This is a genomic window from Pseudomonas sp. FYR_5, assembly GCF_043106315.1.
In the GTDB taxonomy this organism is placed as follows: Bacteria; Pseudomonadota; Gammaproteobacteria; order Pseudomonadales; family Pseudomonadaceae; genus Aquipseudomonas; species Aquipseudomonas putida_Y.
The window spans coordinates 56,396-111,738 of record NZ_JBICMK010000095.1; the positions used below are offsets into that span (position 1 = coordinate 56,396).

At 61.0% G+C, this 55,343-nt stretch carries 55 protein-coding genes (2 of these 55 running past the window's edge); 24 read left to right on the top strand and 31 right to left on the bottom strand.

The window, feature by feature from the left end:
- From ACF8RA_RS17870 to rpmH, 9 genes are all read right to left on the bottom strand, one after another.
- A protein-coding gene (locus ACF8RA_RS17870) for a ParB/RepB/Spo0J family partition protein (RefSeq protein WP_003253185.1) crosses the window boundary here: on the bottom strand, nt 1–867 show its 5' portion. Its footprint begins 6 nt before the window's first position; the window shows 867 of its 873 coding nt (coding positions 1–867); it begins with the start codon at nt 865–867; the stop codon falls past the left edge of the window.
- A gap of 9 nt (nt 868–876) precedes the next feature.
- Nucleotides 877–1,668, bottom strand: a complete 792-nt coding sequence (locus ACF8RA_RS17875) for a ParA family protein (protein ID WP_003253182.1) — start codon at nt 1,666–1,668, stop codon at nt 877–879.
- 18 nt (nt 1,669–1,686) lie between these two features.
- Complete coding sequence (gene rsmG, locus ACF8RA_RS17880) at nt 1,687–2,337, bottom strand: 16S rRNA (guanine(527)-N(7))-methyltransferase RsmG (protein ID WP_176682958.1); 651 nt, start codon at nt 2,335–2,337, stop codon at nt 1,687–1,689.
- Complete coding sequence (mnmG, locus tag ACF8RA_RS17885) at nt 2,334–4,226, bottom strand: tRNA uridine-5-carboxymethylaminomethyl(34) synthesis enzyme MnmG (RefSeq protein ID WP_176682959.1); 1,893 nt, start codon at nt 4,224–4,226, stop codon at nt 2,334–2,336. The genes rsmG and mnmG overlap by 4 nt, the downstream gene beginning before the upstream one ends.
- Before the next feature lie 633 nt (nt 4,227–4,859).
- Complete coding sequence (mnmE, locus tag ACF8RA_RS17890) at nt 4,860–6,230, bottom strand: tRNA uridine-5-carboxymethylaminomethyl(34) synthesis GTPase MnmE (RefSeq protein ID WP_176682961.1); 1,371 nt, start codon at nt 6,228–6,230, stop codon at nt 4,860–4,862.
- Between the two features lie 87 nt (nt 6,231–6,317).
- A complete protein-coding gene (gene yidC / locus ACF8RA_RS17895; protein ID WP_021785314.1) occupies nt 6,318–8,000 on the bottom strand; it encodes a membrane protein insertase YidC in 1,683 nt (560 codons plus the stop codon).
- Nucleotides 8,001–8,002: 2 nt separating this feature from the next.
- The gene (gene yidD / locus ACF8RA_RS17900) at nt 8,003–8,248 is read right to left on the bottom strand and encodes a membrane protein insertion efficiency factor YidD (protein WP_003253169.1); all 246 of its coding nucleotides are present in this window, start codon (nt 8,246–8,248) and stop codon (nt 8,003–8,005) included.
- Entirely contained in the window at nt 8,241–8,645 is a 405-nt protein-coding gene (gene rnpA, locus ACF8RA_RS17905) for a ribonuclease P protein component (protein WP_003253166.1), read from the bottom strand. Before rnpA ends, yidD begins: the two co-directional genes overlap by 8 nt.
- Before the next feature lie 13 nt (nt 8,646–8,658).
- Complete coding sequence (rpmH, locus tag ACF8RA_RS17910) at nt 8,659–8,793, bottom strand: 50S ribosomal protein L34 (protein WP_003253163.1); 135 nt, start codon at nt 8,791–8,793, stop codon at nt 8,659–8,661.
- A 593-nt stretch (nt 8,794–9,386) separates the two neighbouring features.
- Between rpmH and dnaA the strand changes: the two genes are divergently transcribed.
- From dnaA to gyrB, 4 genes are read left to right on the top strand one after another with little or no spacing between them, the layout of a single operon-like run.
- The gene (gene dnaA / locus ACF8RA_RS17915; protein ID WP_392461463.1) at nt 9,387–10,904 is read left to right on the top strand and encodes a chromosomal replication initiator protein DnaA; all 1,518 of its coding nucleotides are present in this window, start codon (nt 9,387–9,389) and stop codon (nt 10,902–10,904) included.
- Nucleotides 10,905–10,944: 40 nt separating this feature from the next.
- Nucleotides 10,945–12,048 (top strand): DNA polymerase III subunit beta, encoded by a 1,104-nt coding sequence (gene dnaN, locus ACF8RA_RS17920; RefSeq protein ID WP_021785316.1) that lies wholly within the window; start codon nt 10,945–10,947, stop codon nt 12,046–12,048.
- A gap of 15 nt (nt 12,049–12,063) precedes the next feature.
- Nucleotides 12,064–13,167 (top strand): DNA replication/repair protein RecF, encoded by a 1,104-nt coding sequence (gene recF / locus ACF8RA_RS17925; RefSeq protein ID WP_392519405.1) that lies wholly within the window; start codon nt 12,064–12,066, stop codon nt 13,165–13,167.
- Nucleotides 13,168–13,171: 4 nt separating this feature from the next.
- A complete protein-coding gene (gene gyrB, locus ACF8RA_RS17930; protein WP_103469538.1) occupies nt 13,172–15,592 on the top strand; it encodes a DNA topoisomerase (ATP-hydrolyzing) subunit B in 2,421 nt (806 codons plus the stop codon).
- A 64-nt stretch (nt 15,593–15,656) separates the two neighbouring features.
- Here the strand turns inward: gyrB and ACF8RA_RS17935 are convergent, their stop codons facing one another.
- Both ACF8RA_RS17935 and ACF8RA_RS17940 read right to left on the bottom strand, forming a co-directional pair.
- Nucleotides 15,657–16,064, bottom strand: coding sequence for an RcnB family protein (locus tag ACF8RA_RS17935; protein WP_176682965.1), 408 nt, complete (start codon nt 16,062–16,064; stop codon nt 15,657–15,659).
- Nucleotides 16,065–16,193: 129 nt separating this feature from the next.
- Entirely contained in the window at nt 16,194–17,486 is a 1,293-nt protein-coding gene (locus tag ACF8RA_RS17940) for a sigma-54-dependent Fis family transcriptional regulator (RefSeq protein ID WP_176682966.1), read from the bottom strand.
- Between the two features lie 222 nt (nt 17,487–17,708).
- Here ACF8RA_RS17940 and ACF8RA_RS17945 point away from each other — a divergent pair, with 222 nt between their 5' ends.
- From ACF8RA_RS17945 to ACF8RA_RS17955, 3 genes are read left to right on the top strand one after another with little or no spacing between them, the layout of a single operon-like run.
- Nucleotides 17,709–18,593, top strand: coding sequence for an MBL fold metallo-hydrolase (locus ACF8RA_RS17945; RefSeq protein WP_176682967.1), 885 nt, complete (start codon nt 17,709–17,711; stop codon nt 18,591–18,593).
- Nucleotides 18,594–18,633: 40 nt separating this feature from the next.
- On the top strand, nt 18,634–19,902 hold the full coding sequence (locus tag ACF8RA_RS17950) for an FAD/NAD(P)-binding oxidoreductase (protein WP_176682968.1): 1,269 nt from the start codon (nt 18,634–18,636) through the stop codon (nt 19,900–19,902).
- Entirely contained in the window at nt 19,899–20,717 is an 819-nt protein-coding gene (locus ACF8RA_RS17955) for a sulfite exporter TauE/SafE family protein (protein WP_392461457.1), read from the top strand. The genes ACF8RA_RS17950 and ACF8RA_RS17955 overlap by 4 nt, the downstream gene beginning before the upstream one ends.
- Here ACF8RA_RS17955 and ACF8RA_RS17960 read toward each other — a convergent pair.
- A complete protein-coding gene (locus ACF8RA_RS17960) occupies nt 20,706–21,593 on the bottom strand; it encodes a LysR family transcriptional regulator (RefSeq protein WP_021784548.1) in 888 nt (295 codons plus the stop codon). The two genes, ACF8RA_RS17955 and ACF8RA_RS17960, sit on opposite strands and share 12 nt — an antisense overlap.
- Nucleotides 21,594–21,824: 231 nt before the next feature.
- On the opposite strand from ACF8RA_RS17960, the gene ACF8RA_RS17965 reads away from it, so the two are divergent.
- Nucleotides 21,825–23,471 (top strand): GMC family oxidoreductase, encoded by a 1,647-nt coding sequence (locus ACF8RA_RS17965; RefSeq protein ID WP_176682970.1) that lies wholly within the window; start codon nt 21,825–21,827, stop codon nt 23,469–23,471.
- Between the two features lie 97 nt (nt 23,472–23,568).
- The gene (locus ACF8RA_RS17970) at nt 23,569–25,188 is read left to right on the top strand and encodes an MFS transporter (protein ID WP_176682971.1); all 1,620 of its coding nucleotides are present in this window, start codon (nt 23,569–23,571) and stop codon (nt 25,186–25,188) included.
- A 177-nt stretch (nt 25,189–25,365) separates the two neighbouring features.
- On the opposite strand, the gene ACF8RA_RS17975 is transcribed toward ACF8RA_RS17970, so the two are convergent.
- The 4 genes from ACF8RA_RS17975 to glyQ are packed head-to-tail and all read right to left on the bottom strand — an operon-like array spanning nt 25,366 to nt 29,727.
- The gene (locus ACF8RA_RS17975; RefSeq protein ID WP_176682972.1) at nt 25,366–26,151 is read right to left on the bottom strand and encodes a 1-acyl-sn-glycerol-3-phosphate acyltransferase; all 786 of its coding nucleotides are present in this window, start codon (nt 26,149–26,151) and stop codon (nt 25,366–25,368) included.
- Nucleotides 26,152–26,197: 46 nt separating this feature from the next.
- Nucleotides 26,198–26,725 (bottom strand): D-glycero-beta-D-manno-heptose 1,7-bisphosphate 7-phosphatase, encoded by a 528-nt coding sequence (gmhB, locus tag ACF8RA_RS17980; protein ID WP_176682973.1) that lies wholly within the window; start codon nt 26,723–26,725, stop codon nt 26,198–26,200.
- 3 nt (nt 26,726–26,728) lie between these two features.
- Nucleotides 26,729–28,783, bottom strand: a complete 2,055-nt coding sequence (gene glyS / locus ACF8RA_RS17985; protein WP_392461451.1) for a glycine--tRNA ligase subunit beta — start codon at nt 28,781–28,783, stop codon at nt 26,729–26,731.
- Nucleotides 28,780–29,727, bottom strand: a complete 948-nt coding sequence (gene glyQ, locus ACF8RA_RS17990) for a glycine--tRNA ligase subunit alpha (protein WP_003253126.1) — start codon at nt 29,725–29,727, stop codon at nt 28,780–28,782. The genes glyS and glyQ overlap by 4 nt, the downstream gene beginning before the upstream one ends.
- 83 nt (nt 29,728–29,810) lie before the next feature.
- Between glyQ and ACF8RA_RS17995 the strand changes: the two genes are divergently transcribed.
- The gene (locus ACF8RA_RS17995; RefSeq protein ID WP_209969012.1) at nt 29,811–30,362 is read left to right on the top strand and encodes a DNA-3-methyladenine glycosylase I; all 552 of its coding nucleotides are present in this window, start codon (nt 29,811–29,813) and stop codon (nt 30,360–30,362) included.
- Nucleotides 30,363–30,403: 41 nt separating this feature from the next.
- On the top strand, nt 30,404–31,291 hold the full coding sequence (locus ACF8RA_RS18000) for a lysophospholipid acyltransferase (protein WP_003253121.1): 888 nt from the start codon (nt 30,404–30,406) through the stop codon (nt 31,289–31,291).
- A 98-nt stretch (nt 31,292–31,389) separates the two neighbouring features.
- Here ACF8RA_RS18000 and ACF8RA_RS18005 read toward each other — a convergent pair whose 3' ends face one another.
- From ACF8RA_RS18005 to def, 5 genes are read right to left on the bottom strand one after another with little or no spacing between them, the layout of a single operon-like run.
- On the bottom strand, nt 31,390–31,704 hold the full coding sequence (locus ACF8RA_RS18005; protein WP_003253119.1) for a tetratricopeptide repeat protein: 315 nt from the start codon (nt 31,702–31,704) through the stop codon (nt 31,390–31,392).
- Nucleotides 31,705–31,715: 11 nt separating this feature from the next.
- Nucleotides 31,716–33,089, bottom strand: coding sequence for a Trk system potassium transporter TrkA (gene trkA, locus ACF8RA_RS18010; RefSeq protein WP_010951472.1), 1,374 nt, complete (start codon nt 33,087–33,089; stop codon nt 31,716–31,718).
- Nucleotides 33,090–33,112: 23 nt separating this feature from the next.
- The gene (gene rsmB, locus ACF8RA_RS18015; RefSeq protein ID WP_176682976.1) at nt 33,113–34,423 is read right to left on the bottom strand and encodes a 16S rRNA (cytosine(967)-C(5))-methyltransferase RsmB; all 1,311 of its coding nucleotides are present in this window, start codon (nt 34,421–34,423) and stop codon (nt 33,113–33,115) included.
- The gene (gene fmt / locus ACF8RA_RS18020) at nt 34,420–35,352 is read right to left on the bottom strand and encodes a methionyl-tRNA formyltransferase (protein ID WP_176682977.1); all 933 of its coding nucleotides are present in this window, start codon (nt 35,350–35,352) and stop codon (nt 34,420–34,422) included. The genes rsmB and fmt overlap by 4 nt, the downstream gene beginning before the upstream one ends.
- Nucleotides 35,353–35,412: 60 nt before the next feature.
- On the bottom strand, nt 35,413–35,919 hold the full coding sequence (def, locus tag ACF8RA_RS18025; RefSeq protein ID WP_003253111.1) for a peptide deformylase: 507 nt from the start codon (nt 35,917–35,919) through the stop codon (nt 35,413–35,415).
- A 206-nt stretch (nt 35,920–36,125) separates the two neighbouring features.
- Between def and dprA the strand changes: the two genes are divergently transcribed.
- From dprA to ACF8RA_RS18045, 4 genes are all read left to right on the top strand, one after another.
- Complete coding sequence (gene dprA / locus ACF8RA_RS18030; protein ID WP_019436826.1) at nt 36,126–37,223, top strand: DNA-processing protein DprA; 1,098 nt, start codon at nt 36,126–36,128, stop codon at nt 37,221–37,223.
- 42 nt (nt 37,224–37,265) lie between these two features.
- Complete coding sequence (locus tag ACF8RA_RS18035) at nt 37,266–37,823, top strand: L-threonylcarbamoyladenylate synthase (RefSeq protein WP_014859478.1); 558 nt, start codon at nt 37,266–37,268, stop codon at nt 37,821–37,823.
- Between the two features lie 333 nt (nt 37,824–38,156).
- On the top strand, nt 38,157–38,651 hold the full coding sequence (locus ACF8RA_RS18040; protein WP_064492537.1) for a hypothetical protein: 495 nt from the start codon (nt 38,157–38,159) through the stop codon (nt 38,649–38,651).
- Nucleotides 38,652–39,079: 428 nt separating this feature from the next.
- Nucleotides 39,080–39,397, top strand: coding sequence for a hypothetical protein (locus ACF8RA_RS18045; RefSeq protein WP_049588432.1), 318 nt, complete (start codon nt 39,080–39,082; stop codon nt 39,395–39,397).
- A 127-nt stretch (nt 39,398–39,524) separates the two neighbouring features.
- On the opposite strand, the gene ACF8RA_RS18050 is transcribed toward ACF8RA_RS18045, so the two are convergent.
- Nucleotides 39,525–40,502: an NADPH:quinone reductase gene (locus ACF8RA_RS18050; RefSeq protein WP_176682978.1), complete on the bottom strand. Its 978-nt coding sequence runs from the start codon at nt 40,500–40,502 to the stop codon at nt 39,525–39,527.
- A gap of 134 nt (nt 40,503–40,636) precedes the next feature.
- On the opposite strand from ACF8RA_RS18050, the gene hemF reads away from it, so the two are divergent.
- Together hemF and aroE are read left to right on the top strand one after the other, a co-directional pair.
- Nucleotides 40,637–41,548: an oxygen-dependent coproporphyrinogen oxidase gene (gene hemF, locus ACF8RA_RS18055; RefSeq protein WP_176682979.1), complete on the top strand. Its 912-nt coding sequence runs from the start codon at nt 40,637–40,639 to the stop codon at nt 41,546–41,548.
- 25 nt (nt 41,549–41,573) lie between these two features.
- The gene (gene aroE, locus ACF8RA_RS18060) at nt 41,574–42,398 is read left to right on the top strand and encodes a shikimate dehydrogenase (protein ID WP_003253098.1); all 825 of its coding nucleotides are present in this window, start codon (nt 41,574–41,576) and stop codon (nt 42,396–42,398) included.
- Nucleotides 42,399–42,527: 129 nt separating this feature from the next.
- Here aroE and ACF8RA_RS18065 read toward each other — a convergent pair whose 3' ends face one another.
- The 3 genes from ACF8RA_RS18065 to betC form a co-directional block, all read right to left on the bottom strand.
- Nucleotides 42,528–44,093 (bottom strand): SulP family inorganic anion transporter, encoded by a 1,566-nt coding sequence (locus ACF8RA_RS18065; protein WP_176682980.1) that lies wholly within the window; start codon nt 44,091–44,093, stop codon nt 42,528–42,530.
- 144 nt (nt 44,094–44,237) lie between these two features.
- On the bottom strand, nt 44,238–45,161 hold the full coding sequence (gene choX / locus ACF8RA_RS18070) for a choline ABC transporter substrate-binding protein (protein ID WP_176682981.1): 924 nt from the start codon (nt 45,159–45,161) through the stop codon (nt 44,238–44,240).
- A gap of 14 nt (nt 45,162–45,175) precedes the next feature.
- A complete protein-coding gene (betC, locus tag ACF8RA_RS18075) occupies nt 45,176–46,693 on the bottom strand; it encodes a choline-sulfatase (RefSeq protein WP_176682982.1) in 1,518 nt (505 codons plus the stop codon).
- 108 nt (nt 46,694–46,801) lie between these two features.
- Between betC and ACF8RA_RS18080 the strand changes: the two genes are divergently transcribed.
- A complete protein-coding gene (locus ACF8RA_RS18080; protein ID WP_176682983.1) occupies nt 46,802–47,701 on the top strand; it encodes a choline sulfate utilization transcriptional regulator in 900 nt (299 codons plus the stop codon).
- A gap of 120 nt (nt 47,702–47,821) precedes the next feature.
- Here the strand turns inward: ACF8RA_RS18080 and ACF8RA_RS18085 are convergent, their stop codons facing one another.
- Complete coding sequence (locus ACF8RA_RS18085) at nt 47,822–48,439, bottom strand: NAD(P)H-binding protein (RefSeq protein ID WP_176682984.1); 618 nt, start codon at nt 48,437–48,439, stop codon at nt 47,822–47,824.
- Nucleotides 48,440–48,491: 52 nt separating this feature from the next.
- Between ACF8RA_RS18085 and ACF8RA_RS18090 the strand changes: the two genes are divergently transcribed.
- Nucleotides 48,492–48,824 (top strand): DOPA 4,5-dioxygenase family protein, encoded by a 333-nt coding sequence (locus ACF8RA_RS18090; RefSeq protein WP_020189868.1) that lies wholly within the window; start codon nt 48,492–48,494, stop codon nt 48,822–48,824.
- A gap of 120 nt (nt 48,825–48,944) precedes the next feature.
- Here the strand turns inward: ACF8RA_RS18090 and trpA are convergent, their stop codons facing one another.
- Nucleotides 48,945–49,754, bottom strand: coding sequence for a tryptophan synthase subunit alpha (gene trpA, locus ACF8RA_RS18095; RefSeq protein ID WP_176682985.1), 810 nt, complete (start codon nt 49,752–49,754; stop codon nt 48,945–48,947).
- Nucleotides 49,751–50,968 (bottom strand): tryptophan synthase subunit beta, encoded by a 1,218-nt coding sequence (trpB, locus tag ACF8RA_RS18100; protein WP_010951489.1) that lies wholly within the window; start codon nt 50,966–50,968, stop codon nt 49,751–49,753. The genes trpA and trpB overlap by 4 nt, the downstream gene beginning before the upstream one ends.
- A gap of 110 nt (nt 50,969–51,078) precedes the next feature.
- On the opposite strand from trpB, the gene ACF8RA_RS18105 reads away from it, so the two are divergent.
- Nucleotides 51,079–51,975 carry a LysR family transcriptional regulator gene (locus ACF8RA_RS18105; protein WP_176682986.1) on the top strand — a complete coding sequence of 299 codons (897 nt, stop codon included), beginning with the start codon at nt 51,079–51,081 and terminating at the stop codon, nt 51,973–51,975.
- Here ACF8RA_RS18105 and ACF8RA_RS18110 read toward each other — a convergent pair.
- Nucleotides 51,972–52,295: a YqjD family protein gene (locus ACF8RA_RS18110; protein WP_016712811.1), complete on the bottom strand. Its 324-nt coding sequence runs from the start codon at nt 52,293–52,295 to the stop codon at nt 51,972–51,974. The two genes, ACF8RA_RS18105 and ACF8RA_RS18110, sit on opposite strands and share 4 nt — an antisense overlap.
- A gap of 150 nt (nt 52,296–52,445) precedes the next feature.
- Between ACF8RA_RS18110 and ACF8RA_RS18115 the strand changes: the two genes are divergently transcribed.
- A complete protein-coding gene (locus tag ACF8RA_RS18115) occupies nt 52,446–52,661 on the top strand; it encodes a dodecin (protein ID WP_012269893.1) in 216 nt (71 codons plus the stop codon).
- A 101-nt stretch (nt 52,662–52,762) separates the two neighbouring features.
- A complete protein-coding gene (locus ACF8RA_RS18120) occupies nt 52,763–52,984 on the top strand; it encodes a DUF1161 domain-containing protein (protein WP_020191565.1) in 222 nt (73 codons plus the stop codon).
- Between the two features lie 101 nt (nt 52,985–53,085).
- Here the strand turns inward: ACF8RA_RS18120 and ACF8RA_RS18125 are convergent, their stop codons facing one another.
- Nucleotides 53,086–54,090 (bottom strand): LLM class flavin-dependent oxidoreductase, encoded by a 1,005-nt coding sequence (locus ACF8RA_RS18125; RefSeq protein WP_176682987.1) that lies wholly within the window; start codon nt 54,088–54,090, stop codon nt 53,086–53,088.
- A gap of 152 nt (nt 54,091–54,242) precedes the next feature.
- On the opposite strand from ACF8RA_RS18125, the gene ACF8RA_RS18130 reads away from it, so the two are divergent.
- Both ACF8RA_RS18130 and ACF8RA_RS18135 read left to right on the top strand, forming a co-directional pair.
- A complete protein-coding gene (locus tag ACF8RA_RS18130) occupies nt 54,243–54,668 on the top strand; it encodes an OsmC family protein (RefSeq protein WP_176682988.1) in 426 nt (141 codons plus the stop codon).
- Between the two features lie 75 nt (nt 54,669–54,743).
- The gene (locus ACF8RA_RS18135; protein ID WP_209968977.1) at nt 54,744–54,977 is read left to right on the top strand and encodes a DUF1161 domain-containing protein; all 234 of its coding nucleotides are present in this window, start codon (nt 54,744–54,746) and stop codon (nt 54,975–54,977) included.
- Between the two features lie 35 nt (nt 54,978–55,012).
- On the opposite strand, the gene ACF8RA_RS18140 is transcribed toward ACF8RA_RS18135, so the two are convergent.
- Nucleotides 55,013–55,343: the 3' portion of a hypothetical protein gene (locus tag ACF8RA_RS18140; protein WP_176682990.1), read on the bottom strand. Its footprint extends 83 nt past the window's final position; 331 of the gene's 414 nt are visible here — the last part of the coding sequence; its start codon lies off the right edge, out of view; its stop codon occupies nt 55,013–55,015.

A 55,343-nucleotide genomic window follows, 5' to 3' on the forward strand; every position in this document is an offset into this window, starting at 1 on the left:
GATGTGAGCGAGCACGCCTTGCAACTCGTCAAGCGAGTTGTAGCGAATAACCAACTGGCCTTTGCCCTTGTTGCCATGACGGATCTGCACGGCCGAGCCCAGGCGCTCTGCGAGCCGCTGTTCAAGGCGAGCGATATCCGGATCAGGTTTGCTCGGTTCGACCGGATCAGGCTTGTCGCTGAGCCACTGACGGACCAGTGCTTCGGTTTGGCGCACGGTGAGGCCACGTGCGACAACATGACGCGCCCCCTCCTCCTGACGATTTTCATCCAGGCCGAGCAATGCACGGGCATGCCCCATCTCCAGGTCACCGTGGGCGAGCATGGTCTTGATCGCATCGGGCAAGGTAATGAGGCGCAGCAGGTTGGCCACGGTCACCCGCGACTTGCCCACAGCGTCAGCCACCTGCTGCTGGGTAAGCTCGAATTCCTGTTGCAGGCGCTGCAGGGCCATGGCCTCTTCCAGTGGGTTGAGGTCTTCGCGCTGGATGTTCTCGATCAATGCCATGGCGATGGCGGCTTCGTCGGGCACTTCGCGGACCATGGCCGGGATCGTGTCCAGGCCGGCCTGCTGGGTAGCGCGCCAACGGCGCTCACCGGCGATGATCTCGTATCGGTTGTCGCCAATCGGGCGCACCACGATCGGTTGCATCACACCATGGTTGCGAATCGAGTGCGCAAGCTCTTCCAGCGCCTCCGGGTCCATGTCCCGGCGAGGCTGATACTTGCCACGCTGGACCAGCTCGACCGGCAGGTGTTGCAGTTCTTTCTGGTCGATCTTCACAGCCTGCTCTTCGAGCGCGCTGACGGAAGGACCACTGAGCAGTGCATCCAACCCACGTCCGAGACCCCGTTTCTTGACGGCCATACGGATTCCTTAAGTTGTTTGTGCAGTGCGTGATGGACGGCGTTGACGGCGTACCAGTTCCCCTGCCAGGGCCAGGTAAGCCAGCGCGCCCCGCGATTGCTTGTCGTAAGCAAGGGCTGGCATGCCGAAGCTGGGGGCCTCGGCCAAGCGAATGTTGCGCGGAATGACCGTGTCGTACAGCTGAGGGCCAAAGTGCTCCTTCAACTGCGCCGAAACATCGTTGTTCAGGCTCAGACGCGGATCGTACATGGTCCGCAGCAGGCCCTCGATCTTCAACTCCGGGTTCAACCGGGCGGCGATGCGCTTGATGTTATCCACAAGGTCGCTGAGACCTTCCAGCGCGTAGTACTCACACTGCATGGGGATAATTACGCCATCGGAAGCGACCAGCGCATTGAGCGTGAGCATCGACAGCGACGGTGGGCAGTCGATGAGGATGTAGTCGTAGTTATCGCGGATGGGCGCCAGCGCGTTGCGCAGACGGCTCTCCTTGACCTGCATTTCCAGCAGCACCACCTCAGCGGCGGTCAGGTCACGGTTGGCCGGCAGCAACTGGAAGCCTCCGTGCTCGGAGTAGTGCATAGCCTGGGCCAAGTCGCACTCCCCGATCAGCAGGTCGTAGACCGAGTGCTCGAGCTCGTGCTTGTCCACACCGCTGCCCATGGTGGCGTTGCCCTGCGGATCGAGGTCGATCAGCAGGACACGACGCTTGGTCGCAGCCAGCGAGGCGGCGAGATTGATACAGGTGGTTGTCTTGCCCACACCACCTTTCTGGTTCGCGATTGCGAATACCTTAGCCATTGTTGCGAGTGTTCCCAGTCATGCCTTGCGGCGCAGTATCAGCAGATGGCGCTGGCCCTGGCAACCCGGAACGGTCAGGGCCTGTTCGCTTTCCACTGTGAAGTCTGCGGGCAATGCTACCAGTTCATCGGCAGGATGCAGCCCCTTCATTGCAAGCCATTGCGTCCCGGTGTCGCCCAAGTGGCGGGTCCAATTGGTGAAGTTCTCCATGCTGCTGAAGGCGCGGGAGATGATTCCGTCGAACGGTTGTGGCGGCTGGAAGGCCTCGACCCGGCTGTGGATAACCGTGAGGTTGTCCAGCTTGAGTTCCATTTTCACCTGTGTCAGGAAACGGGTCTTCTTGCCATTGGCGTCCAGCACGGTCACCCGCTTGTGCGGATGCAAAATTGCCAACGGGATCCCCGGCATGCCTCCACCGCTGCCGACGTCCAGCCAACTGTCACGTTCGCTGTGGATAAACGACATGACACTGAGGCTATCCAGGAGATGGCGTGAAACCATCTCGTCCGGGTCGCGCACGGCAGTCAGGTTGTACGCTTTGTTCCATTTGATCAGCAGGGCCAGGTAGCCGAGCAGCTTTTCGTGATGCTCGGCGCTCAGCTCGACTCCGAGTTTGCGCGCACCTGTGGACAACTCTTCAGCGTGTTGCGGGGTGACCAGGGAACTCAAGCGCTTTGCTCCAATTCGCGGCCAGCGCCGCGTTTTTTCAAGTGTATCAACAACAGGGAAATCGCCGCCGGGGTCACGCCAGGGATGCGCGAAGCCTGCCCCAAGGTTTCCGGACGGGTCTGGCCCAGCTTGCCCTGGATCTCCTTGGACAGGCCGGAGATCGTCGAGTAGTCGATATCCACAGGCAGGCGGGTGTCTTCGCTGGCACGCAATCGGGCGATTTCATCCTGCTGGCGGTCGATGTAACCCGCGTATTTGGTGCGGATCTCGACCTGCTCGGCGACCTGCTGGTCGATCGCTTCACCACCGGTCGCCTCAATCAGGCCGGCGTAATCGATTTCCGGCCGCGCCAGCAGGTTGAGCAGGCTGTATTCGTGGCTAAGCGGTGTACCAAACTTATCCACAATCGCTTGGCCTTGCTCAGTGTTCGGGCGCACCCAGGTCGATTTCAGGCGCTGTTCCTCACGCTCGATACCGTCGCGCTTGGCACAGAACGCGGCCCAGCGCTGGTCATCGATCAGGCCCAGTTCACGGCCCTTTTCGGTCAGGCGCAGGTCGGCGTTGTCTTCGCGCAGGATCAGGCGGTACTCGGCGCGCGAAGTGAACATGCGGTACGGCTCCTGAGTACCCAGGGTAATCAAGTCGTCGACCAGCACACCGATGTAGGCTTCATCGCGGCGCGGGCACCAGCTGTCGCGACCTTGCGCACGCAGTGCAGCGTTGGTCCCGGCCAGCAGGCCTTGGGCACCGGCTTCTTCGTATCCGGTGGTGCCGTTGATCTGCCCGGCGAAGAACAGACCGCCGATGACTTTGGTCTCGAGGCTGTACTTGAGGTCACGGGGATCGAAGTAGTCGTACTCGATGGCATACCCGGGGCGCACGATGTGGGCGTTTTCCATGCCGCGGATCGAACGGACCAGCTCCAGTTGCACGTCGAACGGCAGCGAAGTGGAAATACCGTTGGGATACAGCTCATGGGTGTTCAAGCCTTCCGGCTCAATGAACACCTGGTGGCTTTCCTTGTCGGCGAAGCGGTGGATCTTGTCTTCGATCGACGGACAGTAACGCGGGCCGACACCTTCGATCACGCCCGAGTACATCGGTGAACGGTCGAGGTTCGAGGCAATGATCTCGTGGGTGCGCGCATTGGTGTGGGTAATCCAGCAGCTCACCTGACGCGGGTGCATTTCAGCATTGCCCATGAACGACATCACCGGGATCGGCGTATCGCCCGGCTGTTCGGTCATTACCGAGAAATCCACAGAGCGGCCGTCAATGCGTGGCGGGGTACCGGTTTTCAGACGGCCGACGCGCAGCGGCAGTTCACGCATGCGGTGGGCCAGGGCAATCGAAGGTGGATCACCGGCGCGACCACCGGAATGGTTTTGCAGACCAATGTGGATAAGGCCGCCGAGGAAGGTACCGGTAGTCAGTACCACCGATTCGGCAAAGAAACGCAGGCCCATCTGGGTCACCACGCCTTTGACCTGGTCCTGCTCGACGATCAGGTCGTCGCAGGACTGCTGGAATATCCACAGGTTTGGCTGGTTTTCCAGGATTTCACGCACCACTGCCTTGTAGATGGCGCGGTCGGCTTGTGCACGGGTGGCACGTACGGCCGGGCCCTTGCGGTTGTTCAGAACGCGGAACTGGATGCCGCTCTTGTCGGTGGCCAGCGCCATGGCGCCGCCGAGCGCATCGATCTCTTTGACCAGATGGCTTTTGCCAATACCGCCGATGGCGGGGTTGCAGCTCATGTGACCGAGGGTTTCCACGTTATGGGTCAGCAGCAGGGTTTTCACACCCATGCGTGCAGACGCAAGCGCAGCCTCGGTACCGGCATGGCCGCCGCCGATGACGATCACGTCAAAACGGGAAGGGAAATCCACCACGCACCTCGTGCCTGTTTTTGCGAATAGAGAAGGTAAGCGGACAAGTATAGGGACTTCACCCCCAGTAAAGAAACCGTCTGAGCAAATTTTGACCAGTCTGTGGATGAGTGGCAAACAACAGAAATCAGAGAGAAGAAATTTAAAAAGCTTTGTTTTTATGTTTATTCTTATGCACAACGATATCTGTGGATAAAGTCTCCTATCCCACGAATGACGCTATGTAGAGAGAAATTAAACCCTGTGTCTGGAGTGGCATGAGGGCTATGGATAACGCCATTTAGCCTGTGGATTAAATGCCTGTTTACCCACAGGCGGTTTTTTCCTCAGAAAAAAAGCCCGCTTATCAACTGAGCTGAAGGCGACTTTTCCACAGGGCTCCTGAGCACAGTTTTCAAGCCGGCCATGAAAAATTCATCGCGCTGGCGGGCAGACATGATCAGGTTGAAGCGGTCGAGCCCGCGAAAGGATGGGTACATCCGCAGAGATCTGGTGCTTGTAAGGGCTTCTTCGCGGGCCCACCCGCTCACATGGGTGCTTGGGTCATCGGCCTGCATTCAGCTTCTGCAACGAATTTCAGGCAAAAAAAAGCCGCTCCCTAAGGAGCGGCGCTTGACCTTGCCAGGCTGTGGATTACTTGCCGATGCAGAAGCTCGAGAAAATCCGCCCAAGCAGGTCATCCGAGCTGAATGCTCCTGTGATTTCCCCCAGCGCATGCTGTGCCTGGCGTAAGTCCTCAGCCAGAAGCTCTCCTGCGCCCGCCAAGGTCAATTGTGCACGGCCGTGCTCCAGGTGCTCGCTGGCCTGGCGCAAGGCATCCAGATGGCGCCGGCGGGCGCTGAATCCACTCTCTGCAGTCTGTTCGTAACCCATACAGCCCTTCAGATGCTCACGGAGCAGTTGCAGCCCTGTGTCGTCGCCCTTGGCGCTGAGGGTAATGGTCACGTGGCCGTCATCGCACTGTTCCAGCGCTACCCGCTCACCACTCAGGTCGGCCTTGTTGCGAATAAGCGTGACTTTGGCCGGATCCGGCCGCTGAGCGAGAAACTCAGGCCAGAGAGCGAACGGATCGCTGGCCTCGGGCGCAGTGGAGTCGACCACGAGCAGAACGCGGTCTGCCTCGCCAATTGCCTTCAGGGCACGTTCCACACCGATCTTTTCCACATGGTCATCGGTATCGCGCAAGCCGGCAGTATCGACAACGTGCAGCGGCATGCCGTCGATGTGGATATGTTCGCGCAGGATATCCCGCGTGGTACCGGCGATGTCCGTGACAATGGCTGCTTCCCGTCCGGCCAGCTGGTTCAGCAAGCTTGATTTACCGGCATTCGGCCGGCCGGCAATGACTACCGTCATGCCGTCGCGCAGCAAGGCGCCTTGCCCGGCCTCGCGCTGCACAGTGGATAACTCGCTGCGCACGGCATCAAGCATCGACAGCACGTGGCCATCGGCAAGGAAGTCGATCTCTTCCTCAGGAAAGTCGATCGCCGCCTCGACGTAAATACGCAGGGCAATCAACGCCTCGGTGAGGCTGTGCACACGCCTGGAGAATTCCCCTTGCAGCGAGCGCAGGGCGTTGCGCGCTGCCTGGCTGGAACTCGCCTCGATCAGGTCGGCGATGGCTTCGGCCTGAGCCAGGTCGAGCTTGTCGTTGAGGAAAGCGCGCTCGCTGAATTCGCCCGGGCGGGCCAGACGACAGCCGACTTGTACACAGCGCTGCAGCAGCATGTCCAGCACCACAGGACCGCCGTGACCCTGCAGTTCAAGCACGTCCTCGCCAGTGAACGAATTAGGCCCAGGAAAGAACAACGCAATCCCTTCGTCCAGCACCAGCCCGTCATCGTCGCGGAATGGGCCGTAATGGGCATGCCGCGGGGTCAGGGTGCGGCCGGTGATCAACAGGCCGGCCTTGGCAGCCAGAGGGCCGGACAACCTGACAATACCCACACCACCACGGCCCTGGGCCGTGGCGATGGCGGCGATGGTTTCACGCACAGTGTTCATGCTCGAAAGCCTCTACGACAAAACGACAGATAGCAAAAACGCCCCACTAGGGGGCGTTTTTTATTCACAGGCTAGCGTATTAGCCCGTCAAGCAGCAGCTTTTTTGGTAGCTGCTTCGATACGGCGAGTGATGTACCACTGCTGCGAAATCGACAGGCAGTTGTTCACAACCCAGTACAGCACCAGACCGGCAGGGAACCACAGGAAGAAGAAGGTGAAGATGATTGGCATCATTTTCATCACCTTGGCCTGCATCGGATCCGGCGGTGTCGGGTTCAGGCGCTGCTGGATGAACATGGTGGCGCCCATGATGATCGGCAGGATGAAGAACGGATCCTTGATCGACAGGTCGGTAATCCACAGTATCCATGGGGCCTGGCGCATTTCCACGCTTTCCAGCAATACCCAGTACAGGGCCAGGAATACCGGCATTTGCACCAGGATCGGCAGGCAGCCGCCCAGCGGGTTGATCTTCTCTTTCTTGTAAAGCTCCATCATCGCCTGGGACATCTTCTGGCGATCGTCACCGAAGCGTTCCTTGAGTGCGGCGAGCTTAGGTGCAACGGCACGCATACGCGCCATGGAGCGGTAGCTGGCAGCCGACAGCGGGAAGAACAGGCCTTTGATCAACATGGTCAGCACGATGATCGACCAGCCCCAGTTACCCAGCAGGCTGTGGATATGTTGCAGCAGCCAGAAGATCGGCTGGGCGATAAACCACAGGAAGCCGTAGTCGACGGTCAATTCCAGGCCTGGGGACAACTCTTTCAGCTTGGACTGGATCTTCGGACCGGCGTACAGCATGGCGCTGGTTTCGACCTTGCCGCCAGCCGGTACGCTGATAACCGGGCCGGTGTAACCGATGATGTAGTTGCCCTGGCTATCCTTGCGGGTCTGGACAACGTTGTTGTCCGACTTGGCTGGAATCCAGGCGGTCACGAAGTAGTGCTGCAGCCAGGCAACCCAGCCGCCGGACACATTTTCTTTCAAACTACCTTTGTCCATGTCCTTCATCGAGACCTTTTTGTAAGGCTCGGAAGCTGTCCACAGAGCGGCACCCAGGTAGGTAGCGGTACCAGTGGCAGTACTGGAGGACGGATCGCCGCTGGCATCACGCTTGAGCTGGGCAAACATGTTGCCGCTCCACGCCTGGCTGCTCTGGTTGTCGATCAGATAGCTGACATTCAGGTCGTACTCACCGCGCTTGAAGCTGAAACGCTTGATGTAGTTGACGCCGTTGTCACTGAACTTCAGATCTACCACCAGTTGTTCCTGGCCGTCGGCCAGCTGGTAGCTCTTCTGTTCGGCAGCATACAGGGGACGGCCGCTGGCGCGGGCATCCGGACCGTCGGTGCCGGTCAGACCGCTTTGTGCCAGGTAAACACGCTCACCACCGTTGTCGAACAACTGGAATGGAATGTTCGGGTGGTCTTGACGGCGCGGGTACTTCGGCAGGTTCAGCTGGACGATGTCACCACCGACCGGATCGATAGCCAGTTCCAGAACGTCGGTCTTGACTCGGATCAGGTCCTTGCTGAGTGCGACCGGTGCCAGTTCGGCAGGGCTCGATTCGGCGTTGGCGCTCGGTACATCGGCGCTGGCACCGTTGTTACCGGCCGGCACGCCATCGGGCAAGCCCGGAGCAACAGTGCTGGCAGCAGTATTCTGAGTCGGCAGGGCAGCCTGGCCGTAGTCATCGTTCCACTTCAGGACCATGACGTAGGACACGACTGCCAGCGCGGCGATCAGGATCGTGCGTTTAATATCCATGATTACTCGGCTATCGAAGAAGTTCGGGAGGAAGGAGCGGGTGGAACGGGGTCGAAACCGCCGTCATTCCACGGATGACAACGCCCCAGGCGACGAACGGCCAGCCACCCACCACGCCAGATGCCATGGTTTTCGATGGCTTCATACGCGTAACAGGAGCAACTGGGGAAAAACCGACAGTGATTGGCCATCAGAGGACTAATGGCGTAACGGTAAAACTGGATCGGAACGAGTGCCAGTTTACGCATCTTGGCTGTCTACCCCTGCGGAATTGGCGGTGACTGCTGGTGTCGGCCGGCTGCGTGCCAGGCGTTTCCAGAGCTTGCCAAAGTGTTGGTGCAATTCCGGGTTTTCTATCTCACCCAATCCCTTGCGCGCGACGATCACGATGTCCAGGCCAGCAAGCAATTGCTGGTTCAGACGAAAGGAATCGCGCATCAAGCGCTTGAGGCGGTTGCGTTGAACGGCGAGCTTGACACTCTTCTTGCCGATTACCAAGCCAAGGCGTGGGTGATCGAGGCCGTTCTCGCGAGCAAGGATCAGCAGGTTTTTCCCTGGAACCTTGCCGGTTGGGGAGTCGAAGACCGCTTTGAAGTGTCGGGGTGTAAGCAGTCGCTTTTCCCGACTGAAGTCCTGACTCACCACCTGTGCCGAAAAATCAAATGGCCAGACGCTTACGGCCTTTGGCACGACGACGCGACAGAACAGCACGGCCGTTCTTGGTAGCCATACGGGCACGGAAACCGTGGGTGCGGGCGCGCTTGATGGTGCTTGGTTGGAAAGTACGTTTCATGGCGTGTTACCTGGTTTGTCGACGACGGGCCGGGATGGCCCCCTTTTTAAGAGACCGGCGATTCTAGAGAAAGCAAGCCCATAGGTCAATTTCCAACCAGTCATTCCATATAGAGCTGTGATGGACGGTGCCTCCTGGTTCGTGCCAAAGGGTGCTTGATCGGACACACGAATCGGGGACAACATGAAAAAAAAGAAGAGACATATAAAAAGCTTTTCTGAAGAACTTATAAATCTTAGGTGGATAACCTTCTGTGGATAACCATCGCTAGGCCATGATTTACGTGATGTACAGAGTTTTACAACTTTGTTCTGAACCGGTGCTGCGACTGTTCCCATCGTGGGCGAAAGCTGTGGATGAAAATGCAGTTTATCCACAGCAAGGTTATCAACAGGTTGGTACCCAGGGTTGTGCATAGACCTCATGGTCCGTTATCCACAGGTCTTATTCACAGAGGCAGAAAGCCGTTTTGGTCGATAAATGGCTGTTTTGTCATGGTTCCTAACGTGTCCACATGTGGATAACTGAACGCTCGACCGGTACAATGGCGGTTTGTTTTTGCCTCATCCGGCTTTCAAACTCAGGGGATATCCGTGTCAGTGGAACTTTGGCAGCAGTGCGTGGAGCTTCTGCGCGATGAACTGCCTGCCCAGCAATTCAACACCTGGATCCGTCCGCTACAGGTCGAAGCCGAAGGCGACGAGTTGCGCGTCTATGCGCCTAACCGTTTCGTTCTCGATTGGGTCAATGAAAAGTACCTGGGTCGCTTGCTCGAGCTGTTGGGGGAGAACGGTAGCGGCATTGCACCTGCCCTTTCCTTATTAATAGGTAGCCGCCGCAGCTCGGCCCCAAGGGCTGCGCCCAACGCTCCGGTCAGCGCTGCCGTTGCCGCTTCGCTGGCGCAGACCCAGGCACACAAGGCGGCCCCGGCAGCAGCGGTTGAACCCGTTGCCGTGGCCGCGGCCGAGCCTGTACTGGTCGAGACGTCTTCGCGTGACAGCTTTGATGCCATGGCAGAGCCCGCTGCGCCGCCGCCCAGTGGTGGTCGGGCTGAACAGCGCACCGTGCAGGTTGAAGGTGCGCTCAAGCACACCAGTTACCTGAACCGGACCTTTACCTTTGACACTTTCGTCGAAGGCAAGTCGAACCAGCTCGCCCGCGCGGCTGCCTGGCAGGTAGCGGACAATCCCAAGCATGGCTACAACCCACTGTTCCTTTACGGCGGCGTGGGTTTGGGTAAAACCCACCTTATGCATGCTGTGGGTAACCATCTGCTGAAGAAGAACCCGAACGCCAAGGTGGTGTACCTGCATTCGGAGCGTTTCGTCGCGGACATGGTCAAAGCGTTGCAGCTCAATGCCATCAACGAATTCAAGCGCTTCTACCGCTCGGTGGACGCGTTGTTGATCGACGATATCCAGTTTTTCGCTCGCAAAGAGCGCTCGCAGGAAGAGTTTTTCCACACCTTCAACGCCTTGCTTGAGGGTGGCCAGCAGGTAATTCTTACCTCTGACCGCTATCCCAAGGAAATCGAAGGCCTGGAAGAGCGTCTGAAGTCGCGCTTTGGTTGGGGGCTGACGGTGGCTGTCGAGCCGCCAGAGCTGGAGACCCGCGTAGCAATCCTGATGAAGAAGGCTGACCAGGCCAAAGTCGAGCTCCCGCATGACGCAGCCTTTTTCATCGCTCAGCGCATCCGATCCAACGTCCGTGAGCTGGAAGGTGCACTGAAGCGGGTTATCGCTCACTCGCACTTCATGGGGCGTGACATCACCATCGAGCTGATTCGTGAATCGCTCAAGGATCTGTTGGCGCTGCAAGACAAACTGGTCAGTGTGGATAACATTCAGCGTACCGTCGCTGAGTACTACAAGATCAAGATCTCCGATCTGTTGTCCAAGCGTCGTTCGCGTTCTGTCGCGCGCCCGCGTCAGGTAGCCATGGCCCTGTCCAAGGAGTTGACCAACCACAGTCTGCCGGAAATCGGCGACATGTTCGGTGGTCGCGACCATACGACCGTGCTGCACGCCTGCCGCAAAATCAATGAACTGAAGGAATCCGACGCGGACATCCGCGAGGACTACAAGAACCTGCTGCGGACGCTGACGACCTGATGGCCGTCTGCGCAGCTAATTGAAGGCAAGGGACTAGACCATGCATTTCACCATTCAACGCGAAGCCCTGTTGAAACCCCTGCAACTGGTCGCCGGTGTCGTCGAGCGCCGTCAGACCTTGCCGGTCCTGTCCAACGTATTGCTGGTCGTACAAGGCCAGCAACTGTCGTTGACCGGTACCGACCTGGAAGTCGAACTCGTAGGCCGCGTGCAACTGGATGAGCCGGCCGAGCCTGGCGAAATCACTGTTCCGGCGCGCAAGCTGATGGACATCTGCAAAAGCCTGCCTAACGACGCCCTGATCGATATCAAGGTCGATGAGCAGAAATTGTTGGTAAAGGCCGGCCGCAGCCGCTTCACCCTGTCGACCCTGCCTGCCAACGACTTCCCGACTGTGGAAGAAGGCCCGGGTTCGCTGACCTGCAACCTGGAGCAGAGCAAGCTGCGCCGCCTGATCGAGCGAACCAGCTTCGCCATGGCCCAGCAGGATGTGCGCTACTACCTTAACGGCATGCTGCTTGAGGTTTCCCGCAACACGTTGCGCGCCGTATCCACTGACGGTCACCGCTTGGCGCTTTGCTCGATGAGCGCGCCGATCGAGCAGGAGGATCGACACCAGGTCATCGTGCCGCGTAAAGGTATCCTGGAGTTGGCGCGCCTGCTGACAGACCCAGAAGGCATGGTCAGCATCGTGCTGGGTCAGCATCACATTCGCGCCACTACTGGCGAGTTCACCTTTACCTCCAAGCTGGTGGACGGCAAATTCCCGGACTACGAGCGCGTACTGCCCAAAGGCGGTGACAAGCTGGTTGTCGGAGACCGCCAGGCGCTGCGTGAAGCCTTCAGCCGTACTGCGATTCTCTCCAACGAGAAGTACCGTGGTATTCGCCTGCAACTGGCTGCCGGACAACTGAAGATCCAGGCTAATAACCCCGAGCAGGAAGAAGCTGAAGAAGAAATCAGCGTGGACTACGAAGGTAGCTCGCTGGAAATTGGTTTCAACGTCAGCTACTTGCTGGACGTGCTGGGCGTGATGACTACTGAGCAAGTTCGTCTGATCCTGTCCGACTCAAACAGCAGTGCGCTGCTGCAGGAAGCTGGCAATGACGATTCTTCCTACGTTGTCATGCCGATGCGCCTGTAACCTGTAGCAGGCGAAATGTCCCTTCGACGTATCATGGTCACCGCGGTGCGCAACTTGCACCCGGTGACACTCTTCCCCTCCCCCCGCATCAACATCCTTTACGGCTCCAACGGCAGCGGCAAGACCAGCGTGCTCGAAGCCGTGCATTTGCTCGGCCTGGCCCGTTCATTTCGCAGCACCCGCCTGAATCCGGTTATTCAGTACGAACAATCTGCCTGTACGGTGTTCGGCGAGGTGCAGCTGACGGAGGGGGGCACGAGCAACCTAGGAGTGTCCCGTGAGCGACAAGGGGAGTTCACTATCCGCATCGATGGGCAGAATGCGCGCAGCGCCGCGCAATTGGCTGAGTTACTGCCGCTGCAGCTCATCAACCCAGACAGCTTCCGGCTGCTTGAAGGTGCCCCCAAAATACGCCGCCAGTTTCTGGATTGGGGGGTGTTCCACGTGGAACCTCGTTTTCTGCCAGCCTGGCAACGCCTTCAGAAGGCGCTGCGGCAGCGGAACTCATGGTTGCGTCATGGTACACTTGACCCAGCTTCGCAAGCCGCCTGGGACCGGGAATTGTGCCTGGCTAGCGCGGAAATAGATGAATACCGTCGCAACTACATCAAGGCCTTGAAGCCCGTCTTCGAGCGAACCCTGAGCGAACTGGTCGAGCTGGACGGGTTGACCCTAAGCTACTACCGAGGCTGGGACAAGGACCGCGAACTGCAAGAAGTACTCGCCTCCTCTCTCCTTCGCGATCAGCAGATGGGCCATACCCAAGCCGGTCCGCAGCGTGCTGATCTGCGTTTGCGGTTGGCTGGCAACAATGCAGCCGACATCCTTTCGCGTGGTCAGCAAAAGTTGGTGGTATGCGCATTGCGCATTGCCCAAGGCCATCTCGTTAGTCAGGCTCGCCGCGGTCACTGTATTTATCTCGTGGATGACTTGCCGTCCGAACTGGATGACCAGCATCGCCGCGCACTGTGCCGCTTGCTTGAAGAATTACGCTGCCAGGTGTTCATCACCTGTGTAGATCACGAATTACTGAGGGAAGGCTGGCAGACGGAAACGCCAGTTGCTTTGTTCCACGTGGAACAAGGCCGTATCACCCAGACCCACGACCATCGGGAGTGAAGGCATGAGCGAAAATCAAACGTACGACTCCTCCAGCATCAAGGTGCTGAAAGGTTTGGATGCCGTACGCAAGCGTCCCGGCATGTACATTGGCGACACCGATGATGGTAGTGGCCTGCACCACATGGTCTTCGAGGTGGTCGACAACTCGATCGACGAAGCCCTCGCCGGTCACTGCGATGACATCACTGTCATCATCCACCCGGACGAATCTATCAGTGTGCGCGACAACGGGCGCGGCATTCCGGTCGATGTGCATAAGGAAGAAGGCGTTTCCGCAGCCGAGGTCATCATGACTGTGCTGCACGCCGGCGGTAAGTTCGACGACAACTCCTACAAAGTATCCGGCGGTCTGCACGGTGTAGGTGTGTCGGTTGTGAACGCCCTGTCCGAAAAGCTGGTTCTGACCGTTCGCCGTAGCGGCAAGATCTGGGAACAGACTTACGTTCACGGTGTTCCACAAGCACCTATGGCGGTTGTTGGTGACAGTGAAACCACGGGTACCCACATCCACTTCAAGCCATCGGCTGAAACCTTCAAGAACATTCACTTCAGCTGGGACATCCTGGCCAAGCGTATCCGCGAACTGTCGTTCCTCAACTCGGGCGTCGGCATTCTGCTGAAGGATGAGCGCAGCGGTAAGGAAGAGTTCTTCAAGTACGAAGGCGGCCTGCGTGCGTTCGTCGAGTACTTGAACACCAACAAGACGCCGGTCAACTCTCAGGTTTTCCACTTCAACGTTCAGCGTGACGATGGCGTGGGTGTTGAAGTCGCCCTGCAATGGAACGACAGCTTCAACGAAAACCTGCTGTGCTTCACCAACAACATTCCGCAACGTGATGGCGGTACCCACCTGGTGGGCTTCCGTTCCTCGCTGACCCGTAGCCTTAACAACTACATCGAGCAGGAAGGCCTGGCCAAGAAGAACAAGGTGGCAACCACTGGCGACGACGCCCGTGAAGGCCTGACCGCGATCATCTCGGTAAAGGTACCGGATCCGAAGTTCAGCTCGCAGACCAAAGACAAGCTGGTCTCCTCGGAGGTGAAAACCGCCGTGGAACAGGAGATGAACAAGTTCTTCGCCGATTTCCTGTTGGAAAACCCGAACGAGGCCAAGGCCGTCGTTGGCAAGATGATCGACGCTGCTCGCGCCCGTGAAGCTGCACGTAAAGCTCGTGAGATGACCCGTCGTAAAGGTGCGCTGGATATCGCTGGCCTGCCGGGCAAACTGGCGGACTGCCAAGAGAAGGATCCTGCCCTCTCCGAACTGTACCTGGTGGAGGGTGACTCTGCGGGTGGCTCGGCCAAGCAAGGCCGCAACCGTCGTACCCAGGCGATCTTGCCGCTGAAGGGTAAAATCCTCAACGTCGAGAAAGCGCGCTTCGACAAGATGATTTCTTCCCAGGAAGTGGGCACGCTGATCACCGCGCTGGGCTGTGGTATCGGCCGCGAAGAGTACAACATCGATAAACTGCGTTATCACAACATCATCATCATGACCGATGCTGACGTTGACGGTTCGCACATCCGTACGCTGCTGCTGACCTTCTTCTTCCGTCAGCTGCCGGAGCTGGTCGAGCGTGGCTACATCTATATTGCCCAGCCACCGCTGTACAAGGTGAAGAGAGGCAAGCAGGAGCAGTACATCAAGGACGATGAGGCCATGGAAGAGTACATGACCCAGTCGGCTCTGGAAGATGCCAGCCTGCACCTGGACGAATCCGCGCCAGCAGTTTCTGGTGTGCAGCTGGAAGCGCTGGTGAATGAGTTCCGTAGTGTCATGAAGACCCTCAAGCGCCTGTCGCGCTTGTACCCGGAAGAGCTGACTGAGCACTTCGTCTACCTGCCGGAGGTGACTCTGGAGCAGTTGGGCGACCACGCTGTGATGCAGGCCTGGCTGGCCCAGTTCCAGGCGCGTCTGAACTCCAATCAGAAGTCTGGCTTGGCTTACAACGCCAGCCTGCGTGAAGACAAAGAGCGCAACGTATGGCTGCCTGAAGTGGAGATCACCTCCCATGGCTTAGCCAGCTACATCACGTTCAACCGCGACTTCTTCGGCAGCAATGACTACCGTACCGTAGTCAACATTGGTGCCAAGCTGTCGAGCCTGTTGGGTGAAGGTGCGTACGTACAGCGCGGTGAACGTCGCAAGGCAATCGTCGAGTTCAAAGAGGGCCTGGATTGGCTGATGAACGAGACCACCAAGCGCCATACGATTCAGCGATACAAAGGGCTGGGTGAGATGAACCCGGACCAGCTGTGGGAAACCACCATGGACCCGACCGTTCGCCGCATGCTCAAGGTCACGATCGAAGATGCCATTGCTGCTGACCAGATCTTCAACACTCTGATGGGTGATGCGGTCGAGCCGCGTCGTGACTTCATCGAAAGTAACGCGCTGTCGGTCTCGAACCTGGACTTCTGATCAGGTGTAAGTCGCCAGACACTAAGAAGCCCGCTGATGCGGGCTTTTTAGTGTCTGCAAAAAATCAGTAGCCGGTGAGAATGTTCACGATCACACCGCTGGCAATAGCCACCAGCACATAGTCGCCATTCACATACAGCCAGCGATGATTACGAGGTGGCGCATACAGGTGGCGCGCTTTCCAGTCGGTTACCCAGTAACGGTCACCACGGTAATGTGGATCAACGGCATGACCACGGTGCCACTGCTTATGAGGTATCGGCATGCCGTGCTGTGGACGGAAGTTTGGATCTCGGTAAGCAGGACCGCGGCCGTTGTCATGGCGGCCCTGCTGGTGCGGATGAGCATGTGGCGGGTTGCCTTGGTGCGATCGGCTGCCATCATGTCGATCAGGTGGGCCAGGCTGCGCGAAGCTGGCCAGCGGTACGCTGAGTATGAGCGCGGCGCAGATCACGGTTAGGGTTTTCTTCATTTGATGCGGTCCTCTGCGTGTTATCGCCTGGCACGTATTGATTGCCAGATTCGGTTAACTGATCAGACCACGATTTTTCCCTTGTAATGTCAGGACGCAGGTAAAGGTCCGGTAAAGTCTGCCGTTCTTTCAGTGCAGCCCGAGCGCTTTCAAGCGGCGATACAGCGTGCGTTCACTCATGCCTAGGTGGCTGGCCAGTTCACTACGCGACCCCTTGAACTGCTCCAGCGCCTGCGCCAATTCACCCAGGTCATTGCGACGGCCGCTTCCTTTAGCTGCGCCAGCCAGTCCGGTGTCTTCCGGCAAATGCTCCGGTCTGATCACACCGTCATCGGCAAACAAACGCGCGCGTTCCAGAATGTTGCGCAGCTCGCGGATATTGCCCGGAAACGGATGCAACGCAAGTTGCTGCAAGGCGTCTTCACTTAGCTTGGGCGTCGGCTGGCCGGCCATGCGCTGCAGCAGGCTCTGGGCGAGTAGCGGTAGATCTTCCACCCGTTCGCGTAACGCAGGCAGACGAATCGGGAAGCCGCTGATGCGGTAGTAAAGGTCTTCACGGAAAGAGCCATCCGCGACCATTTTCTTGAGCGGTTTGTGGGTGGCCGATATCAGGCGGAAATCCGAATGCACAGTGCGCAGGCTGCCCACGGGACGGAAACTGCCGGACTCGATCAGGCGCAGCAGCTTCACCTGCATCGCCAGCGGCACTTCACCGATTTCGTCGAGGAACAGGGTGCCGCCATGGGCCGCCTCGGCCAAGCCTATCTTGCGCTGATTCGCTCCGGTGAACGCGCCCTTCTCATAGCCGAACAATTCACTCTCGAACAATGACTCGGTCAGGCCGGTGCAGTCGACCACTACCAGCGGGCCGTTGGCCCTGGGGCTGCCCATGTGCACTGCACGGGCGAACAGCTCCTTACCGGTCCCCGACTCCCCCTGCAACAACACCGGGATCTGCGCCGGTGCCGCACGCTGCAGGCTGGCCAGCGCGGCCTTGAAGGTTGGCGCGCGGCCGACCAACCCTTGCTCCTGAGGCTGCGCCGAGGCGAGGGTGATGGTGGTGAGGCGTTCGACAAAGGCCACTACCTTGCCCTGTTCATCCAGGATCGGCCGCAACTCGACATCCACATGCTCCGGGCCGCGTGGTGTGTGATGAATGTGCAATACCCGCTCCGGTACCTTGCTGTCCCACGCTTTGCGCATCGGGCAATGTTCGCCAGCCTGGTCGCACGGCACAGCGTAGTGATGCGAAACCCTGTGGCACTTCTCGCCCAGTGGGGCCTGATCATGCCGGCCAAACTGACGGCGATAGGCCGCATTGGCGGCGAGGATGTTGTAGTCGGTGTCCAACACGATGGTCGGGAGGGCATCGTGCTCAAGGTAGGAAACCAGAGCTAGGATGAGGGGATGGGCTTCAGGCATGACGGCACCGTATGGATGACCGATGCAGGGTAACAAGGACTGCCAAACACTGCCATTAGCTGTCAGTCGACTGCCATCTGGGCTGTCAGTTTTATCGGCAACTGTCTGCAACTGGCCGGTTTTGTTGGCCAGTGAGTGGCAAAAAGCCTGGCATGCATCTTGATAAAGCTCCTGTTACTGCCTACGCCTGTACAAGGCGGGGCGGATAAATTGGAGAACGTGATGATCATCGGCAACAACCTTCACGTGGACGCCTTTTACGACGAGGCGACCTCGACCATCAGCTACCTGGTCATGGACCGTGAAACCCGACAATGCGCATTGATCGACAGCGTGCTGGATTACGACCCCAAGTCCGGGCGTACCTGCAGTGCTTCGGCTGATCGCCTGATCGAGCGTGTGAACGAGCTGAATGCCAGTGTGCGGTGGGTGCTGGAAACCCATGTACACGCCGACCATCTTTCAGCCGCTGCCTATCTGAAGGAAAAGCTGGGCGGCCATACCGCTATCGGCGCGCACATTACCCAGGTGCAGAAAGTGTTTGGCGCCTTGTTCAACGCAGAGCCCGGCTTCGCCCGAGATGGCAGCCAGTTCGATGTGCTGCTCGAAGACGAGGAAGGCTTCCGGATTGGCAACCTGCAGGCTCGGGCGCTGCACACACCTGGGCACACACCCGCGTGCATGAGTTTCATGATCGAGGATGCCGGCGAGATCGCGGTATTCGTTGGAGACACCTTGTTCATGCCCGACTATGGCACCGCCCGCTGCGACTTTCCCGGGGCCGATGCCCGCACCTTGTACCGCTCAATCCGTCGCCTGCTGGCCTTCCCCGACCAGACTCGGTTGTTCATGTGCCACGACTACCTGCCGGGTGGCCGCGACATGCAGTACGTCACTACTGTCGCCGAGCAACGTGCCCACAACATTCACATCCATCAGGGTATCGATGAGGACAGCTTCGTAGCCATGCGCGAGGCCCGCGACAAGACGCTCGAAATGCCCGTGCTCATCCTGCCTTCGGTGCAGGTAAACATGCGTAGCGGCCAACTGCCCCCACCGGAGGAGAACGGTGTGAGCTATCTGAAGATCCCGCTGAACAAGCTGTAACCGCCCTGCCCTCATAATCAGATTTCCAGGATTTGCCGCCATGCCTGCCTTGTTGTCCCCTGCCAATACCGACCACCACAAGGTGGTCATCGTCGGTGCCGGTGCCGCCGGTATCGCCACTGCTTCCAGCCTGATCAGCCGCGACCCATCGTTGGACGTCGCCTTGATCGACCCTGCCGAAGTGCACTACTACCAACCCGGCTGGACCATGGTCGGCGCCGGTGTGTTCAAGGCCCCAAGCACTGCCCGCACCATGGCGTCGACCATTCCTCGCGGTGTTCGCTGGATCAAGGCGCGGGTACAGGGATTCGACCCGTTGGGTCAGCTGGTCATCCTCGATGATGGTCGTACCATCAGCTATGAACAGCTGATCGTCTGCCCCGGCCTCAAGCTGGACTGGGCAGCCATCGATGGGCTTAGCGAGACCCTGGGCCGCAACGGTGTCACCTCCAACTATCGCTACGACCTGGCGCCCTATACCTGGGAACTGGTGCAGAAGCTCAAGCAAGGACGCGCGGTGTTTAGCCAGCCGCCCATGCCGATCAAGTGCGCCGGTGCACCACAGAAGGCGCTGTATCTGTCTTGCGACCACTGGCTGCGCCATGGTCATTTGGGGGCGGTGAAAGCCAGCTTCTACAATGCGGGTGCCGTACTGTTCGGTGTCGCCGACTACGTGCCCGCGCTGATGAAGTACATCGAAAAATACGCCGTCGACCTCAACTTCTCCCACCGGCTAGTTGCCGTAGACGGCCCGGGCAAGCGCGCTACATTCTTGCGTACCTTGCCCGATGGCAGCAGCGAAACGCGGATCGAGGCCTTCGACATGCTGCACGTGGTACCACCACAGGTGGCGCCAGACTTCATTCGCGAAAGCCCGTTGGCCGATAGCTCCGGCTGGGTCGACGTCGATCCGCATACCCTGCGCCATCGCAAATACACCAACGTTCATGCCCTGGGTGACGTGGCTAACACCAGCAACGCCAAGACCGCCGCGGCGGCCCGCAAGCAGGCACCGGTGGTCGCCAACAATGTGCTGGTGGCACTGGGCAGGCTGGCAACCCTGGCCCAGTACGACGGCTATGGCTCGTGCCCGCTTACCGTTGAGCGCGGCAAGATCGTCTTGGCCGAGTTCACCTATGGCGGCAAGCTGGCACCGAGCTTCCCCAATTGGTTGCTGGATGGCCGCAAGCCAACACGCTTGGCCTGGCTGCTCAAAGCACAGGCGCTACCACCGTTGTACTGGCAAGGCATGCTCAAGGGGCGCGAGTGGTTGGCACGCCCGCAACTGGTAGCCGAGGGTGGGCAGTGATCGAGCATCAACTGTTAGGAGCGGGCCTGGGAGCAATCATCGGCGCGGTGCTGGCACTGACCGGCGCAGGCGGTGGCATTCTCGCTGTACCTTTGCTGGTGTTCGGCCTGGGGCTATCGATGGTCGAGGCGGCACCGGTCGGCCTGTTGGCTGTTGGTTTGGCTGCGGCGGTTGGCGCAGTGCTGGGCTTGCGACAAGGGCTGGTGCGTTATCGGGCCGCGCTGTTCATTGCGTTGGTTGGTGTGGCAGCAGCGCCGTTCGGGCTGATGCTGGCGCACCGCCTGCCGAATACACCGTTGCAGTTGGCGTTCGCCGGGGTGCTGGTTTATGCCTGCCTGCGCATCTGGCGCAAGGCGGCCAAAGAACTGCGTGGCGAAGCCAATGACGCCCATCGCTTTATCGAGCCGTGTGTGCTGAACCCTCTGCAGGGGCGTTTGCGCTGGACCCTGCCCTGCGCGCGCGCACTGGCATTCACGGGGGCCCTGTCCGGGTTGTTGTCCGGCCTGCTCGGCGTGGGTGGGGGGTTCGTCATTATCCCGGCCCTGAACCGCTACACCAACCTGCGCATGGCAAGCATCGTCTCCACCTCGCTGGCGGTGATTGCCTTGGTCTCTACCGGCAGTGTGGTCAGCGCCAGCCTTGCAGGCGTCATGCACTGGCAGGTTGGCGCCCCGTTTGCCGTCGGCGCGGTGCTCGGCCTGCTGCTGGCGCGACCCTTGGCAGCCAGGTTGGCCGGGCCGCGCCTGCAGCAGATGTTTGCCGTGGCAGGTTGGGTCGCTGCCCTGTTGTTGGCGGGCAAGGCGCTACTGGGCTAGCAGCTCACTCTGTTCGGCCGCGCACAACGCCAGCAGGTAGTCCCACACCACCCGCAGGCGCACAGACTTGTGCAGCTCGCGGCGGGTGCAGATCCAGTAGCTGCGCTGGATGGTCTCACCCGGCAGCACGCGCACCAGTGTCGGGTCGTGGCGCGCCATGTAATTGGGCAGCACGGCGATGCCCAGCCCTGCGCGGGCAGCGGCTTGCTGGGCGATCACGCTGGTGCTGCGAAACACCACGTTGGGTGCTCGGCAGAAACTGTTGAGAAACAGCAGTTCCTGGCTGAACAGCAAATCGTCGACGTAGCCGATCCAGCTGTGCCGGGCCAGGTCTTCGCGGTGGCGCAATGGCGGCGCGCGGTCCAGGTAGTCCTGGCTGGCGTATAGCGCCAAGCGGTAGTCGGTGAGTTTGCGGGTGATCAGCAGATCGGCGTTGGGCCGCTCCAGATGGATGCTGATTTCTGCCTCGCGGTTGAGGATGCTGACGAAACGCGGCACTGCCACCAACTCCACTTCCAGGCCGGGGTAGCGCTCGAACAACGCGTTCATGCGCGGGGTGAAGAACATGATGCCGATGCCTTCGGTCACCCCCAGGCGAATCTTGCCCAGCGGGGTGATGGCCTGGGTGATTTCTTCCTGCGCCAGCAGGGCGACGTTTTCCATGGCTTCGGCATGCTTGAGCAGGGCTTGGCCCGAGGGGGTCAGCTCGTAACCCTGGGCATGCTGCACGAACAGCGCGGTTCCCAGGCTCTGCTCGATGCTCTCGATATGCCGGGCCACGGTGCTGTGGGTCGTGTTCAGGCGCTTGGCGGCAGTCAGCAGGCGGCCGCTGCGCTGCAACTCGAGGAAAAACCGCAGATCGTTCCAGTCGAACATGCTTGTCCTTTTTGGCAGTTCGTTCCGGCCTCTTCGCGGGCAGTCCAGGTGCGCTGAACATCCTGAAGGCAACGTGGTCCCGTTGGGAGCGGGAGCGCCCGCGAAGAGGTCGGTACAGGCTTGCCACTGTGCTAAAACGCACAGCGGCTGCGCGAAATCTCGTGTTTCCACCACGAAATTACTCACTAAGATGGACCGGGACAAGAATAAAAAACAGGCGCGAGGTTGCACATGCCATCAGCCGATTCTGTCTTCGACTACGTGGTGGTAGGGGCCGGTCCCGCCGGATGCCTGCTGGCCAATCGTTTGTCCGCCGACCCTTCCTGCCGCGTGCTGCTGCTGGAGGCGGGTGGCCGTGACAATTATCCCTGGATCCACATCCCCGTCGGTTACCTCTACTGCATCGGCAACCCGCGCACCGACTGGTGCTTCAAGACCGAGGCACAGCCTGGCCTCGGTGGTCGCGCTTTGGGTTATCCAAGGGGCAAGGTGCTAGGTGGCTGTTCTTCGATCAACGGCATGATCTACATGCGGGGCCAAGCCGCCGACTATGACCATTGGGCCGCGCAAGGCAACGACGGCTGGGCGTGGAAAGATGTGTTGCCGCTGTTCAAGGCCAGCGAAAACCACTTTGCCGGCGCCAGCGAGCACCATGGCGCGGAGGGCGAATGGCGGGTCGAGCGCCAACGCTACAGCTGGCCGATCCTTGATGCTTTCCGTGATGCCGCCGAGCAGAGCGGTATTGGCAAGGTCGAGGATTTCAACACCGGCGACAACCAGGGTTGTGGATATTTTCAGGTCAACCAGCGCAGTGGTGTACGTTGGAACGCTTCCAAAGCCTTCCTGCGGCCGATCAAGGATCGCGCCAACCTCACCGTGCTGACTGGCGTGCAGGTTGACCAGGTACTGCTCGACAACACCCGCGCAAGGGCGGTGAAGGCGCTCTGGCAAGGGGCCTGGCATGAGTTTGCGGCGCGTCGCGAGATCATCCTCTGTGCTGGGGCGGTTGGTTCACCGGGCATCCTCCAGCGCTCCGGCATCGGCCCGCGTCAGTTGCTGGAAAGCTTGGGCATTGGTGTTCGCCACGATATGCCCGGCGTTGGTGGCAACTTGCAGGACCACCTGCAACTGCGCCTGATCTACCAGATCCGCAACACCCGCACCTTGAACCAGATGGCCAACAGCCTATGGGGCAAGATGGGCATGGGCCTGCGTTATCTCTACGACCGTAGCGGGCCCCTGGCCATGGCGCCGAGCCAGTTAGGCGCGTTCGTGCGTTCAAGCCCCGAACAGGCCACCGCCAACCTTCAGTATCACGTACAGCCGCTGTCACTGGAACGCTTCGGTGAGCCGTTGCATCAGTTCCCGGCCTTTACTGCCTCGGTGTGCAACCTGCGCCCGGCCAGCCGTGGGCGCATCGACATCTGCAGCACCGACATGAACAGCACGCCGCTGATCGACCCCAATTACCTCAGTGCTCCGCAGGACTTGCGTGTTGCTGCCGATGCCATTCGCCTTACCCGGCGCATCGTCCAGGCCCCTGCCCTCGCCGCTTTCGAGCCCAAGGAATATTTGCCGGGCCCGGCGCTGCAAAGCGAGGAAGAACTGTTCGAGGCCGCTGGCAAGATCGGCACCACCATCTTCCACCCGGTCGGTACCTGTCGCATGGGCAACGGTGCCATGGACGTTGTGGATAACCAGCTGCGCGTGCATGGCATCCCCGGTCTACGTGTAGCCGATGCTTCGATCATGCCGCAGATAACTTCCGGCAATACGTGTTCCCCCACCCTGATGATCGCCGAAAAGGCGGCGCAACTGATCCTCAAAGGAGCTGCTACCCAGACCTACCTGAACCAAGACGCGTTACCGACGCCCTGACCCGGGTGCGTGCAGTACCGGCGGCTTGCGGTCAGAAGTCGCCGACAGTGGAACAACAAGAATAATCACTGTGGCCTAACGGCCGAGGACAGCAACGATGTCGGATTACATCCAAGAGCAGGATGCGGTGGCCAGCAGCCCCAGCCGCCGTGAAGAACGCAAGATCATTTTCGCGTCATCCCTCGGGACGGTTTTCGAGTGGTATGACTTTTTTCTCTATGGTGCGTTGGCAGCGGTCATCAGCAAACAGTTCTTCGCTGGCGTGAACGATACCACCGCTTTCATCTTCGCCCTGATGGCCTTTGCTGCGGGCTTTCTGGTGCGGCCGTTTGGCGCGCTGGTGTTCGGCCGCCTGGGTGACATGATCGGGCGCAAGTACACTTTCCTGGTCACCATCGTGCTGATGGGTCTGTCCACTTTCGCTGTGGGGTTGTTGCCCACCTACGCCAGCATCGGCATCGCCGCACCGATCATCCTGGTGATCCTGCGCATGCTTCAGGGGCTGGCGCTGGGCGGCGAGTATGGCGGTGCAGCCACTTACGTGGCAGAGCATGCGCCGCCCGGCAAGCGTGGTTTACACACCGGTTTCATCCAGTCCACCGCAACGCTGGGCCTGTTGTTGTCGCTCTTGGTGGTGCTGGGTAGCCGGTATATCAGTGGCGACCAGTTCGAAACCTGGGGCTGGCGCTTGCCGTTCCTGCTGTCGATCGTGCTGCTGGCGATCTCCACCTGGATTCGCATGAGCATGCACGAGTCGCCGGCCTTTGTGAAAATGAAGGCTCAGGGCAAGGTCAGCAAGTCGCCCATCCGTGAGTCGTTCACCTCCTGGCCAAACCTGAAAGTGGTGCTTACCGCCCTGTTCAGCATCAACGCGGGGCAGGCCGTGACCTTCTACACGGCGCAATTCTACGTTCTGTTCTTCATGACCCAGATGCTGAAAATGGACTCGGCTCAGGCCAACACCCTGCTCATCATCAGCGTTGTGATTGGCGCGCCGTTCTTCGTGTTCTTCGGCTGGTTGTCCGACCGTATCGGCCGCAAGCCGATCCTGATGCTTGGCCTGTTGCTCGCCACGGTACTGTACTTCCCACTGTTCAAGGCGCTAAGCCACTACGCCAACCCACAGATCGACGCCGCCAGCCGTCAGGCGCCGATCGTGGTCACCGCCGACCCGCAAGGCTGCACATTCCAGTTCGACCCAGTGGGCAAGGCTCGTTTCGACAGCCCGTGCGACAAGGTCAAGACCTTCCTGGTCAAGCAGGGTCTACCGTACAGTTCGGTAAGCGTGGCCGGCAGTGATGTGGTGGTGAACATCGGTGACAAGACCATCAACGGCTTTGACGAAACTGCCATGCGCACTGCAATCGAGCAGGCTGGTTACCCGGCCAAGGCTGACCCTGCGCAGGTCAACCAGGTAATGGTGGTGGTCCTGATCGTGGCGATGATCCTGATCGCGACCATGACCTATGGTCCGTTGGCGGCGGTGATGGTCGAGCTCTTCCCGACCCGCATCCGCTACACCTCGATGTCACTGCCCTACCACATTGGTAACGGCTGGTTCGGTGGTTTCCTGCCTACCGTATCGTTCGCGCTGGTGGTCTACACCGGGGATATCTTCTACGGGCTGTGGTACCCGGTGCTGGTGACCGGGATCAGCCTGGTAGTAGGGATCTTCTGTCTAAAAGAAACCAAGGATGTCGATATCGACAAAGTCTGATGCTGTCCACATGCCATAAAAAAACCGGCTGTAAAAGCCGGTTTTCTTATGCCTCAAAAAAACTTATGCACGGTTTTCAGAAAAATTTCATACATAAAAATAAATAGCAAATTCAAAGGCTTAGCTATCAATTCAAGCATTTAATCCAAAAACTGCACACAAGTTATCCACAGAAGATCATGCCATCTGCTCCTGAGGTTTTTCCTCTGCTGGCGGCAGCGATCCCATGGCCCGCTGGGTCGCTTCGTTCCAGGCTGCAGCGCGGTCGTTGAGTTCGGCGATGGCCCGTGGCCCAGTGCCGTTGGCGTACATCGGTTCGCCAATGACCACTTCGATTGTACCGGCACGCTTGCCCCAACCGGCCTTGGGCCAGAACTTGCCGGCGTTGTGGGCAATCGGCAGCACCGGCAGCCCGGCATTCACGGCAAGTGCGGTACCGCCGCGGGAGAACTTGCCGATGGTGCCGAACGGCACACGGGTGCCTTCTGGGAAAATCAGCACCCACGTCTTCTGCTTGAGCAGTTCGTCACCCTTGCTCGCCACCTGGCGCAGCGCTTCCTTGGGGTTGTCGCGGTTGATCGCGATGGGCCGCAGCATGGCCATGGCCCAGCCGAAGAACGGTACATACAGCAGTTCGCGCTTGAGCACTTGGCTTAGCGGCGAGAAGTACTGCGACAGGAAGAAGGTTTCCCAGGTGCTCTGGTGATTGGACAGAATCACGCAAGGCTCAGCTGGCACGTTCTCGGCGCCAGTGATCTTGTAGTCGATGCCCAGGATGGTGCGCACCAGAAACAGCGCGCAGCGGCACCAGTACACGTTGATGAACTTGTAGCGCTTGGGGAACGACAGGAACGGCGCGACGAAGAAGCTCAGCGAGCACCACAGCAGCGAACTGGTGCCCAGCAGCAGGTAAAAAAGAAAGATTCTGATCGCCTGCAGGATCGACATAGTGGCTTGTACCATTGCGGGGCATGCCCGCCTGTGAAAAATGCGCCAAAAGGCGCACTGTTTAAATTAGTTCTCTGGCGATAGCTGCCAGATCGTCGAAAATCAGTGTAGTTTCCGGGACACCTTTTTCCAGGGTCCGCTCGCCCTTGCCGGTCTTCACCAGCACGGGTTGTGCACCGACGGCCAGGGCGGCCTCCAGGTCACCTTTGCTGTCGCCGACGAACCAGACGCCTTTCAGGCCGATCTGGTAATGCTCGGCGATCGCCCGCAGCATGCCGGGCTTGGGCTTGCGGCAATCGCACCCTTCGTCCGGCCCATGCGGGCAATACACGATATGGCCCACCTCGCCGCCCTGCTCGGCCACCAGCGCGCGCAGGCGCGCGTGCATGGCTTCGAGGGTTGCCAGCGGGTAGTAGCCACGGGCAATGCCGGACTGGTTGGTGGCCACGGCCACCGTCCAGCCCGCCTTGCTCAACTGCGCGATCGCATCGACCGAACCGGGGATCGGCACCCATTCTTCCAGCGTCTTGATGTACGCATCGGAGTCGTAGTTGATCACCCCGTCACGGTCGAGAATCAGCAGTTTCAAGGCTTACCCCAGCAGCGAAATGTCAGCCACGCCCAGGAACAGGCCGCGCAGACGGCTGAGCAGGGCATAACGGTTGGCACGTACCTTGGCGTCTTCGGCGTTGACCATGACCGCCTCGAAGAAGGCATCGACCGGGTCACGCAGGGCCGCCAGGCGGGCCAGCGATTCGCTGTACTGACGTGCCGCAGCCATCGGTTGCACGGCCTGGTCGGCCTGCTGGATGGCCGAGTACAGGGAAAACTCGTTGGCATTGTCGAAGTACTTCGGTTCGACCTGCTCGGCGATGGCACCTTCGGCCTTGCTCAGCAGGTTCGACACGCGCTTGTTCACCGCAGCCAGGGCCTCGGCTTCCGGCAGTTTGCGGAACGCCTGCACGGCTTGTACGCGCTGGTCGAAGTCCAGCGCGGAGCCTGGCTGCAGTGCACGTACCGACAGGTACGTGGCCACATCGATGCCTTCGTCTTCGTAACGCGCGCGCAGACGGTCGAAAATGAACTCCAGTACTTGCTCGGCCAGGCCGGCGGCCTTGACCTTGGCGCCGAACTGCTTGACCGCGAACTCGACCGCACCGGTCAGGTCCAGGTCCAGTTGCTTCTCGATCAGGATACGCAGCACGCCCAGAGCAGCACGGCGCAGGGCGTACGGGTCCTTGCTGCCGGTAGGCAGCATGCCGATGCCGAAGATGCCCACCAGGGTGTCGAGCTTGTCGGCGATGGCCACGGCAGCACCGGTCAGGGTCTGCGGCAGCTCGGCGCCTGCACCGCGCGGCATGTACTGCTCGTTCAGGGCCAGGGCTACATCTTCCGGCTCACCGTCGTTGAGCGCGTAGTAGTAACCGGCAACACCCTGCATTTCAGGGAATTCGCCGACCATCTCGGTGGCCAGGTCGCACTTCGACAGCAGGCCGGCACGGCCAGCGCGCTGGGCGTCGCCGCCGATCAGCGGGGCGACGAAGGCGGCCAGCATGGAAACACGTTCGGCCTTGTCGTACACGGTGCCGAGCTGAGCCTGGAACACCACGTTCTTGAGGCGCTCGTTGAAGGTTTCCAGTGGCTGCTTCTTGTCCTGCTTGAAGAAGAACTCGGCGTCGGTCAGGCGTGGGCGCACGACCTTTTCGTTGCCTTGCACGATCTGCTTCGGATCGCGGCTTTCGATGTTGGCCACGGTGATGAAGCGCGGCAGCAGCTTGCCTTCGCTGTCCAGCAGGCAGAAGTACTTCTGGTTGTCCTGCATGGTGGTAATCAGGGCTTCCTGCGGCACCTCAAGGAAACGCTCTTCAAACGAGCACACCAGCGGCACTGGCCATTCGACCAGAGCAGTCACTTCGTCCAGCAGCGCCGGCGGCACGATGGCCGTGCCTTCCTGCTGCATGGCCAGCTCGGCGGTACGCTTGCTGATCAGCTCGCGGCGCTCGGCGAAGTCGGCCAGCACGTAAGCTTTACGCAGGTCCTCGACATAGTTGGCCGGGGTGGTGATGACCACGGATTCCGGATGGTGGAAGCGGTGGCCACGGGATTCACGGCCTGCCTTCTGCGACAGAATGGTGCAGTCGACCACTTGGTCGCCCAGCAGCATTACCAGCCATTGGGTCGGGCGTACGAATTCTTCACGGCTGGTCGCCCAACGCATGCGCTTGGGGATCGGCAGGTCGTTCAGCGAATCTTCGACGATGGTCGGCAGCAGGTCTGTGGTGGCCTTGCCCGGGATGTGCTGGGAGAAGCGCAGCTTGGGGCCGCTCTGGTCGATTTCGGCCAGTTCAACACCGCATTTCTTGGCGAAGCCCAGCGCAGCCTGGGTCGGCTCGCCTTCGGCGTTGAAGGCTGCCTGCAGGGGTGGGCCGTCGATGTTGATGCTGCGGTCAGGCTGCTGCACGTCCAGCTGGCGAATCAGTACGGCCAGACGACGCGGCGCGGCGTACACCTGCTTGGCGGTGTAGTTCAGGCCAGCAGCCTGCAGGCCTTTTTCGATACCGGCCAGGAAGGCGTCGCCGAGGTTGGCGAGGGCCTTGGGTGGCAGCTCTTCGGTGCCCAGTTCTACCAGAAAATCTTGAGCACTCATTGTGCAGCCTCCAGCTTAGCCAACACTTCGTCACGCAGTTCAGGGGTGGCCATCGGGAAGCCCAGGCGTGCGCGGGCTTGCAGATAGCTTTGCGCCACGTCCCGGGCCAGGGTACGTACACGCAGGATGTAACGCTGGCGCTCGGTTACCGAGATGGCGCGGCGGGCGTCCAGCAGGTTGAAGGTGTGCGAGGCCTTCAGGACCATTTCATAGGTCGGCAGCGGCAGCTCCAGCTTGATCAGGCGGTTGGCTTCGCTTTCGTAGAAATCGAACAGTTCGAACAGCTTGTCGACGTTGGCATGTTCAAAGTTGTAGGTCGACTGCTCCACCTCGTTCTGGTGGAACACGTCGCCGTAGGTGACCTTGCCGAACGGGCCGTCGGCCCACACCAGGTCGTACACCGAATCGACGCCCTGGATGTACATGGCCAGGCGCTCCAGGCCGTAGGTGATTTCACCGGTGACCGGGTAGCACTCGATGCCGCCTACCTGCTGGAAGTAGGTGAACTGAGTGACTTCCATGCCGTTGAGCCAGATTTCCCAGCCCAGACCCCAGGCGCCGAGGGTCGGCGATTCCCAGTTGTCTTCGACGAAACGAATGTCGTGCACCAGCGGATCCAGGCCGATGGCTTTCAGCGAGCCGAGGTACAGCTCCTGGAAGTTGGCCGGGTTCGGTTTGAGCACCACCTGGAACTGGTAGTAGTGCTGCAAGCGGTTGGGGTTTTCGCCATACCGCCCGTCGGCAGGACGACGGCTAGGCTGCACATAGGCGGCGTTCCAGGTTTCTGGACCCACGGCGCGCAGGAATGTAGCGGTGTGGAAAGTGCCGGCGCCTACTTCCATATCGTAGGGCTGAAGTACCACACAACCTTGAGCCGCCCAGTAGTTCTGCAGGGCGAGGATCAGGTCTTGGAAGGTACGCACGGCTGGCGTAGGCTGGCTCACGAAATTCACCTGTATCTGGGGATGCGGATGTAAAGAGCGGGAGTATAACCTGATTCGCCTCGCCCTCTACTCATTGGAGCCTTATGCCACGCTGCTTTTGGTGTACCGACGATCCGTTGTACCAGGCCTACCACGACCAGGAATGGGGAATGCCACAGCGCGACCCGGCGTTGCTCTTCGAGATGCTTTTGCTCGAAGGGTTCCAGGCGGGGCTTTCGTGGATTACCGTTTTGCGCAAACGCGAGCGTTATCGCCAGGTGATGTACGGCTTCGACCCCGTAAAGCTGGCGGCCATGAGCGACGAACGTATCGAAGAATTGATGCAGGATGCAGGCATCATCCGCAATCGCCTCAAGCTCAAGGCTGCGCGGCGCAACGCCCAGGCCTGGCTGGCTGTGGATAACCCTGCCGAATGGCTGTGGTCGTTCGTCGGCGGCTCGCCGAAGATCAACCACTTCAAGGCGCGCGGCGAGGTGCCGGCGGTTACCGATGAAGCCAAGGCAATGAGCAAGGCCCTGCAGAAAGCTGGCTTCACGTTCGTCGGTCCGACCATCTGCTACGCCTTCATGCAGGCCACGGGCATGGTCATGGACCACACCACCGACTGCGATCGCTACGCCGCCTTGTTGCGCTGAGGGGTTACAATGCGCGCCTTGCTGAAATAAGGAATTCGCCTGTGGAAAAGTTCAAAGGCGCCCTGATGGTCGGGGTGCTGCGCCTGTTTGCCAAGCTGCCCTGGGGTGCTGTGCAGCGTGTCGGCGCCGGTATTGGCTGGCTGATGTGGAAAATCCCCAACAGTTCGCGCAACGTGGTACGGATCAACCTGGCCAAATGTTTCCCGGAGATGGACCCGGTTGCCCGTGAGCAACTGGTTGGCCAGGCGCTGCGGGATATCGGTAAATCCTTTGTCGAAAGTGCCTGTGCCTGGATCTGGCCGCCGCAGCGCTCGCTGGAGCTGGTCAAGGAAGTGCATGGCCTGGAAGTGCTGGAGCAGGCTTTGGCCTCGGGTAAAGGCGTGGTCGGCATCACCAGCCACCTGGGCAACTGGGAAGTGCTGAACCACTTCTACTGCAACCAGTGCAAACCGATCATCTTCTACCGCCCGCCGAAGCTGAAGGCGGTGGATGATCTGCTGCGCGAGCAGCGCGTGCAGATGGGCAATCGCGTGGCGCCGTCGACCAAGGAAGGCATCCTCAGCGTGATCAAGGAAGTGCGCCGTGGTGGCCAGGTGGGTATTCCTGCCGACCCGGAGCCGGCGGAATCGGCGGGCGTGTTCGTGCCGTTCCTCGGCACCCAGGCGCTGACCAGCAAGTTCGTGCCGAACATGCTGGCCGGTGGCAAGGCGGTAGGCGTGTTCCTGCATGCGCTGCGGTTGCCGGATGGCTCGGGCTTCAAGGTGTTCCTCGAAGCTGCTCCGGAAGAGATGTACAGCACCGATGTAAACGTATCGGCGGCGGCGATGAGCAAGGTGGTCGAGCGCTATGTGCGCGAGTACCCGAGCCAGTACATGTGGAGCATGAAGCGCTTCAAGAAGCGCCCGGCTGGCGAGCCGCGCTGGTATTAAGCCATTCACCGCCCTCTGGCAGGAGCGGGTTTACCCGCGAATGCGATGTTGGATTCACCGACGCGTTCGCGGGTAAACCCGCTCCTGCAGGGGCCGCGTCAACCCGCTGCTCTGTTGAGCTTCTTCAGGAATACGGTCATCTCTTTTTCGGCCTGCTTGTCACCATGGGCCTGCGCCGCCACGATCCCGTCTTCCCACGCCTTGCGCGCCGCCGCCAGGTCGCCCTGCAACTGATAGGCCTTGCCCAGCAGCTTCCATGCTGCCGAGTATTTCGGATCCTGCTCTACACAGCGCGCCAGGTGCACCGCTGCTTCAGCGCCGTTGCCTTCATCCAGCCAGGCCTTGCCCAGGCCAAACCTCAGCAGCGGGTTATCCACACCTTTGGCCAGCATCTTCTCCAGCGATTCGCGCATGCCCTCTTCTCCTAGAAGAAACTCAAGCCGACGTGGAACAGCTTCTCCACATCGCGAATATGCTTTTTATCCACAACGAAGAGGATCACATGGTCCCCTGATTCGATCATGGTGTCGTCATGGGCAATCATCACCTCTTCATCACGGATGATCGCACCAATCGTGGTGCCCGGTGGCAGCGTGATGTCCTCGATTGCCTTGCCGACCACCTTGCTCGACTTCGAGTCCCCGTGTGCCACCGCTTCGATAGCCTCGGCTGCACCACGGCGCAGCGAGTGCACACTGACGATGTCGCCGCGACGGACGTGCGCCAGCAGGGTGCCGATGGTGGCGAGCTGCGGGCTGATGGCAATGTCGATATCGCCGCCCTGCACCAGGTCGACATAAGCCGGGTTGTTGATGATGGTCATCACCTTGCCTGCGCCCAGGCGCTTGGCCAGCAAGGACGACATGATGTTGGCTTCGTCATCGTTGGTCAGGGCCAGGAAAATATCGGCGTCGGCGATGTTCTCTTCGAGCATCAGGTCTTTGTCCGAGGCGCTGCCCTGCAGCACTACAGTGCTTTCGAGGGTATCGGAGAGGTGCCGACAACGCGCCGGGCTCATCTCGATGATCTTCACCTGATATCGGCTTTCGATGGCTTCCGCCAGGCGCTCGCCAATCTGCCCGCCGCCGGCGATGACAATGCGTTTATTAGTCTCGTCGATGCGGCGCAGTTCGCCCATCACCGCGCGGATATCCTTCTTCGCGGCAATGAAGAACACCTCGTCGTCGGCTTCGATCACCGTATCGCCACGCGGGGTGATCGGCCGGTCGCGGCGGAAGATGGCCGCCACGCGGGTGTCGACGTTGGGCATGTGCGCTCGGATCTGGCGCAACTGCTGGCCGACCAGCGGGCCGCCATAGTAGGCCTTCACTGCCACGAGTTGGGCCTTGCCTTCGGCGAAGTCGATCACCTGCAGCGAGCCTGGGTGTTCGATCAGGCGCTTGATGTAATTGGTCACCACCTGCTCGGGGCTGATCAGAACGTCGACCGGGATATGGTCGTTGTCGAACAGCTCTTCGCGGGTCAGGTAGGACGATTCGCGCACCCGTGCAATCTTGGTCGGTGTATGGAACAGCGAATAGGCCACCTGGCAGGCAACCATGTTGGTCTCGTCACTGTTGGTTACCGCCACCAGCATGTCGGCGTCGTCGGCACCGGCCTGACGCAGCACCGTCGGCAGCGAACCGCGGCCCTGGACAGTGCGGATGTCCAGGCGGTCGCCGAGGTCGCGCAGGCGGTCGCCGTCGGTGTCGACCACGGTAATGTCGTTGGCTTCGCTGGCCAGGTGTTCAGCCAGCGTACCGCCTACCTGCCCTGCGCCGAGGATGATGATCTTCATGCGCTACTCCCTATCCTTTGTTCTTATCCGCGCGAGGCGGCGATCTTGATCAGCTTGGCATAGTAGAAACCGTCGTGGCCGCCTTCCTGGGCCAGCAGTTGACGGCCGTGGGGCTGGCGCAGGCCGGCTTCGGTCGCCAGGTCCAGCTCACGGGCGCCCGGGGTGCGCGCGAGGAAGGCTTTGATCACTTCAGTGTTCTCGGTCGGCAAGGTGGAGCAGGTGGCGTATAGCAGCATGCCGCCCACTTCCAAGGTCGGCCACAGGGCATCGAGCAGTTCGCCTTGCAGCGTGGCCAAAGCCGGGATGTCGTCGGCTTGGCGGGCCAGTTTGATGTCCGGGTGGCGGCGAATCACGCCGGTGGCCGAGCACGGCGCGTCGAGCAGAATGCGCTGGAATGGCTTGCCGTCCCACCAGCTGGCAGTGTCGCGGGCATCGCAGGCGATCAGCTCGGCATCCAGTTGCAGGCGGTCGAGGTTTTCTCGCACGCGGGTCAGCCGCTTGGCTTCGAGATCGATGGCCACGACGTGCGCCAGGCCGGCCTCGGCCTCCAGCAGGTGGCAGGTTTTGCCGCCCGGTGCGCAGCAAGCATCGAGCACGCGTTGGCCGGGGGCCAGTTCCAGCAGGTCGGCAGCTAGCTGCGCAGCTTCGTCCTGCACGCTCACCCAGCCTTCGGCGAAGCCTGGCAGGCCGCGCACGTCGCAGGCTTCGGCCAGCACGATGCCATCCCGGCTGTACTGGCATGCGCTGGCGCCAATGCCGGCTTCGGCCAGCAGTGCCAGGTAGGCATCGCGGCTATGGTGACGGCGGTTGACCCGCAGAATCATCGGCGGGTGGGCATTGTTGGCGGTGCAGATGGCTTCCCACTGCTCCGGCCAGAAGGCTTTCAGCGCCTTCTGCAACCAGCGCGGGTGGGCGGTACGCACCACCGGGTCGCGCTCCATGCCGGCGAGCAGTTCCTCGCCTTCGCGCTGGGCTCGGCGCAGCACGGCATTGAGCAGGCCCTTGGCCCACGGCTTCTTCAGCTTGTCGGCACAGCCCACGGTCTCGCCGATGGCGGCATGGGCCGGAATGCGGGTGTAGAACAGCTGGTACAGGCCGACCAGCAGTAGCGCCTGAACATCGGCATCGGCTGCCTTGAAGGGCTTTTGCAGCAGCTGTGCGGCCAGCAGGTCGAGGCGTGGCTGCCAGCGTGCGGTGCCGAACGCCAGGTCCTGGGTCAGGCCGCGGTCGCGTTCATCTACCTTGTCCAGTTGCGCCGGCAGCGAGCTGTTCAGCGAAGCCTTGCCGCTGAGCACAGCGGCCAGCGCACGGGCGGCGGCGAGGCGTGGGTTCATTGGCCCAGCACCTTGCCAGCGGCGAACTTCTCGCGGCGGCTGTTGAACAGATCACTGAAGCTCAATGCCTTGCCGCCAGGCAGTTGCAGGCGGGTCAGGCTCAGGGCTTGGTCACCGCACGCAACTACGAGGCCGTCCTTGCTGGCGGAAAGTATCTCGCCTGGGGCGCCTTGGCCTGTGGACAGGTTGGCGGCCAGCACCTTGACGCTTTCACCATCCAGAGTGCTGTGACACACCGGCCATGGGTTGAAGGCGCGGATCAGGCGTTCCAGCTCGACAGCCGGGCGGGTCCAGTCGATACGCGCTTCGTCCTTGTTCAGTTTGTGCGCGTAGGTGGCCAGGGCATCGTCCTGTACTTCACCTTGCAGCGAACCGTCAGCCAGGCCGGCGATGGCCTGAACCACTGCGGGCGGGCCCATTTCGGCCAGGCGATCGTGCAAGGTGCCGCCGGTGTCGTCGGCGCTGATCGGGGTGACTACCTTGAGCAGCATCGGGCCGGTGTCCAGGCCGGCCTCCATGCGCATCACGGTCACGCCGCTTTCGGCGTCGCCTGCTTCCACGGCACGCTGGATCGGCGCGGCACCGCGCCAGCGTGGCAGCAGGGAAGCGTGGCTGTTGATGCAACCCAGACGCGGGATATCCAGCACCACCTGCGGCAGGATCAGGCCGTAGGCGACCACTACCATCAGGTCTGGTTTCAGTGCGGCCAGTTCGGCCTGCGCATCGGCGTTGCGCAGGGTCTGCGGCTGGAACACCGGGATGTCATGGGCCACGGCCAGTGCCTTGACCGCACTTGGCATCAGCTTCTGGCCACGGCCGGCCGGGCGGTCGGGCTGGGTGTAGACGGCCACGATCTCGTAGGGGCTGTCGAGCAGGGCCTTGAGGTGTTCGGCGGCAAACTCTGGAGTGCCTGCAAAGACGATGCGCATGGAGTTCTCGCTTCAAAAAAGAAAAAGGCTTGCCGGAGCAAGCCTTCAGGAAGGTGGGGATCAGGCTTGCTGGCGGTGCTGCTTTTCCAGCTTCTTCTTGATCCGGTCGCGCTTGAGCTGCGACAGGTAGTCGACGAACAGCTTGCCGTTGAGGTGGTCGAATTCGTGCTGTACGCACACTGCCAGCAGGCCTTCGCATTCCAGTTCGAACGGCTTGCCGTCGCGGTCCTGGGCCTTGACCCGGACACGCAGCGGGCGGTCGACGTTCTCGTAGAAGCCCGGTACCGACAGGCAGCCCTCCTGGTACTGGCCCATGTCATGGGTCAGCTCTTCGACCGACGGGTTGATGAAGACGCGCGGTTCGCTGCGGTCTTCGCTGAGGTCCATGACCACAACCTGCTTGTGCACGTTCACCTGGGTAGCGGCCAGGCCGATGCCAGGGGCTTCGTACATGGTTTCAAACATGTCGTCGATCAGCTGACGCAGGGCGTCGTCGAACTCCGTCACCGGTTTGGCGAGGGTGCGCAGGCGCGGGTCCGGGAATTCGAGAATGTTCAAGATGGCCATAAGGTCAGGCAGTCACTGTGCGTTCGGTTGAAAACTGAGCACACATAATAAAGGGAAACGGGGATTTCGGCACCTGGCAAGCTCGTCTAGGGTGACTATGGGCTTGATAGCCCCCAATCAATGGACAGCTTTTCAAAGTGTTACTCACAGAGTTATCCACAGCTTGTACCACGTAAATGGCCCTGTTTCGATCAAGGATGATCTCAATGCCCAGTCACCATTCGTCGCCCTGCCCGCCTGCCGAACTGGAGGCACGCTTACGCCTGCATCGCCTCCCCGAGGCTGGACTGCGGCGCTTTCGAACGTTGCTCGAAGCCTTCGGCAGTGCCTCCTCCGCGCTCAGTGCTCCCGCTTCGGCCTGGCGAGCGTTGGGCATTCCCCAAGCCACCATCGATGCCCGGCGCAGTGCCGAGGTACGCGATGGCGCACTGGCTGCAATGGCTTGGCTGGAGCGCCCTGGCCAGCATTTGCTGATGTGGGACGGCCCAGACTACCCAGCCTTGCTGGCAGAAATCGACGATGCCCCGCCGCTGCTTTTTGTCGCTGGCGAACCTGCCTTGCTCGATCGCCCTCAGCTGGCCATCGTGGGCAGCAGACGTGCCACACCCCCGGCGCTCGACACCGCTCGGGCATTTTCCCGCTACCTCGCGCAGGCCGGCTTCACCATTACCAGCGGGCTGGCGGTGGGGGTCGACGGTGCCGCTCATCGGGCCGCGTTGCAGGCTGGCGGCGGCACGATTGCCGTGCTCGGTACGGGCTTGCAAAAACTTTATCCACAGCGGCATCGGGACCTTGCGCAGGCGATGATCGACAACGGCAGTGCGCTGGTTTCCGAGTATCCCCTGGATGCCGGGCCGCTGCCCGGCAACTTCCCCCGGCGCAACCGCATCATCAGTGGGCTGTCGCTCGGTGTGCTGGTGGTCGAGGCGAGCCTCGCCAGCGGCTCGCTGATCACGGCGCGCCTGGCGGCGGAACAAGGCCGCGAGGTGTACGCCATTCCGGGCTCCATTCATCACCCGGGGGCCAAGGGCTGTCACCAGCTGATTCGTGATGGGGCGCTGCTGGTGGAAACTGTGGAGCAGATTCTGGAAAGCTTGCAGGGTTGGCAGAACCTGCCGCCTGCGGTTGTGGACAGGTTCGACCATCCCCTGCTTGCCCTGCTGCATGCCGCCCCCCAGACCAGTGAAAGCCTGGCCCACTGTAGCGAGCAGCCGCTGGCCGACGTGCTGGCGCAGTTGACCGAGCTGGAGCTGGAAGGCCGGGTCAGCAATGAAGCCGGGCGTTGGTTTGCCCGCGCGGGCTAAGTACACTGCTCACATGCAAGGTATATAGGCGGAGAAACAGCAATGGTGAGCAGTTTTCGTGTGCAACAAGCCGCACGTGAGATCCGGGCGGGCGCGGTGATCGCCTACCCGACGGAAGCGGTCTGGGGCCTGGGCTGCGACCCATGGAACGAGGACGCGGTGTATCGCCTGTTGGCGCTGAAGTCGCGTCCTGTGGATAAAGGGCTGATTCTGATCGCTGACAACATCCGTCAGTTCGACTTCCTGTTCGAGGACTTCCCCGAAGACTGGATCGACCGCATGAGCAGCACCTGGCCGGGGCCGAACACCTGGCTGGTGCCGCACCAGGACCTGTTGCCCGAATGGGTGACCGGGCAGCATGACACGGTGGCGCTGCGGGTCAGTGATCACCCGGTGGTGCGTGAGCTGTGCGCGCTGGTGGGGCCGTTGATTTCCACCTCGTGCAACCCTGGCGGGCGCCCGGCGGCGAAGACCCGCTTGCGGGTTGAGCAGTACTTCCATGGCCAGTTGGACCTGGTGCTGGGTGGTGCGCTGGGCGGGCGGAAGAACCCGAGTGTGATTCGCAACCTGGCAACCGGCGAAGTCGTTCGCCCGGGTTGATAACAATCCACAGGCCTGGCTCGGGACTCGGGCCCTGTGGGAGCGGGCGCGCCCGCGAAGAATACAACTCGGTGCCTGGCACGGGCTTCGCCCGTGTTCGCGGGCATGCCCGCTCCCACGAGGTTAGGGCCAATTCACCGCAGATTTTTCTGATTATGTCTCGAATGGCTGTCCGGTACTGAGTTTGGGAAATTTCTTACTCCCTGCGTCCACAGTCTTCACCTTCCCTGTATAAACCCCAGCCCCTAGCTTGCTAGCCATGCGTCGCACGTGCGGCGCTCGATCTTTGACGCTAGCAAGAACCGTCGCCAATCGGCGGGAGTACTGGGGAACATGCCGCTATTCGAAAATGCCGAGTACCTGATAAGGGCGAATCTTGAGCAGCTTGCGTCCAACCACCGGGTCAGGGCGGTGGAAATTGGTAGGTTCACCGCTGATCAGTTTGACGCGATCAATAGGCAGAAGGACGGGCAGGATTTGCCACAGCTTGAGGACCCAGGCATCGTTTTCATCGGTAGCCATGCCTACAGAAGCCGGGTAGTACGAGATGGTTACACCATCGATGACATGATTCTGCAGATCAAGGCAGCACTGGCTGCGACGTCGATCTGGAAAAGTGCCACGCACATGACTGCCCTTCGCAGCACGTTTGGTCGCGATGATGGCTATGGTAACGAGGTCTTCGATGAGGCGATTTTTGAACTGACGGCCCGCAAGCCCAAGGCAGAGCTCTATTCCATCATCCCGAAAGGGGATAGAAACAAGCCAAAAAATAAAGGCCGCTTAAGCGGCCTAAATGGCGGGGATGCACTCGCCCGGATAACTTGAAACTCAACCGGCGCACCAGCACATCCTCAAGCAGAAAGGCTACGCTTCCGAATCTGTACGGTCAAGCCGGGATCTTTTTCTCGCGTGCTATAGATGGGCCTTCTGTGGCTTTCTAAGTGATCAGGGTTTTCTGATTTTTGCCAAAATATCTGTCCAGCTGGGCACTTCGGAAATATCCTACGACCCGCGTCTCCTTCCATCACCTTCTAAGTGGGAACCTCTGCCTCTAGGCTCTATCCGTCGCCGAATAACTTGGCGATCGGGTGTGGTAGCCCGGATGCATTTTTTCCATGACAGTCTATGGTGGCTGTGCGTGGGAGGCTTTCGAGCCTGCCTGGATTGGAAAATGCCCGGGTCTACCACCTCGCGTACAGTCGCCACCCATTCACGTGGTAGTGAAGGTTGGCGGCCTTGAGGAGCATTTTCCAATGATGAAGAAAATAGTCCCCGATCCACCTCTCCCATGCACCTCCACCCGCCCCTTCGGCCGCTGCGATGCCGGCCACGATCCACTCTTCACCGTCAACCCAAACATTTCTGCCGAGGACGCTCTGGTCCACGTAGCCCTGTACCTGCGCAGCGCTTACGAAACCGGCTACAAAGCTTTGGACTACATGCGTGAAGAAGGCCGTGGCATGTTCTGGTCGAACCTGCATGCGATTGAGATGGCAGAGGGTGTGATCGAGGCGATACTCGATGGCATCGAGTCGACGCCATCGCCGTCACGCCCAGCCTCCAAGGCATAGCGAAGTTATCGAAGCCGACGCAGTACCTGTGGGAGCGGGCTTGCCCGCGAACACCGGCAAAGCCGGTGCCATCCATCGCGGTGGCTTCTTCGCGGGTAAACCCGCTCCTACAGGGAATGTGTGTGGCTTAGGGGATTAGTACAGTCGATCCTACAGTCCGCCGCGCCGACAGCTCTGCCTGCGCCTGGGCCGCCTCGCTCAGTGGATACCGCTGCTGGATATCCACAACCAGCTTCCCGCTCGCAATCATCGCAAACAGGTCATCGGCCATGGCCTGGGTGTTCTCGGCATTGTTGGCATAGGTGGCCAAGGTCGGCCGGGTGACATACAGCGAGCCCTTCTGCGCCAGGATCCCCAGGTTCACCCCGCTCACCGCACCGGAAGCATTGCCAAAGCTCACCATCAACCCACGCGGGCGCAGGCAGTCCAGCGAGGTCAGCCAGGTGTCGGCACCCACGCCGTCATACACCACCGGGCATTTCTTGCCGTCGGTCAGCTCCAGTACGCGCTTGGCCACATCTTCACGGCTGTAGTCGATGGTCGCCCAAGCCCCCAGCGCCTTGGCCCGCTCTGCCTTCTCGGCAGAGCTCACGGTGCCGATCAGCTTGGCGCCCAGGGCCTTGGCCCACTGGCAGGCCAGCGACCCTACACCACCGGCTGCGGCATGGAACAGGATCACATCACCCGCCTTCACCTCATAGGTCTGCTTCAGCAGGTACTGTACGGTCAAACCCTTGAGCATCACCGCCGCCGCCTGCTCGAAGCTGATGGTGTCCGGCAGCTTGACCAGGTTGGCTTCCGGTAGCGTATGCACCTCGCTGTAGGCGCCCAGCGGGCCGCCGGCATGTGCCACACGGTCTCCTACCTTCAGCCGGGACACGCCTTCGCCCACAGCCTCTACCACACCTGCCGCTTCTGTACCCAGCCCAGAAGGCAGGGACGGCGGCGCATACAGCCCGCTTCGGAAGTAGGTGTCGATGAAGTTCAGGCCGATCGCATGGTTACGCACACGCACCTGCTGTGGCCCGGGCGGGGTGGGTTCGAATTCCACAAACTGCAGCACTTCCGGGCCGCCATGCTGGCTGAACTGGATACGCTTGGCCATCTCGCACTCCTGTAGTCGGGATCGGGAAAGGCCTTCTATCGGACGCCTTTGCTTGGTCGTCGTCAACTGCGGCGCGCGCGCTGGCGGTGGTATGCTACGCGGCGAATTCTTCCCTGCCCGTTCCTGGTGACCCGATGACTAGCCGCACCGAGGCCGTGAAAGCCTACCTGCTCGACCTGCAAGACCGCATCTGCTCTGCCCTCGAAACAGAAGACGGCGGTGCCCGCTTCGTCGAGGACGCCTGGGTGCGCGAAGCCGGTGGCGGGGGCCGCACGCGGGTTATCGGTGAGGGCAAAGTGATCGAAAAAGGTGGGGTCAACTTCTCCCATGTGTTTGGTGCCGGCCTGCCGCCGTCGGCCAGTGCCCACCGCCCCGAACTGGCAGGCCGTGGTTTCGAAGCCTTGGGCGTGTCGCTGGTGATACACCCGCACAACCCGCATGTGCCCACTTCCCACGCCAACGTTCGCTTCTTCATCGCCGAAAAGGAAGGTGAAGAGGCCGTATGGTGGTTCGGCGGCGGCTTTGACCTGACGCCATACTATGGCAACGAAGAAGACTGCATTCATTGGCACCGAGTGGCCGAGCAGGCTTGCGCGCCGTTTGGCGCCGACGTGTACCCACGCTATAAAGCCTGGTGCGATCGCTACTTCCACCTCAAGCACCGTGGCGAGCCACGGGGTATTGGCGGCTTGTTCTTCGATGACCTGAACGAGTGGGACTTCGACACTTGCTTCGCCTTCATCCGCGCCATTGGCGATGCCTTCGTCGACGCCTACCTGCCGATCGTCCAGCGCCGCAAGAACACGCCCTACACCCCGCAGCAGCGCGAGTTCCAGGAATACCGCCGTGGCCGGTACGTGGAGTTCAACCTGGTCTATGACCGCGGCACCCTGTTCGGCCTGCAGTCCGGTGGCCGCACCGAATCCATCCTCATGTCGCTGCCACCGCAGGTGCGTTGGGGCTATGACTGGAAGGCCGCGCCTGGTAGTGAAGAGGCGCGCCTGACAGAGTACTTCCTGCAAGACCGTGACTGGCTCGGCCAGTAAGCCTGTGGATAAACAAGGAGCCGTCATGGATCAGTACGTCGTTTTTGGTAACCCCATCGGCCACAGCAAGTCGCCGCTGATCCACCGCCTGTTCGCCGAGCAGACCGGTCAGGACCTGGAATATGCCACGCTGCTGGCGCCGCTGGACGAATTCAGCGACTGCGCGCGCGGCTTCTTCAAGCAAGGCAGTGGCGGCAACGTCACCGTGCCGTTCAAGGAAGAGGCTTACCGCCTGTGCGACAGCCTGACCCCGCGTGCCCGGCGCGCAGGCGCAGTGAACACGCTGAGCAAGCTGGCTGATGGCACCCTGCAGGGCGACAACACCGACGGCGCTGGCCTGGTGCGCGACCTGACGGTGAATGCCGGGGTCGAGCTGGCGGGCAAGCGTATTCTCATCCTCGGTGCCGGTGGCGCCGTGCGCGGCGTGCTGGAGCCTATTCTGGCGCACAAGCCGCAGTCGCTGGTGATTGCCAACCGTACCGTGGAAAAGGCCGAGCAGCTGGCGCGCGAGTTCGATGAACTGGGGCCGGTGGTGGCCAGCGGGTTTGCCTGGTTGCAGGAACCTGTGGATGTGATCATCAACGCCACCTCGGCGAGCCTGGCCGGGGAATTACCACCGATTGCCGACAGCCTGGTCGAGGCGGGTCGTACGGTTTGCTACGACATGATGTATGGCAAGGAGCCGACGCCGTTTTGCCAGTGGGCGACCAAGCTGGGGGCTGCCAAGGTGCTGGATGGGTTGGGGATGCTGGCCGAGCAGGCGGCTGAAGCCTTCTTTATCTGGCGTGGCGTGAGGCCGGATACGGCGCCGGTGTTGGCTGAACTGCGCCGGCAACTCGCTCGGGGCTGAGATGGCCGGGCCCGCTTTGCGGCCCTATCGCGACGCAAGGCCGTTCCCACAAAGTACGTCGTACGCCGATCCTCTGTGGGAGCGGCCTTGTGTCGCGATGGGCTGCAAAGCAGCCCCAGCATCCCAACCTCATTCCTCAAACCGGATCGGGCATAACTCCACCCCTTCCAGCTTCTGCAACTCCTCGATCACCTGCGGCCTGGCCCGGTGCAAGGTCAAACTCCCCCCCAAGCGCCGCAACCGCCGCGCCTCGCGGTGCAACATATCCACACCCGAGTAATCGATGAAATTCACCTGCCGGGCATCGATCACTACATGCGGCCCCTGGCAGCGCTGCAAGCGCACCTGCAGGTAATGCGCCGCACCAAAGAAAATCGACCCACCTACCCGCAAGACATCCGCGTCCCCTTCACGGCTTTGTTGGATCCGTGGTCGTGAGGTGCGCTTCAAATAGAAGAACAGCGAAGCCAGCACGCCGGCATAGATGGCCGTCTGCAGTTCCAGCAGCAATGTCGCTGCAGCCGTCAGCGCCATCACCAGAAACTCAGAGCGGCTGACCCGGAACAATGCACGGATCCCTCGGTGGTCCACCAACCCCCAGCAGATCAGCAGAATGCTGCCGGCCATGGCCGGTATCGGCAGGTGCGCGATCAGGCCGGCGCCGGTCACCGCGAACAACGCCACCCACAGCGCCGAAAACACCCCGGCCATGGGCGAGCGGGCGCCCGCCTCATAGCTCAGGCCCGAGCGGGTGAAGGAACCGGCAGACAGGTAACCAGAGAAAAATGCACCGGCAATGTTCGACAGGCCCTGTGCGCGTATTTCCTGGTCCGGGTCGATCAGTTGTTCTGAACGTGCCGACAACGAACGGGCAATCGACAGACTGGTGACCAACCCCAGCATGCCTACCGCCACGGCGCTGGGCAGCAGACGCAACATGAGCTCCACGTCCAGCAAAGGCAGCGGGCTGAAAGGCGGGAGTTGCCCGGTGAACGCTGCCACCCGCGGCACATGGCCAAAGAAGCCCGGCATCAGCCAGGCCAGCAAGCTGACCAGGATCAGGCTTATCAACAGGCTCGGCCAGCGTGGGCGCCAGAGTTTGAAGGCCACACCGATCACGACGGTGGCCAGGCCCAGCAGCAAGGAAGGCAGGTCGACCTCGCCTGCGTGGCTGGCCAGGTCCTGTACGGTCATCAGCGCGGTGGCCTGGCTGGGCAGGGCCATGCCCAGCAGGTTGGGTAGCTGGCCCAAGGCAATGACGATGGCGGCACCCAGCGTGAAACCGAGCACCACGGAATGGGAGACGAAGTTGACCAGCGCGCCGAAGCGCAACAGCCCGAGCAGCAGCTGGAAAATGCCGCCGAGGAAGGTCAGCAGCAACACCAGCGTGATGTAGTCAGCGCTACCGGCCACGGCCAGCGGGCTGATGCTGGCGTAGAGCACGATGGAAATGGCCGCGGTCGGGCCGCAGATCAGGTACCAGGAAGAGCCCCACAGGCAGGCAATCAGTACCGGCACAACGGCAGCATAGAGCCCGTATTCGGCGGGCAGGCCGGCGATCAGGGCGTAGGCGATGGATTGCGGCAGGGCGAGGATGGCGCCGCTCAGGCCTACCAGCAGGTCCTGGCGCAGGTTGCGGCCCGATTGGCGGGGAAGCCAGCTGAGGAAGGGCAGCAGTAAAGAGAGGCGATGCATGGGTTATCCACAATCCTTAAGGGGTCGCCAAGCCCTGTGGGAGCGGGCATGCCCGCGAAAAAGCCAACGCGTTGCTTGGCACCGGCTTTGCCGGTGTTCGCGGGCGCGCCCGCTCCCACAGGGTTGGTGTGTTGCTTTGTGAGATTACAGTTTGGCTTTGACGGCCTCCAGGGCATCCCCATCGGCCTTGGTGGTAACCCCGGCCAACCACCCATCCAATCGTTCAGGATGCGCTTTCACCCAGGCCTTGGCCGCTTCATCGAAACTGATCTTCTTGTCCACCACCTCGGCCATGATGCTGTTTTCCATGTCCAGTGTGAACTTAAGGTTACCTAGCAGCTTCGCGGCATTCGGGCAGGCTTGTGGATAACCCTTGCGGGTCAGCGTGTATACCTCGCCTTTGCTGCCGAACCACTTTTCACCACCGGTCAGGTAGTGCATTTTCAGCTTCACGTTCATCGGGTGCGGGGTCCAGCCAAGGAAGGTGATGAATTGCTGCTTCTTCACCGCCCGGTCGACCTGGGCCAGCATCGCCTGCTCGCTGGACTCCACCAGCTTCCACTGGCCGAGGTTGAATTCATTCTTGTCGATGATTTTCTTGAGCGACAGGTTGGCCGGGGCGCCGGAGCCGATTCCGTACAGCTTTTTGTCGAACTGCCCGGCGTGTTTTTGCAGGTCAGCGAAGTCCTTCACCCCGGCATTCCACACATAGTCGGGCACTGCGAGGGTGAACTCGGTTCCCTCCAGGTTGCGCGACAGCTTCTGCACATCGCCGTTGGCGATGAACTTGTCATGGAAACCTTGATGTGCGGGCATCCAGTTGCCGAGGAAGGCGTCGACCTGGCCGTCCTTGAGGCCGCCGTAGATGATCGGTACGGCCAGGCTGTCGATCTTCACCTGGTAACCCAGGCTTTCCAGTAACAGGCGTGCCACGGCATTGGTTGAGGCAATATCACTCCAGCCGGGGTCGGCCATTTTCACGGTACTGCATTGCGCATCGCTGTCTGCGGCGTGGGCCGTGGTGGCGCTCAGGGCCAGGGCGAACACGGCGGCGGAGAACTTGTGCATGGCGGCCTCTCTTCTCAATCCAGGGGGGCGGGCTGTGGATAACGTGCCTTGCGTTCGAGGTCATCGAGATCGATGTGGTTGCGCATGTACTGCTGGCTGGCGTCCACCAGTGGTTGGTGGTCCCAGCTTTTCAGCTTGCCGATGGCCAGCGCTTCAGCCACCAGCCGGCGGCGGCGCTGGCTGGCCAGTACCTGCTGGCGCAGGCTGGGGATGTCCCAGCGCCGTTGCGCTTCATCGACAAATGCCTGCAGCAGCGTCTGGTGGTCCGGGCTGCCGGTGAGGTTCTCCCGCTCGTGCGGGTCGCGGCTCAGGTCATAGAGTAGACATGGGTCGTCTTCGCTGTACACGAACTTGTAGTGCCCGCGGCGGATCATCATCAGCGGGCCGACGGTGCCTTCGGCCATGTACTCGCCGATCACCTCGTCGTGACCGCCCTGCCCTTGCAGGTGGCCCAACAGTGAGCGGCCATCCAGATGCAGGTCTTTACTCACAGCGCCGCCAGCCAGTTCGACCAAGGTTGGCAACAGGTCGCAGGTCGACACCGAGGCAGTGACCCGGCCCGCTGCGAAGTGCTTCGGCGCATGGATCAGCAGCGGCACCCGCGCCGACATTTCGAACCAGTGCATTTTGTACCAGAGGCCACGTTCGCCAAGCATGTCGCCGTGGTCGCCGGAAAACACGATCAGTGTGTCATCGGCCAGGTTGCATTCCTCCAGGGTCTGCAGCAGTTGGCCAATGTTGTCATCGATATAGCTGCACGCGCCGAAGTAGGCGCGGCGGGCGTCGCGGACCTTGTCCACAGGCAATGGCTTGTCCCACAGGTCGTAGACCTTCAGCAAGCGCTGCGAATGCGGGTCGAGTGCTGCCTGGCTGAACTCGGCACGGGGCATGGGGATATCCACACCTTCGTAGCGGTCCCAGTAGCGTTTGGGAATGGTGTAGGGGTCGTGCGGGTGCGTCATCGAAACGGTCAGGCAAAATGGCCGGCCATCGTTTTCGCGCACATGGTCGTACAGGTACTGGCGCGCCTTGAACACCACCTCCTCGTCGAAATCCAGCTGATTGGTGCGCACGCACGGACCCGCCTGCAGCACCGAGGACATGTTGTGGTACCAGCTTGGACGCACATCGGGTTCGTCCCAGTTCACCGCCCAACCATAGTCGGCCGGGTAGATGTCGCTGGTCAGGCGTTCTTCATAGCCGTGCAACTGGTCGGGGCCGCAGAAGTGCATCTTGCCTGACAGCGCGGTGCGGTAGCCCAGGCGACGCAGGTAATGGGCGTAGGTCGGCACATCGGCAGGGAAGTCGGCCGCGTTATCGTAGGCGCCAATACGGCTGGGCAACTGACCGCTGACCAGGGTGAAGCGTGATGGCGCGCACAGTGGGCTGTTGCAGTAGGCCGAGTCGAACACCACGGCGTGCTCGGCCAGGCGGCCGAGGTGGGGCATCTGGATGGGCGAAGGGCCGTAGATCGGCAGCAAGGGCGCGGCCATCTGGTCGGCCATGATGAACAGGATATTCGGACGCGTCATGGGGGCTTCCATCTTTGAGGGTTATGCGAACCGCTTGCCTACCAAGATGCGACTGTGGATAACATGGGTAAAGCCCATGGCGGGCAATGACTGGGATTAGCTACGCTTATGTTTGACCACCTTGCCGGGTTGTCGCTGGATACCTTGCGTGTATTCGAGGCTGCTGCGCGCCTGCGTGGCTTTACCGCTGCGGCGCTGGAGTTGGGTACCACGCAGCCGGCAGTGAGCCAGCAGGTGAAGCGCCTGGAGGCACAGTTGGGCACGCGCCTGTTTGACCGCATTTACCGGGGCATCGAGCTGACCGAGGCTGGCCAGGTGCTGTTCGAACAGGTGCAACAGGGGCTGCAGGCCATGGATGACGGTATCGCCCAGGCCAGCGGGCGTGGCCAGCATGAAGTGCTGCAGGTGGCCACCGACTTTGCCTTTGCGGCGTTCTGGTTGATGCCAAGGCTGCAACGCTTTCATGAGGCTTATCCACAGGTGGATGTGAGCCTGGTGACGGGTGAGCGCAGCCAGGGCATGTTGCGCCCGGACATCGATGTGGCGGTGCTGTTTGGCGATGGACGCTTTCATCAAGGAGAAAGCCGGTGGCTATTCGATGAGGAAGTCTTCCCGGTGTGCAGCCCCCGCCTGACTCATGGCAAAGCCTTGTCAGCTGTGGCTTTGCAACGATTGCCGCTGTTGCATTTGAAGGGCGAGCAGGCCAGCCGCTGGTTTGACTGGGCGGGGGTATTTCGTGGGTTTGGTGTGACCAGCCCACCGCCAGCGGGGCAGTTGCGGTTTGATAACTATACGTTGCTGATTCAGGCAGCGATTGCCGGGCAAGGGGTGGCGATTGGCTGGGGGCACCTGGTGGATGGGTTGGTGGAGCAAGGGTTGCTGTGCCGGCCGCTGGAGGGGAGTTTGCGCTCGGAACGCGGCTACTACGTAGTCTTACCGCCGCGCAAGCGGCGTGGGGCGTTGATCGAGCGGTTCGTGGATTGGTTGGAGCAGGAGCGCATCCTTTGAGATTTTGGGGCCGCTTTGCGGCCCATCGCGACACAAGGCCGCTCCCACAGTGGCACTGCGCACGCTGGCCCATGGGAGCGGCCTTGCGTCGCGATGGGCTGCGCAGCAGCCCCCGGCAATTTAGACCACGAAGTTCAGGTGCTCGCCCTGGTGCAAGTCCAGCTCCAGCATGTCCACCATCCCCGCTGCGATCCTGGACAAGCGCCGCAACGGCTCAGCCAGCCCAGGCTCCAGCGTGCCTTCGGTACTGCGAAAATGCTCCATGCCCAACCCGGCCAGTTCCTGCGGTGCATTGATCAGCGTCCAGTGCAAGGCACTGCGCTGCAACCCATCAACCACCTGGGCCACGCATTCCCGCTCCACCTCGCTGTACTTGCCCGGTTCATCCAGCACATCGAAATCGCCCACAAGCAGCAGCCGGCGTATAGTCGTACGCGCAAGCCCCGCCACCAGCGCCTCGCTCAAGCGTGCCTGCCCCGGCAGGTCACCCGGCGCCAGCGCTGGTAACAGGGCGATCACCGCCGAGCCGCCCGCTGCGCCCTGCTCCGCCTGGTGGGCATCACCCAGCCCCCCTATCTTGAAGTGCAGGCCCGGGCGCGGCGAATGGCGGTTGAGGTCGTCGACCACGGCGATGACTTCGTGCTGGCGCGACAGCAGCTCGACCATCAGGGCATTGCCCAGGCTGCTTTCAGGCCCGAACAGGACCAGTTTGAACACTGGGGTTTCGGCGTTTTTCACTGCATCACTCCCGTTGCAGGTGGTGATGGTTGGACCGCAATCAGGAGTTATCGTGCAGAGGATCAAGGGTTACCACGCCCACGTTTATTACGACGCAGCCACCATGGAGCAGGCCCGCGAACTGTGCGAGGAGGCGGCGCGGCTGTTCCCCGTGACCATGGGGCGCATGCACCAGAAACCGGTTGGGCCGCATCCAGACTGGAGTTGCCAGCTGGCGTTCGGGCCGGAAGTGGTGGGGGTGGTTTTGCCTTGGTTGGCGCTGTACCGCAAGGGCCTGGTGGTATTCATGCATCCGGAAACCGGGGATGAACTGGCGGATCACCGGGATCATGCGATCTGGATGGGGGCCGTGCGGCCATTGAATCTATCGGTTTTTGGGGGCTAGGCGGGGGTTGCCTGTGCTGGCCTCTTCGCGGGTGAACCCGCTCCTACAACGATATCGCAGAGCCAGAGGGTGGCACTGGCCCCGTAGGAGCGGGTTTACCCGCGAAGCAGACGACGCGGTTTAGCGGCGTGCGCCACGCACCCCTTCAGCCAATGCCGAGCACAGGCTCAATACATCGGTCACCGCCTGATCGGCGCTCTTGGCCTGGGCGATCTTGTCGACCAGTGCCGAGCCCACCACCACACCATCCGCCAGGCGGGCAATGTTCGCAGCCTGTTCCGGCGTGCGAATGCCGAAGCCAACGCTGATCGGCAGATCGGTATGCCGACGCAGGCGGGCAATGGCTTCGGTCACATGCTCGGTGGTCGCCGAACCGGCACCGGTCACGCCGGCCACCGACACGTAGTAGACGAACCCGGAGCTGCGCTCCAGCACGCGCGGCAGGCGCGCGTCGTCGGTGGTCGGGGTGGTCAGGCGGATGAAGTCGATGCCTGCGGCCTGGGCCGGGGTAGCCAGTTCGGCGTCGTGCTCTGGCGGAAGGTCGACGATGATCAGGCCATCGACGCCCGCTGCGTTGGCTTCAGCCACGAACTTGTCCACGCCAAAGCGGTGGATCGGGTTGTAGTAGCCCATCAGCACGATTGGCGTGGTCTGGTTATCCACACGGAATTCGCGAACCATCTGCAGGGTCTTGGCCAAGGTCTGGCCAGCTTCAAGGGCGCGCAGGGTGGCCAGTTGGATGGCCACGCCATCGGCCATCGGGTCGGTGAACGGCATGCCCAGCTCGATCACGTCGGCGCCAGCAGCCGGCAGGCCCTTGAGGATCTGCAGCGAGGCGTCGTAGCCTGGGTCGCCAGCTGTGACGAAGGTGACCAGTGCCGAGCGGCCTTCGGCCTTCAGCTCGGCGAAGCGTTGTTCAAGACGGCTCATGCCTGTTTCTCCTGGGCGGCCATGTGGTTCATGACGGTTTGCATGTCTTTGTCGCCGCGGCCCGACAGGCACACGACCATCAGGTGGTCCTTGGGCAGCTTCGGTGCGCGCTTGATCGCTTCGGCCAAGGCGTGGGAGCTTTCCAGGGCTGGGATGATGCCTTCCAGACGGCAGGTTGCGTGGAACGCATCCAATGCTTCGTCGTCGGTGATGCTGACGTACTCGACGCGCTTCACCTCATGCAGATAGGCGTGCTCCGGGCCGATGCCCGGGTAGTCCAGGCCTGCGGAAATCGAGTGGGCATCGGTAATCTGGCCGTCTTGGTCCTGCAGCAGGTAGGTGCGGTTGCCGTGCAACACGCCCGGTACGCCGCCGTTCAGGCTGGCGGCGTGCTTGTCGGTGTGTACGCCGTGGCCACCGGCTTCAACGCCGATGATCTGCACGCTCGGCTCTTCGAGGAATTCATGGAACAGGCCCATGGCATTGGAGCCACCGCCGACGCAGGCAACCAGGCTATCAGGCAGGCGGCCTTCCTTCTCTTGCAACTGGGCACGGGTCTCTTTGCCGATGATCGACTGGAAGTCGCGCACCATGGCGGGGTATGGGTGTGGGCCAGCCACGGTGCCGATCAGGTAGAAGGTGTCTTCGACGTTGGTAACCCAGTCACGCAGGGCTTCGTTCATGGCGTCTTTCAGGGTGCCGGTGCCGGCGGTAACCGGCACGATCTCTGCGCCCAGCAGCTTCATGCGGAACACGTTCGCCTGCTGGCGCTCGATGTCGGTGGCACCCATGTAGATCACGCAAGGCAGGCCGAAGCGCGCGGCGACGGTGGCGGTGGCGACACCGTGCATGCCGGCGCCGGTTTCGGCGATCAGGCGCTTTTTGCCCATACGCTTGGCCAGCAGCACCTGGCCGATGCAGTTGTTCACCTTGTGCGCACCGGTATGGTTGAGCTCTTCACGCTTGAAGAAAATCTTCGCCCCGCCGCAATGCTCGGTCAGGCGCTCGGCGAAGTACAGTGGATTGGGGCGGCCGATGTAGTCGCGCTGGAAGTACGCCAGCTCTTCAAGGAACTTGGGGTCTGCCTTGGCCGCTTCGTATTCGCGGGCCAGGTCCAGCACCAGTGGCATCAGGGTTTCGGCCACATAGCGGCCGCCAAACGAGCCGAACAGGCCATTGGCGTCGGGGCCGGGGCGGTATTGGGACTGGGTCATGGGGCGCTCCAAGGCGTAGTGAATGAGTGATGGGCTTTACTCTAACCACGGCAAGCTCGGCTGAAAACCGATAAGATTGCGCAAACTTGTCAGAAAAACTCACAGGTAAAATGGCCCACGACCTCCCTCCCCTCAATGCCCTGCGTGCCTTCGAGGCTACAGCCAGGCTGAACAGTGTCAGCCAGGCAGCGGAAGCGCTACACGTGACCCACGGCGCTGTCAGCCGGCAGATCAAGGTGCTTGAGGAGCATCTGGGCGTCGCCCTTTTCGTCAAGGACGGGCGCGGCATCAAACTCACAGATGCGGGTGTTCGTCTGCGCGATGCCAGCGGTGAGGCCTTCGACCGGCTGCGCAGTGTGTGTTCCGAGCTCAGCCGTGATGTGAGTGAGGCGCCGTTCGTACTGGGCTGCTCGGGCAGCTTGCTGGCGCGCTGGTTCATCCCGCGGCTGGGGCGGTTGCAGGCGGATTTGCCTGAGCTGCGCTTGCACTTGTCGGCGGGTGAGGGCGACCTTGACCCGCGACGGCCTGGGCTGGATGCGTTGTTGGTGTATGCCGAGCCACCGTGGCCGGCGGACATGCAGGTGCATGTGCTGGCCGAGGAATGCATCGGACCGGTGCTCAGCCCGCATTTCGCAGGCTTCCAGCGCTTGCAGGGGGCGCCCGCCAAGGCGCTGCTGGGCGAAGCCTTGCTGCACACCACTTCACGCCCGCAAGCCTGGCCGACCTGGGCGCTGCAACAGGGCCTGGACCCGGCGGCCATTCACTATGGCCAGGCTTTCGAGCACCTGTATTACCTGCTGGAAGCTGCCGTGGCCGGATTGGGCGTGGCGATTGCACCGCAGCCACTGGTCGCCGATGACCTGCGGGCGGGCCGCTTGAGTGCGCCGTGGGGCTTTTCACCTACCCAGGCGGCGCTGGCATTGTGGGTGCCACGGCGCGCCGCAGACGGGCGCGCCGAGCAGTTGGCGCAGTGGTTACGGGCAGAACTTGCGCGGCAGGGCGCTTAGTTTCGCTTGCACATCAGGTACGCCGCCAGCAGGCCCAGCGCACCAATGGCCACACCGGCGGTGGTGTAGGGGTGTTCCTGGGCGTAGTCCCGGGTGGCTATGCCGGTCTGGCGGGTGCGCTGCTTCACTTCCTCGTACGCATCGCTCAGTAGGCTGCGCGAATGACGCAGTGCGCTTTCAGCGTTGCTGCGGATTGCCTTCACCGACTTCTGGGACTCTTCCGACGCATCATGCTTGAGGTTTTCCAAGCTTTTCAGAAGGCTCTCGATCTCCGCTTCCATGCTTTCCAGGGACGTTTTACGCAGCGAGTTACGGTGCATGTTGACTCTCCTTTGCAGTATGGGCTCTAAGGATTGCGACCCTTGGTCTGCGAGAAAGTGCGATCGAACTTTCGCTGACAGTGACCGCTCGCAGGTAAACCAGGCCTGCGCTGCTAGGCTGAAACTCACTGTCACCCATGGAGAGCACTCATGACCGATCATCACACCTACAAGAAAATCGAACTGGTAGGGTCTTCGCCCACCAGTATCGAAGACGCCATCAACAATGCTCTGGCTGAAGCCGGCAAAAGCATCAAGCACCTGGAATGGTTCGAAGTGGTCGATACCCGTGGCCATATCCGTGACAACAAGGCGGCGCACTTCCAGGTCACGCTGAAGGTCGGCTTCCGTATCGCCAATAGCTGATATAGCGTCGGGCTGCATGATCTCGGCGTGATGAGGTATTCAGGAACGGGGCGCCTTGGTGGGGTCCCCTTCTGATTTCATCTGCACAAGGAAAGCGAGTGATGAACAAACTGATTCTGGCGCTGGGCCTGATGACCCTGGCCGGTGGTGCGCTGGCAGCGGGCAAACCGTGTGAGGAACTGAAGGCGGAAATTGCGGCCAAGCTGGATGCCAAGGGCGTCACTGGCTACAAGCTGGAGATCGTCAAGAAAGGCGAGCCGGCGGGCAAGGTCATTGGTAGCTGTGAGGCCGGTACCAAGGAGATTGTGTACCGCCGCGGCTGATGGGCCCGCTCATACGCGGGCTTGCCCGCTCCCACAGTCCAACAGCGCAGGCCTTGAAGGCTCCAGTCAAACGGTGGAAACGGGCGAGCCCGCGACGAGGATCACTCGGTCTTGAGGGCCTGCGCCATCAGCTCATATGACCGAATGCGGTCCGCATGCTCATACAGGTCACAGGTAAAGATCAGCTCATCCGCACCCGTCTGTTCCAGCAGCACTTCTACCTTGGCCTTTACCTTCTGCGGGCTGCCGATCATGGCCAACCCCAGGAAGCTGCCCACCGTCTCTCGCTCATGGGGCAACCACAGCCCATCCATGCTTTCCACGGGTGGCTTCTGCATCAGGCTCTGTCCGCGAATCAGCGCCAGGATGCGCTGATAGACCGAGGTGGCCAGGTATTCGGCCTTCTCGTCGGTCTGCGCCACCACCATGGGAATGCCCAGCATCACATACGGCTTATCCAGCGTGGTCGAGGGCCTGAAATGGTTGCGATATACGCGAATTGCCTCGTGCATGTAGCGTGGTGCGAAATGCGAGGCGAAGGCGTAGGGCATGCCGCGCATGCCGGCCAGCTGGGCGCTGAACAGGCTGGATCCCAGCAACCACATTGGCACGTCGGTGTCGTGCCCGGGTACGGCGATCACTTTTTGATCATCGGTGCGTGGCCCGAGGTAGCGCGAAAGCTCCTCGACATCGTCCGGGAAGTCATCCGGGCTGCCAGCGCGCTCGCGTCGCAGGGCATAGGCGGTCATTTGGTCCGAACCCGGCGCACGGCCCAGGCCAAGGTCGATCCGCCCCGGATACAGGCTGGCCAAGGTGCCGAACTGCTCGGCAATTACCAGCGGCGCATGGTTGGGCAGCATTACCCCGCCAGAGCCCACGCGAATACGTGAGGTCCCACCGGCCAGGTAGCCGATCAGCACCGAAGTCGCCGAACTGGCGATGCCGTCCATGTTGTGGTGTTCGGCCACCCAAAAACGGTTATAGCCAAAGCGCTCGACATGCTGCGCCAGGTCCAGCGAGTTGCGCAGCGATTGCGCGGGGCCAGCGTCGGCGCGTACGGGCACCAGGTCCAGGGTGGAAATCTTCAGGTCACGCAGCTGCGTCATGGAGCCTCCGCAAAAGTGATTGGCCAGAGGCCTTTTTGATTCTGTATGGGCGCATTCGTTGGATTCAATGGCTGCAAGCATATTGCTCTGAACTTGCGGCAGTCGGCAGGCCTCTGAACCGTAGGTAAGCAACCCAGTGACCAGGAGGCATCATGAAAAAGACAGCATCGGCGATCTGGCAAGGTGGCCTGAAGGATGGAAAAGGTCTGCTTTCTACCGAAAGCGGCGCACTCAAGCAGAACCCTTATGGCTTCAATACACGTTTCGAGGGCACACCCGGTACCAACCCGGAGGAGCTGATCGGCGCGGCGCATGCCGGTTGTTTCTCGATGGCGCTATCAATGATGCTCGGCGAGGCGGGGCTTACCGCAGAGCGGATCGACACGGTTGCAGAGGTGACGCTCGACAAGCAAGCGGACGGTTTTGCCATTACTGCCGTGCACCTGGTGCTCAGGGCCAAGGTACCCGGGGCCAGCGAGGCTCAATTCCTGGAGATTGCCAACAAGGCGAAGGAAGGCTGCCCGGTGTCCAAGGTTTTGAATGCGAAGATCAGCCTGGATGCAGCGTTGGTGGGGTGAAACGGTGCAACGGTAGTGGTTTGCTGTAGTCTAAAGAAAGTCGGCAGCGCCACTGCCCTTTTCAGGAGCCGTTCCATGATTCGCGTAGCTACCGCTGTGTTGGCTACCCTTTTCGCCACGTCTGCGCTGGCGGCCGTCAAGCCATGCGAGGAGCTGAAAGCCGAGATCGAGGCCAAGATCCAGGCCCAAGGGGTTACGTCCTACACGCTGGAGATCGTGCCCAACAGCGAGGTCGAGGACCAGAACATGGTCGTCGGGACCTGCGATGGTGGGACGAAGAAGATCATCTATCAGAAGAACGATCGATAAGCATCAGGGCTCGGGGCTGCAAAGCAGCCCCGAATTCACGGTATGCAGAACACTTCGCTAGGCTCGTTCACCACCACCTTGCGGTTGGCGTCATACAGCAGTACCTGCGGCTCCATCACTGGCGCTCGCGCCTCCAGGCGATAGCGCTCGCCGGCCTTGAAGTTGTCAAAGCGCACGGTCAGGTAGCAGGTTCGGTCCCTGGGTTGTGACATGATGCCGCCCGAGTAGATTTCATAATCGAAGCGCACCACCAGTTCGTGCTTGCCCGGCGTCACCTGAAAGTAACGGCCATCCTCCAGGCGCTTGCCGTCAAGGCGGTCGGCCATGATCACCCGGCCGGGGGTCATGGTGTACAGGTCGACCCAC

What these genes read in the sequence shown, in the direction of transcription:
- ACF8RA_RS17875 (WP_003253182.1), bottom strand. Translation starts at nt 1,668, where the DNA reads ATGGCTAAGGTATTCGCAATCGCGAACCAGAAAGGTGGTGTGGGCAAG.
- mnmE (WP_176682961.1), bottom strand. Translation starts at nt 6,230, where the DNA reads ATGAACACTGTGCGTGAAACCATCGCCGCCATCGCCACGGCCCAGGGC.
- yidC (WP_021785314.1), bottom strand. Translation starts at nt 8,000, where the DNA reads ATGGATATTAAACGCACGATCCTGATCGCCGCGCTGGCAGTCGTGTCC.
- yidD (WP_003253169.1), bottom strand. Translation starts at nt 8,248, where the DNA reads ATGCGTAAACTGGCACTCGTTCCGATCCAGTTTTACCGTTACGCCATT.
- rpmH (WP_003253163.1), bottom strand. Translation starts at nt 8,793, where the DNA reads ATGAAACGTACTTTCCAACCAAGCACCATCAAGCGCGCCCGCACCCAC.
- dnaN (WP_021785316.1), top strand. Translation starts at nt 10,945, where the DNA reads ATGCATTTCACCATTCAACGCGAAGCCCTGTTGAAACCCCTGCAACTG.
- recF (WP_392519405.1), top strand. Translation starts at nt 12,064, where the DNA reads ATGTCCCTTCGACGTATCATGGTCACCGCGGTGCGCAACTTGCACCCG.
- gyrB (WP_103469538.1), top strand. Translation starts at nt 13,172, where the DNA reads ATGAGCGAAAATCAAACGTACGACTCCTCCAGCATCAAGGTGCTGAAA.
- ACF8RA_RS17935 (WP_176682965.1), bottom strand. Translation starts at nt 16,064, where the DNA reads ATGAAGAAAACCCTAACCGTGATCTGCGCCGCGCTCATACTCAGCGTA.
- ACF8RA_RS17940 (WP_176682966.1), bottom strand. Translation starts at nt 17,486, where the DNA reads ATGCCTGAAGCCCATCCCCTCATCCTAGCTCTGGTTTCCTACCTTGAG.
- ACF8RA_RS17945 (WP_176682967.1), top strand. Translation starts at nt 17,709, where the DNA reads ATGATCATCGGCAACAACCTTCACGTGGACGCCTTTTACGACGAGGCG.
- ACF8RA_RS17950 (WP_176682968.1), top strand. Translation starts at nt 18,634, where the DNA reads ATGCCTGCCTTGTTGTCCCCTGCCAATACCGACCACCACAAGGTGGTC.
- ACF8RA_RS17960 (WP_021784548.1), bottom strand. Translation starts at nt 21,593, where the DNA reads ATGTTCGACTGGAACGATCTGCGGTTTTTCCTCGAGTTGCAGCGCAGC.
- ACF8RA_RS17965 (WP_176682970.1), top strand. Translation starts at nt 21,825, where the DNA reads ATGCCATCAGCCGATTCTGTCTTCGACTACGTGGTGGTAGGGGCCGGT.
- ACF8RA_RS17970 (WP_176682971.1), top strand. Translation starts at nt 23,569, where the DNA reads ATGTCGGATTACATCCAAGAGCAGGATGCGGTGGCCAGCAGCCCCAGC.
- ACF8RA_RS17975 (WP_176682972.1), bottom strand. Translation starts at nt 26,151, where the DNA reads ATGGTACAAGCCACTATGTCGATCCTGCAGGCGATCAGAATCTTTCTT.
- glyS (WP_392461451.1), bottom strand. Translation starts at nt 28,783, where the DNA reads ATGAGTGCTCAAGATTTTCTGGTAGAACTGGGCACCGAAGAGCTGCCA.
- ACF8RA_RS17995 (WP_209969012.1), top strand. Translation starts at nt 29,811, where the DNA reads ATGCCACGCTGCTTTTGGTGTACCGACGATCCGTTGTACCAGGCCTAC.
- ACF8RA_RS18005 (WP_003253119.1), bottom strand. Translation starts at nt 31,704, where the DNA reads ATGCGCGAATCGCTGGAGAAGATGCTGGCCAAAGGTGTGGATAACCCG.
- trkA (WP_010951472.1), bottom strand. Translation starts at nt 33,089, where the DNA reads ATGAAGATCATCATCCTCGGCGCAGGGCAGGTAGGCGGTACGCTGGCT.
- rsmB (WP_176682976.1), bottom strand. Translation starts at nt 34,423, where the DNA reads ATGAACCCACGCCTCGCCGCCGCCCGTGCGCTGGCCGCTGTGCTCAGC.
- fmt (WP_176682977.1), bottom strand. Translation starts at nt 35,352, where the DNA reads ATGCGCATCGTCTTTGCAGGCACTCCAGAGTTTGCCGCCGAACACCTC.
- def (WP_003253111.1), bottom strand. Translation starts at nt 35,919, where the DNA reads ATGGCCATCTTGAACATTCTCGAATTCCCGGACCCGCGCCTGCGCACC.
- dprA (WP_019436826.1), top strand. Translation starts at nt 36,126, where the DNA reads ATGCCCAGTCACCATTCGTCGCCCTGCCCGCCTGCCGAACTGGAGGCA.
- ACF8RA_RS18035 (WP_014859478.1), top strand. Translation starts at nt 37,266, where the DNA reads ATGGTGAGCAGTTTTCGTGTGCAACAAGCCGCACGTGAGATCCGGGCG.
- ACF8RA_RS18040 (WP_064492537.1), top strand. Translation starts at nt 38,157, where the DNA reads ATGCCGCTATTCGAAAATGCCGAGTACCTGATAAGGGCGAATCTTGAG.
- ACF8RA_RS18045 (WP_049588432.1), top strand. Translation starts at nt 39,080, where the DNA reads ATGATGAAGAAAATAGTCCCCGATCCACCTCTCCCATGCACCTCCACC.
- ACF8RA_RS18050 (WP_176682978.1), bottom strand. Translation starts at nt 40,502, where the DNA reads ATGGCCAAGCGTATCCAGTTCAGCCAGCATGGCGGCCCGGAAGTGCTG.
- hemF (WP_176682979.1), top strand. Translation starts at nt 40,637, where the DNA reads ATGACTAGCCGCACCGAGGCCGTGAAAGCCTACCTGCTCGACCTGCAA.
- aroE (WP_003253098.1), top strand. Translation starts at nt 41,574, where the DNA reads ATGGATCAGTACGTCGTTTTTGGTAACCCCATCGGCCACAGCAAGTCG.
- ACF8RA_RS18065 (WP_176682980.1), bottom strand. Translation starts at nt 44,093, where the DNA reads ATGCATCGCCTCTCTTTACTGCTGCCCTTCCTCAGCTGGCTTCCCCGC.
- choX (WP_176682981.1), bottom strand. Translation starts at nt 45,161, where the DNA reads ATGCACAAGTTCTCCGCCGCCGTGTTCGCCCTGGCCCTGAGCGCCACC.
- betC (WP_176682982.1), bottom strand. Translation starts at nt 46,693, where the DNA reads ATGACGCGTCCGAATATCCTGTTCATCATGGCCGACCAGATGGCCGCG.
- ACF8RA_RS18080 (WP_176682983.1), top strand. Translation starts at nt 46,802, where the DNA reads ATGTTTGACCACCTTGCCGGGTTGTCGCTGGATACCTTGCGTGTATTC.
- trpA (WP_176682985.1), bottom strand. Translation starts at nt 49,754, where the DNA reads ATGAGCCGTCTTGAACAACGCTTCGCCGAGCTGAAGGCCGAAGGCCGC.
- trpB (WP_010951489.1), bottom strand. Translation starts at nt 50,968, where the DNA reads ATGACCCAGTCCCAATACCGCCCCGGCCCCGACGCCAATGGCCTGTTC.
- ACF8RA_RS18105 (WP_176682986.1), top strand. Translation starts at nt 51,079, where the DNA reads ATGGCCCACGACCTCCCTCCCCTCAATGCCCTGCGTGCCTTCGAGGCT.
- ACF8RA_RS18110 (WP_016712811.1), bottom strand. Translation starts at nt 52,295, where the DNA reads ATGCACCGTAACTCGCTGCGTAAAACGTCCCTGGAAAGCATGGAAGCG.
- ACF8RA_RS18115 (WP_012269893.1), top strand. Translation starts at nt 52,446, where the DNA reads ATGACCGATCATCACACCTACAAGAAAATCGAACTGGTAGGGTCTTCG.
- ACF8RA_RS18120 (WP_020191565.1), top strand. Translation starts at nt 52,763, where the DNA reads ATGAACAAACTGATTCTGGCGCTGGGCCTGATGACCCTGGCCGGTGGT.
- ACF8RA_RS18125 (WP_176682987.1), bottom strand. Translation starts at nt 54,090, where the DNA reads ATGACGCAGCTGCGTGACCTGAAGATTTCCACCCTGGACCTGGTGCCC.
- ACF8RA_RS18130 (WP_176682988.1), top strand. Translation starts at nt 54,243, where the DNA reads ATGAAAAAGACAGCATCGGCGATCTGGCAAGGTGGCCTGAAGGATGGA.
- ACF8RA_RS18135 (WP_209968977.1), top strand. Translation starts at nt 54,744, where the DNA reads ATGATTCGCGTAGCTACCGCTGTGTTGGCTACCCTTTTCGCCACGTCT.